The sequence below is a fragment of the Pseudomonas sp. SJZ079 genome (genome assembly GCF_007993865.1).
Taxonomy (GTDB): domain Bacteria; phylum Pseudomonadota; class Gammaproteobacteria; order Pseudomonadales; family Pseudomonadaceae; genus Aquipseudomonas.
On the sequence record NZ_VIUH01000017.1, the window covers coordinates 55000 to 111131 of the forward strand.

Annotated in this window: 53 protein-coding genes and 1 pseudogene (2 of these 54 only partly in view); 35 read left to right on the plus strand and 19 right to left on the minus strand. The window is 63.7% G+C overall.

The features are described from left to right. Positions 1-119 carry the 3' end of an acetyl-CoA hydrolase/transferase C-terminal domain-containing protein gene (locus tag FBY03_RS15580; protein WP_147173282.1) on the plus strand. The gene continues 2017 nt to the left of window position 1, outside the view, so the window shows 119 of its 2136 coding nt (coding positions 2018-2136); the start codon falls outside the window, past its left edge; its stop codon occupies positions 117-119. Here the strand turns inward: FBY03_RS15580 and FBY03_RS15585 are convergent. After that, positions 103-675, minus strand: coding sequence for a xanthine phosphoribosyltransferase (locus FBY03_RS15585; protein ID WP_147173283.1), 573 nt, complete (start codon positions 673-675; stop codon positions 103-105). The two genes, FBY03_RS15580 and FBY03_RS15585, sit on opposite strands and share 17 nt — an antisense overlap. Positions 676-982: 307 nt before the next feature. Further along, positions 983-2992, minus strand: coding sequence for a DNA helicase Rep (gene rep, locus FBY03_RS15590; RefSeq protein WP_147173284.1), 2010 nt, complete (start codon positions 2990-2992; stop codon positions 983-985). A gap of 176 nt (positions 2993-3168) precedes the next feature. On the opposite strand from rep, the gene FBY03_RS15595 reads away from it, so the two are divergent. Then, entirely contained in the window at positions 3169-4830 is a 1662-nt protein-coding gene (locus tag FBY03_RS15595) for a bifunctional diguanylate cyclase/phosphodiesterase (RefSeq protein ID WP_147173285.1), read from the plus strand. A 293-nt stretch (positions 4831-5123) separates the two neighbouring features. Then, positions 5124-6797, plus strand: coding sequence for a bifunctional diguanylate cyclase/phosphodiesterase (locus tag FBY03_RS15600; RefSeq protein WP_147173286.1), 1674 nt, complete (start codon positions 5124-5126; stop codon positions 6795-6797). 30 nt (positions 6798-6827) lie between these two features. Here FBY03_RS15600 and FBY03_RS15605 read toward each other — a convergent pair whose 3' ends face one another. Beyond that, positions 6828-8207 carry a NorM family multidrug efflux MATE transporter gene (locus FBY03_RS15605; protein WP_147173287.1) on the minus strand — a complete coding sequence of 460 codons (1380 nt, stop codon included), beginning with the start codon at positions 8205-8207 and terminating at the stop codon, positions 6828-6830. A gap of 139 nt (positions 8208-8346) precedes the next feature. Here FBY03_RS15605 and FBY03_RS15610 point away from each other — a divergent pair, with 139 nt between their 5' ends. After that, positions 8347-9267 carry a LysR substrate-binding domain-containing protein gene (locus FBY03_RS15610; RefSeq protein WP_147173288.1) on the plus strand — a complete coding sequence of 307 codons (921 nt, stop codon included), beginning with the start codon at positions 8347-8349 and terminating at the stop codon, positions 9265-9267. Between the two features lie 10 nt (positions 9268-9277). Here FBY03_RS15610 and FBY03_RS15615 read toward each other — a convergent pair whose 3' ends face one another. After that, positions 9278-10774, minus strand: a complete 1497-nt coding sequence (locus FBY03_RS15615) for a YifB family Mg chelatase-like AAA ATPase (protein WP_147173289.1) — start codon at positions 10772-10774, stop codon at positions 9278-9280. A 34-nt stretch (positions 10775-10808) separates the two neighbouring features. Beyond that, complete coding sequence (locus FBY03_RS15620) at positions 10809-11081, minus strand: accessory factor UbiK family protein (protein WP_147173290.1); 273 nt, start codon at positions 11079-11081, stop codon at positions 10809-10811. 411 nt (positions 11082-11492) lie between these two features. Between FBY03_RS15620 and glnK the strand changes: the two genes are divergently transcribed. The 4 genes from glnK (at position 11493) to sutA (ending at position 15080) form a co-directional block, all read left to right on the plus strand. Continuing rightward, positions 11493-11831, plus strand: coding sequence for a P-II family nitrogen regulator (gene glnK / locus FBY03_RS15625; RefSeq protein ID WP_003096476.1), 339 nt, complete (start codon positions 11493-11495; stop codon positions 11829-11831). 35 nt (positions 11832-11866) lie between these two features. Continuing rightward, complete coding sequence (locus FBY03_RS15630) at positions 11867-13180, plus strand: ammonium transporter (protein ID WP_147173291.1); 1314 nt, start codon at positions 11867-11869, stop codon at positions 13178-13180. A gap of 79 nt (positions 13181-13259) precedes the next feature. Beyond that, entirely contained in the window at positions 13260-14510 is a 1251-nt protein-coding gene (locus tag FBY03_RS15635; protein ID WP_147173292.1) for an ammonium transporter, read from the plus strand. 234 nt (positions 14511-14744) lie between these two features. Next, positions 14745-15080, plus strand: coding sequence for a transcriptional regulator SutA (gene sutA / locus FBY03_RS15640; protein ID WP_147173293.1), 336 nt, complete (start codon positions 14745-14747; stop codon positions 15078-15080). A 118-nt stretch (positions 15081-15198) separates the two neighbouring features. On the opposite strand, the gene FBY03_RS15645 is transcribed toward sutA, so the two are convergent. The 6 genes from FBY03_RS15645 to FBY03_RS15670 all read right to left on the minus strand — a co-directional run bounded on the left by FBY03_RS15645 (position 15199) and on the right by FBY03_RS15670 (position 19831). Further along, positions 15199-15894, minus strand: a complete 696-nt coding sequence (locus FBY03_RS15645) for an HAD family hydrolase (RefSeq protein ID WP_147173294.1) — start codon at positions 15892-15894, stop codon at positions 15199-15201. After that, entirely contained in the window at positions 15891-16787 is an 897-nt protein-coding gene (gene xerC / locus FBY03_RS15650; protein ID WP_147173295.1) for a tyrosine recombinase XerC, read from the minus strand. The genes FBY03_RS15645 and xerC overlap by 4 nt, the downstream gene beginning before the upstream one ends. Before the next feature lie 122 nt (positions 16788-16909). Then, positions 16910-17608 carry a DUF484 family protein gene (locus FBY03_RS15655; protein ID WP_147173296.1) on the minus strand — a complete coding sequence of 233 codons (699 nt, stop codon included), beginning with the start codon at positions 17606-17608 and terminating at the stop codon, positions 16910-16912. Next, the gene (dapF, locus tag FBY03_RS15660) at positions 17605-18435 is read right to left on the minus strand and encodes a diaminopimelate epimerase (RefSeq protein ID WP_147173297.1); all 831 of its coding nucleotides are present in this window, start codon (positions 18433-18435) and stop codon (positions 17605-17607) included. Before dapF ends, FBY03_RS15655 begins: the two co-directional genes overlap by 4 nt. Before the next feature lie 10 nt (positions 18436-18445). Beyond that, the gene (gene lysA, locus FBY03_RS15665; RefSeq protein WP_147173298.1) at positions 18446-19699 is read right to left on the minus strand and encodes a diaminopimelate decarboxylase; all 1254 of its coding nucleotides are present in this window, start codon (positions 19697-19699) and stop codon (positions 18446-18448) included. A 9-nt stretch (positions 19700-19708) separates the two neighbouring features. Next, positions 19709-19831 carry a lipoprotein gene (locus FBY03_RS15670; protein ID WP_083491696.1) on the minus strand — a complete coding sequence of 41 codons (123 nt, stop codon included), beginning with the start codon at positions 19829-19831 and terminating at the stop codon, positions 19709-19711. A 337-nt stretch (positions 19832-20168) separates the two neighbouring features. Between FBY03_RS15670 and FBY03_RS15675 the strand changes: the two are divergent. From FBY03_RS15675 to FBY03_RS15695, 5 genes and pseudogenes are all read left to right on the plus strand, one after another. After that, positions 20169-20333, plus strand: a pseudogene (locus tag FBY03_RS15675) (AraC family transcriptional regulator); the annotation flags it as partial. 69 nt (positions 20334-20402) lie between these two features. Further along, the gene (cyaY, locus tag FBY03_RS15680) at positions 20403-20735 is read left to right on the plus strand and encodes an iron donor protein CyaY (RefSeq protein ID WP_147173299.1); all 333 of its coding nucleotides are present in this window, start codon (positions 20403-20405) and stop codon (positions 20733-20735) included. Then, positions 20707-20928, plus strand: coding sequence for a DUF1289 domain-containing protein (locus FBY03_RS15685; RefSeq protein ID WP_371920783.1), 222 nt, complete (start codon positions 20707-20709; stop codon positions 20926-20928). The genes cyaY and FBY03_RS15685 overlap by 29 nt, the downstream gene beginning before the upstream one ends. Before the next feature lie 117 nt (positions 20929-21045). Beyond that, positions 21046-21453, plus strand: coding sequence for a nucleoside diphosphate kinase regulator (gene rnk / locus FBY03_RS15690; RefSeq protein WP_147173300.1), 408 nt, complete (start codon positions 21046-21048; stop codon positions 21451-21453). Between the two features lie 199 nt (positions 21454-21652). Further along, the gene (locus FBY03_RS15695; protein WP_256677946.1) at positions 21653-22324 is read left to right on the plus strand and encodes a lipase family protein; all 672 of its coding nucleotides are present in this window, start codon (positions 21653-21655) and stop codon (positions 22322-22324) included. 110 nt (positions 22325-22434) lie between these two features. On the opposite strand, the gene FBY03_RS15700 is transcribed toward FBY03_RS15695, so the two are convergent. From FBY03_RS15700 to FBY03_RS15710, 3 genes are all read right to left on the minus strand, one after another. Then, on the minus strand, positions 22435-25290 hold the full coding sequence (locus FBY03_RS15700; RefSeq protein WP_147173301.1) for a class I adenylate cyclase: 2856 nt from the start codon (positions 25288-25290) through the stop codon (positions 22435-22437). Positions 25291-25495: 205 nt separating this feature from the next. Then, on the minus strand, positions 25496-25741 hold the full coding sequence (locus FBY03_RS15705; RefSeq protein WP_147173302.1) for a TIGR02647 family protein: 246 nt from the start codon (positions 25739-25741) through the stop codon (positions 25496-25498). A 145-nt stretch (positions 25742-25886) separates the two neighbouring features. Continuing rightward, the gene (locus FBY03_RS15710) at positions 25887-26165 is read right to left on the minus strand and encodes a hypothetical protein (protein WP_147173303.1); all 279 of its coding nucleotides are present in this window, start codon (positions 26163-26165) and stop codon (positions 25887-25889) included. A gap of 144 nt (positions 26166-26309) precedes the next feature. On the opposite strand from FBY03_RS15710, the gene FBY03_RS15715 reads away from it, so the two are divergent. After that, positions 26310-26975 (plus strand): glutathione S-transferase family protein, encoded by a 666-nt coding sequence (locus tag FBY03_RS15715; RefSeq protein ID WP_147173304.1) that lies wholly within the window; start codon positions 26310-26312, stop codon positions 26973-26975. A gap of 16 nt (positions 26976-26991) precedes the next feature. Here FBY03_RS15715 and argH read toward each other — a convergent pair whose 3' ends face one another. Further along, on the minus strand, positions 26992-28386 hold the full coding sequence (gene argH, locus FBY03_RS15720; RefSeq protein ID WP_147173305.1) for an argininosuccinate lyase: 1395 nt from the start codon (positions 28384-28386) through the stop codon (positions 26992-26994). 255 nt (positions 28387-28641) lie between these two features. Between argH and FBY03_RS15725 the strand changes: the two genes are divergently transcribed. The 9 genes from FBY03_RS15725 (at position 28642) to FBY03_RS15765 (ending at position 38087) form a co-directional block, all read left to right on the plus strand. After that, entirely contained in the window at positions 28642-29727 is a 1086-nt protein-coding gene (locus tag FBY03_RS15725) for a sensor histidine kinase (RefSeq protein WP_147173306.1), read from the plus strand. Further along, positions 29724-30470, plus strand: a complete 747-nt coding sequence (locus tag FBY03_RS15730; protein ID WP_147173307.1) for a LytTR family DNA-binding domain-containing protein — start codon at positions 29724-29726, stop codon at positions 30468-30470. The genes FBY03_RS15725 and FBY03_RS15730 overlap by 4 nt, the downstream gene beginning before the upstream one ends. Positions 30471-30637: 167 nt before the next feature. Further along, the gene (gene hemC / locus FBY03_RS15735; RefSeq protein WP_147173308.1) at positions 30638-31576 is read left to right on the plus strand and encodes a hydroxymethylbilane synthase; all 939 of its coding nucleotides are present in this window, start codon (positions 30638-30640) and stop codon (positions 31574-31576) included. Continuing rightward, positions 31573-32346 carry a uroporphyrinogen-III synthase gene (locus FBY03_RS15740; RefSeq protein WP_147173309.1) on the plus strand — a complete coding sequence of 258 codons (774 nt, stop codon included), beginning with the start codon at positions 31573-31575 and terminating at the stop codon, positions 32344-32346. Before hemC ends, FBY03_RS15740 begins: the two co-directional genes overlap by 4 nt. A 16-nt stretch (positions 32347-32362) precedes the next feature. Continuing rightward, a complete protein-coding gene (locus tag FBY03_RS15745; protein ID WP_147173310.1) occupies positions 32363-33508 on the plus strand; it encodes a uroporphyrinogen-III C-methyltransferase in 1146 nt (381 codons plus the stop codon). Beyond that, complete coding sequence (locus FBY03_RS15750; protein ID WP_147173311.1) at positions 33505-34758, plus strand: heme biosynthesis HemY N-terminal domain-containing protein; 1254 nt, start codon at positions 33505-33507, stop codon at positions 34756-34758. Before FBY03_RS15745 ends, FBY03_RS15750 begins: the two co-directional genes overlap by 4 nt. Positions 34759-34933: 175 nt before the next feature. Next, a complete protein-coding gene (locus FBY03_RS15755) occupies positions 34934-35425 on the plus strand; it encodes a disulfide bond formation protein B (RefSeq protein WP_147173312.1) in 492 nt (163 codons plus the stop codon). Between the two features lie 472 nt (positions 35426-35897). Further along, on the plus strand, positions 35898-36371 hold the full coding sequence (rsd, locus tag FBY03_RS15760; RefSeq protein WP_147173313.1) for a sigma D regulator: 474 nt from the start codon (positions 35898-35900) through the stop codon (positions 36369-36371). Positions 36372-37007: 636 nt separating this feature from the next. Beyond that, positions 37008-38087, plus strand: coding sequence for an AlgP family protein (locus FBY03_RS15765; RefSeq protein WP_147173314.1), 1080 nt, complete (start codon positions 37008-37010; stop codon positions 38085-38087). Here the strand turns inward: FBY03_RS15765 and FBY03_RS15770 are convergent. Continuing rightward, a complete protein-coding gene (locus FBY03_RS15770) occupies positions 38084-38548 on the minus strand; it encodes a TIGR02444 family protein (RefSeq protein ID WP_147173315.1) in 465 nt (154 codons plus the stop codon). The two genes, FBY03_RS15765 and FBY03_RS15770, sit on opposite strands and share 4 nt — an antisense overlap. Positions 38549-38598: 50 nt before the next feature. Here FBY03_RS15770 and FBY03_RS15775 point away from each other — a divergent pair, with 50 nt between their 5' ends. The 5 genes from FBY03_RS15775 to FBY03_RS15795 all read left to right on the plus strand — a co-directional run bounded on the left by FBY03_RS15775 (position 38599) and on the right by FBY03_RS15795 (position 44999). After that, entirely contained in the window at positions 38599-40512 is a 1914-nt protein-coding gene (locus tag FBY03_RS15775) for an ATP-binding cassette domain-containing protein (protein ID WP_147173316.1), read from the plus strand. 162 nt (positions 40513-40674) lie between these two features. Beyond that, positions 40675-41433, plus strand: coding sequence for a TerC family protein (locus tag FBY03_RS15780; RefSeq protein WP_147173317.1), 759 nt, complete (start codon positions 40675-40677; stop codon positions 41431-41433). A gap of 148 nt (positions 41434-41581) precedes the next feature. Further along, positions 41582-42214, plus strand: coding sequence for a homoserine/homoserine lactone efflux protein (gene rhtB / locus FBY03_RS15785; protein ID WP_147173318.1), 633 nt, complete (start codon positions 41582-41584; stop codon positions 42212-42214). A 349-nt stretch (positions 42215-42563) separates the two neighbouring features. Beyond that, positions 42564-44465: a cytochrome c/FTR1 family iron permease gene (locus tag FBY03_RS15790; RefSeq protein ID WP_147173319.1), complete on the plus strand. Its 1902-nt coding sequence runs from the start codon at positions 42564-42566 to the stop codon at positions 44463-44465. Between the two features lie 81 nt (positions 44466-44546). After that, the gene (locus FBY03_RS15795; protein ID WP_147173320.1) at positions 44547-44999 is read left to right on the plus strand and encodes a YaiI/YqxD family protein; all 453 of its coding nucleotides are present in this window, start codon (positions 44547-44549) and stop codon (positions 44997-44999) included. On the opposite strand, the gene FBY03_RS15800 is transcribed toward FBY03_RS15795, so the two are convergent. Together FBY03_RS15800 and elbB are read right to left on the minus strand one after the other, a co-directional pair. Continuing rightward, positions 44996-45466: a thioesterase family protein gene (locus tag FBY03_RS15800; RefSeq protein ID WP_147173321.1), complete on the minus strand. Its 471-nt coding sequence runs from the start codon at positions 45464-45466 to the stop codon at positions 44996-44998. The genes FBY03_RS15795 and FBY03_RS15800 overlap by 4 nt on opposite strands. Before the next feature lie 131 nt (positions 45467-45597). Beyond that, entirely contained in the window at positions 45598-46260 is a 663-nt protein-coding gene (gene elbB, locus FBY03_RS15805; protein WP_147173322.1) for an isoprenoid biosynthesis glyoxalase ElbB, read from the minus strand. Between the two features lie 209 nt (positions 46261-46469). Here elbB and FBY03_RS15810 point away from each other — a divergent pair, with 209 nt between their 5' ends. The 3 genes from FBY03_RS15810 to ppk1 all read left to right on the plus strand — a co-directional run bounded on the left by FBY03_RS15810 (position 46470) and on the right by ppk1 (position 50075). Continuing rightward, complete coding sequence (locus FBY03_RS15810) at positions 46470-46649, plus strand: hypothetical protein (protein WP_147173323.1); 180 nt, start codon at positions 46470-46472, stop codon at positions 46647-46649. Positions 46650-46841: 192 nt separating this feature from the next. Beyond that, entirely contained in the window at positions 46842-47855 is a 1014-nt protein-coding gene (hemB, locus tag FBY03_RS15815; protein ID WP_147173324.1) for a porphobilinogen synthase, read from the plus strand. An 18-nt stretch (positions 47856-47873) separates the two neighbouring features. Continuing rightward, positions 47874-50075, plus strand: a complete 2202-nt coding sequence (ppk1, locus tag FBY03_RS15820; RefSeq protein WP_147173325.1) for a polyphosphate kinase 1 — start codon at positions 47874-47876, stop codon at positions 50073-50075. On the opposite strand, the gene ppx is transcribed toward ppk1, so the two are convergent. Further along, positions 50062-51564, minus strand: a complete 1503-nt coding sequence (ppx, locus tag FBY03_RS15825) for an exopolyphosphatase (RefSeq protein ID WP_147173326.1) — start codon at positions 51562-51564, stop codon at positions 50062-50064. The two genes, ppk1 and ppx, sit on opposite strands and share 14 nt — an antisense overlap. A 369-nt stretch (positions 51565-51933) precedes the next feature. Here ppx and trxA point away from each other — a divergent pair, with 369 nt between their 5' ends. The 4 genes from trxA to FBY03_RS15845 all read left to right on the plus strand — a co-directional run. Further along, positions 51934-52260, plus strand: coding sequence for a thioredoxin TrxA (trxA, locus tag FBY03_RS15830; RefSeq protein ID WP_147173327.1), 327 nt, complete (start codon positions 51934-51936; stop codon positions 52258-52260). A 244-nt stretch (positions 52261-52504) separates the two neighbouring features. Then, positions 52505-53764, plus strand: coding sequence for a transcription termination factor Rho (rho, locus tag FBY03_RS15835; protein ID WP_147173328.1), 1260 nt, complete (start codon positions 52505-52507; stop codon positions 53762-53764). Positions 53765-54018: 254 nt separating this feature from the next. Next, on the plus strand, positions 54019-55485 hold the full coding sequence (gene ubiD, locus FBY03_RS15840) for a 4-hydroxy-3-polyprenylbenzoate decarboxylase (RefSeq protein ID WP_147173329.1): 1467 nt from the start codon (positions 54019-54021) through the stop codon (positions 55483-55485). Next, positions 55485-56132, plus strand: partial view of a CDP-6-deoxy-delta-3,4-glucoseen reductase gene (locus FBY03_RS15845; protein ID WP_147173330.1) — the 5' portion only. 321 nt of this gene lie beyond the right edge of the window; the window shows 648 of its 969 coding nt (coding positions 1-648); it begins with the start codon at positions 55485-55487; its stop codon lies beyond the right edge, outside the window. The genes ubiD and FBY03_RS15845 overlap by 1 nt, the downstream gene beginning before the upstream one ends.

The window sequence follows — 56132 nt, forward strand, 5'->3', positions numbered from 1 at the left end:
CGGACGACTTCGCCCGGCACCTGGCGCGTATGGGCCTGGCGCAGCCGGACGGTTGGCGCGAAGAGCTGTATCAGCGCCTGCTGCTGGCAGGCCTGCATGCGACTATTCCAGAAAGCTGACCTGGCCACCGGCCAGCGAGCTGATGCGCGCCAGCGACTCGACCCGGTAACCCTGGTCGTCGAGCTGGGCACGGCCGGCCTGGAAGGATTTCTCGATCACCACGCCGATCCCGGCGATGCTCGCGCCGGCCTGCTGAATCAGGTCGATCAGCGCCTTGGCGGCGTGGCCGTTGGCCAGGAAGTCGTCGATCAGCAGCACATGATCGGCGGCGGTCAGGTGCTTGGCGGAGATGGCGATGGTGCTCTCGGTCTGCTTGGTGAAGGAGAACACCTTGGAGATATACAGGTCGTCCTTGAGCGTCAGCGACTGGTACTTGCGGGCGAAGATCACCGGCACCCCCAGTTCCAGCCCGGCCATCACCGCCGGGGCAATGCCCGAGGCCTCGATGGTGACGATCTTGCTGATGCCCTGACCGGCGAAACGCTGGGCGAATTCGTGGCCGATCTGCTGCATCAGCACGGGATCGATCTGGTGGTTGAGGAAGGCGTCGACCTTGAGCACCTGCTCGGAGAGCACGATGCCTTCTTCGCGAATCTTCTGTTTCAGCGCTTCCACACGGTGTCCCTCGTTATGAACGTAGCCCGGATGCAATCCGGTGAAGCCGTCCCGGATTGCATCCGGGCTACGGAGTAAGTTTATTTTATTTTGCCTGCCATCCCTGGCGGCCACCCTGACGGGTCGTCGCTGCGCGACGCTAAAAATAGCTCCAGGCTATTTTTTATGGTCTGCCGCCCCTGGCGACCACCCTTCGGGCCAACGCTGCGCGTTGTTAAAAATGATTCCCAATCATTTTTTATGGCCTGCCATCCCTGGCGGCCACCCTGACGGGCTGTCGCTGCGCGACGTTAAAAATAGCTCCAGGCTATTTTTTCAGCATGGCGCGCATGTTGGCCAGCGCCGAGTTGCCGGTGGCGGCCTTGACCTCGGGGGGCGCGTCGTCCTGGCCTTCCCAGACCAGGTCTTCGGGCGGCAATTCGTCGAGAAATCGGCTCGGCGAGCATTCGATGATTTCGCCGTATTGCTTGCGCTTGGCGGCGAAGGTCATGGTCAGGTTGCGCTTGGCGCGGGTGATGCCGACGTAGGCCAGGCGGCGCTCTTCCTCGACCGTGTCGGCTTCGATGCTGGAGCGGTGCGGGAGGATCTCTTCCTCCACGCCGAGGATGTACACCGAGGGGTATTCCAGGCCCTTGGAGGCGTGCAGGGTCATCATCTGCACGCCTTCGGCGCCGTCTTCTTCCTCCTGTTGGCGTTCCAGCATGTCGCGTAATACCAGCTTGCCGATGGCGTCCTCGATGGTCATGTCGCCGTCTTCGTCGCGCTCCAGGGTGTTCTTCAGCGCCTCGACCAGGAACCAGACGTTGCCCATGCGCGCATCGGCGACCTTGTCGTTGGAGGCGTTCTGTCGCAGCCAGTTCTCGTAATCGATGTCCATCACCATGCTACGAATCGCGGCGATCGGGTCGTTCTGTGCGCACTCCTGACGCACCCGGTCCATCCAGCGGGTAAAGCGCGCCAGGCGTTCGGTGAAGCGACTGTCGAGGTGCTCGCCGAGGCCGATTTCGCCGGCGGCGGCGTACATGCTGATCTTGCGCTCGGTGGCGTAGTTGCCGAGCTTTTCCAGGGTGGTCGAGCCGATCTCGCGGCGCGGCACGTTGATCACCCGCAGGAAGGCGTTGTCGTCGTCCGGATTGACCAGCAGGCGGAAGTAGCTCATCAGATCCTTCACCTCCTGACGGGCGAAGAAGCTGGTGCCGCCGCTCAGGCGATAGGGAATCTGGTGGTGCTGCAGCTTGAGCTCCATCAGCTTGGCCTGGTAGTTGCCGCGATAGAGAATCGCGTAGTCGCTGTAGGGCCGTTCGGTGCGCAGGTGCTCGGTGAGGATCTCCAGGGCCACCCGCTCGCATTCGGCGTCCTCGTTGCGGCAGCGGATCACGCGGATTTCGTCGCCCATGCCCATCTCGCTCCACAGCTGTTTCTCGAAGGCATGCGGGTTGTTGGCGATCAGTACGTTGGCGCACTTGAGGATGCGGCTGGTGGAGCGGTAGTTCTGCTCCAGCATCACCACCTTCAGCGAGGGGTAGTCCTCCTTCAGCAGCATCAGGTTTTCCGGGCGGGCGCCACGCCAGGCGTAGATCGACTGGTCGTCGTCGCCGACCACGGTGAACTGGTTGCGCATGCCCACCAGCAGCTTGACCAGCAGGTACTGGCTGGCGTTGGTGTCCTGGTATTCGTCGACCAGCAGGTAGCGGATGCGGTTCTGCCATTTTTCCAGGATGTCCGGGTGTTCCTGGAACAGCTTCACCGGCATCAGGATCAGGTCGTCGAAATCCACCGCGTTGTAGGCCTTGAGGGTGCGCTGGTAGTGCAGGTAGACGATGGCGGCGGTCTGTTCCTTGGGGTTGCGCGACTCGCTCAGGGCCTGGTCGGGCAGGATCAGCTCGTTCTTCCAGCTGCCGATGTAGTTCTTCACTTCATCGATGCCGTCGTCGCCGGCATATTCCTTCTGCATGATGTCGCTGAGCAGCGCCTTGATATCGCCCTCGTCGAAGATCGAGAAGCCCGGCTTGTAGCCCAGCGCCGCATATTCCTTGCGGATGATGTTCATGCCCAGGTTGTGGAAGGTCGACACCGTCAGGCCGCGCGCCTCGGCGCCCTTGAGCAGGCTGCCGACCCGTTCCTTCATCTCGCGCGCGGCCTTGTTGGTGAAGGTCATGGCGACGATGTGACGGGCCTGGATGCCGCAGTTTTGCACCAGGTGGGCGATCTTGCGCGTGATCACGCTGGTCTTGCCGGAGCCTGCGCCGGCGAGCACCAAAAGAGGGCCGCCGACGTAGTTCACGGCTTCCTGCTGCCGGGGATTGAGTCGGGACATGCTGAAATCAACTGGGGAAAAAGGCCGGAGATTCTATCAGGGTTGCACCCCGGAGCAGGACGAGCCTGCGATGATCGGCAGATAAGCGGCGCTATACAAAAAAATTCTCGTCATGTATTAGATAAGTGCGTCTATAACTTAAAGTAATTTATTAGAAGACGAGCTGTGGAGGTCGTGTGTTCCGCCAAGCCGATGTCTCGCGACTGCTTATTCTGGCAACCGACCCCGACTGGGTGAGGGTGCTGGATAAGCTGTTGGCCGAGCAGCCGGAACCGGTTTGGTTATGTGTCGCCAGCAGCTGGAACGATGCCCCGCGAATGTTTCGCGAGGAGTTGCCCGATCTGCTGTTTGCCACCCCCGAGTGCCTGCCCGCCGCCGGTCAGTGCCCGTTGTCGCCGATCCTGCTGCTCGACACGGCGCCGGCCCGGTTACCGGCCGATATCGACGACTGGCTGGCGCGCGACAGCCTGAACGCCGAGGTGCTGCAGCGTTGCATGCATTACCGGCAGCAACTCTTGGCCCTTCAGTACCTGGCGACCCAGGATTCGCTGACCGGCATCGTCAATCGCCAGGGCTTCCAGGCGCAGTTGCAGCAGCGTCTGCAGGTGAAGCGTGGCCGCGGCCTGCTGCTGGGCTATCTGGACCTGGATAACTTCAAGCATGCCAATGACAGCCTCGGGCATCGGGCCGGCGACGAGCTGATCCAGCAGGTGGTCGAGCGACTGCAACAGGTGCTCGAACCGCAGGATCTGCTGGGCCGCATCGGCAGTGACGAATTCGCCCTGTTGCTGGATGTCAGCGCTGCGCCGACGCGGATCGAGGTCCTGCAACAGGCCCTGCTGGATGCGCTGGCCGAGCCCTACTGGATTCAGGGTGAGAGTCTGTCGCTGGGTTGCAGCCTGGGCCTGGCCTACAGCCGTGCCGGCGAGGACGCCGATGCACTGCTGTGGCACGCCCACGTCGCCATGCAGCAGGCCAAGAGCCGCCAAGGCTGCACCTGTCATCTCTATGATCAGCGCATCTCCAGCGAGGTACGGAGTCTGGTCGACCTGGAAGGCGAGTTGCGCCGCGCCTTGCGCCGTGACGAGCTGGAGCTGCATTACCAGCCGCGTCTGGACTTGGCCAGTGGTGAGGTCGTCGGCCTCGAAGGGCTAGTGCGCTGGCGTCACCCGCACCGGGGCCTGCTCTATCCCCTGGACTTCATCCCCTTGGCCGAGCAGTGCGGGCTGATCGTGCCCCTCGGTTACTGGGTCATCGCCCGAGCCCTGGAGGACGCGCGCTGGCTGAGCGAGCGCGGCCTGACCCTGCATATGGCGATCAACCTGTCCTTCAGCCAGTTTCAGGACAGCCAGTTGCTGCCCACCGTGCAGCGACTGATTGCCGGTTCCGGGGTCGACGCCCGCTGGCTGGAGTTCGAGCTCACCGAAACCGCGGTGATGCAGCGCAGTGAATATGTGCTGGACACCATGCAGGTGCTCGGCGAACTGGGCGTGCGCTTCGCCCTGGATGACTTTGGCACCGGCTTCTCTTCCTTCGTGCATATCGCCAGTCTGCCGATCGCCTTGCTCAAGCTGGACAAGAGCTTCGTTTCCGGCATGCACGTGCGGCCGGATCAAAGTCGACTGGTCAACGCCATGATCAACCTGGCGCGCAACCTGGGCCTGGAAGTGGTGGCCGAGGGCGTGGAGACGCAGGCCGAGCTGGAGATGCTCGAGCGGTTCGGCTGCGACCAGGTGCAGGGTTATTTGATCAGCAAGGCCTTGCCACTGCGCGAGCTGGAGCGTTTTCTAGCCCTGCGGCAGAGCCACCCAGCTGTCCTGGCCACGGCGTTGAATTAGCTCTAAATCGGCACTTACAGGTCGTTTTCGGGTGTTCTGTCGAGGAAATATCCTCCCCCGCATGATGTCGCTCACAGGATGCGCCGAACGCGCTGGTCAGCAGGCTCGGCACTTGCTTAATTGGGCGACGATTTAGGCTCAGCTCGCGATGTTCGGCGAATGACGCTTGCAGTCGTTAGCCAGAGCCCTCGCGCGGAGACGCGCACGCAGACGCAAGAGGTACCCGCGGGTGCTCGCTGCCGTCTCGCGGACAAGGGGCCGGCCTGTATTGACCATGACCACGGGGAGGTCGCTTGTCCGCGCCGCTAAAACCTTTGCGCCTGTTGCTGCTGGCCGACGATCCGGTTTGGCTAAAACTGTTGCAACAGCACCTGGCGAGCCTGGACGGCGGCCTGTCGCTGATCACCGCACCTTCCTGGGCGGTCGCCAGCAGCCTGTTCGATAGCCCGAACAATGCCGTGCTGCTGAGCACCCCGCAGCACCTGCCTGTGCACGGCAGCTGTGCCTTGCCGACGATCCTGCTGCTGGAGCAGGAGCCCGTCGAGCCGCCGCCCGGGGTCAGCGACTGGCTGGTACGCGATCAGCTGTCCGCCGATCTGCTGCGCCGTTGCCTGCGCTATGCACGGGAGCAAGGTCGGCTGAAAGAGACCCTGCAGCGCCTGGCCGAACAGGACGTGCTGACCGGCATCGCCAACCGTCAGGGCTTCCAGACCCTGTTGGCCGCGCGCCTGGCCGAATGCAGTGGGCAGGGACTGACCCTCGGCCATCTCGATCTGGACAACTTTCGCCTGGCCAACGATGCCCTCGGTTACCAGGCCGGCGATCGCTTGATTCTGCAGGTGGTGGCTCGGCTCAAGGGGGTATTGCAAGAGGGCGACCTGCTCGCCCGTCTGGGCAGCGATGAGTTCGCTCTGCTGCTGGACACCCGACACGCGCCACGGCGCGTCGAGCAACTGGCCGAACGCATCGGCGAGGTGCTCAGCGAACCCTATTGGATCGATGGCGAAAGCCTGTTGCTCGGCAGCAGCCTGGGCCTGGCCCAGGCCAGGGAAGATGCGGGGGTCGATCCGCTGATGTGGCACGCGCATATCGCCATGCAGCAAGCCAAGAGCCAGCAGGGCTGCAGCTTCCATGTCTACGACGAGCGACTCAATCGTAGCGAACGCAGCCAAGCCGAGCTGGAGGGCGAGCTACGTCGGGCGCTACGCCGCGACGAGCTGGAATTGCACTATCAACCCAGGCTGTGCCTGCACAGTGGGCGCATCGTTGGGCTGGAGGCGCTGGTGCGCTGGCGCCATGGCGAGCGTGGGCTGCTGGCGCCGAATGCGTTCGTGCCGCTGGCCGAGGAAAGCGGGCTGATCGTGCCGCTCGGCTACTGGGTCATGTCCCGTGCCCTGCGCGACATGCAGTGGTTATCCGGGCGCGGCGTGCCGGCGTTGCACATGGCGATCAACCTGTCGTTTCGCCAGTTTCAGGACAGCCAGCTGGTGCCGACGCTCAGCCGTCTGATCGATGAGCGTGGCGTCGATGCCCGGTGGCTGGAGTTCGAGCTGACCGAAACGGCGGTGATGCGCCGTAGCGATCAGGTACGCCAGACCATGCTGGCGCTCGGTCGCCTCGGTGTGCGCTTCTCCCTGGACGATTTCGGCACCGGTTTCTCCTCCTTCGTGCACCTGAACAACCTGCCAATCAGCCTGCTGAAGATCGACAAGAGCTTCGTCGGCGGCATGGGCGAGCGCCCGGAGGACTGCCAGTTGGTGCGGGCGATGATCAACCTGGCGCACAACCTCGATCTGCATGTGGTCGCAGAGGGCGTGGAAAGCGCCGAGCAGCTGGCCTTGTTGCGCCAGTTCGGCTGCGACCAGGTGCAGGGCTATCTGATCAGCAAGGCGCTGCCGTTGCATGAATTGGCAGGTTTTCTGCTGTCGAGCCTGCGTCAGCCACAGCAGGGCCTGCCCAACCCGTAGGCTGGGGCAGGCGCATACGCTCAGCTCAGCTTAGGTAAGGCAGGCTTGCTGCTGCGGCGGGTGCAGCAGGCGTGCGCTCTTCCATTCGAAGCACAGGGTCAGGCCGATGGCCGCGCAAGCCAGGCCGCCGGCCAGGCCCCACCAGACGCCGATGGCTCCCCAGCCCAGCGGGAAGGCCAGCAGCCAGGCCAGCGGCGCGCCGATCGTCCAGTAGCAGGCGAGGCCGACGTAGAAGGTGGTCTTGGCGTCCTTCAGGCCGCGAATCGCGCCCATGGCGATGGTCTGGATGCCGTCGAACAGCTCGAACCAGGCGGCAATCGCCAGCAGGCTGACGGCCAGGGCGACTATATCGCGATAGGCCGGGTCGAAACGCTCGAGAAACAGTCCGACCACCCACTCCGGCAGCAGCCAGAACAGCGTGGCGAAGCCGAGCATGCAGGCGGCGCCCATGCCGATGCCCAGGCGTCCGGCGCGGCGCGCTTCGAGCAGGCGGCCGGCGCCGTAGTGCTGGCCGATACGGAAGGTCACCGCGTAGGACATGCCTACCGGCACCATAAAGGCCACGTACACCGACTGGATGGCGATCTGGTGCGCGGCCAGTTGGGTGCTGCCGAGCGCGCCCATGCTCAGCGCGGCGAAGGCGAACAGGCCGGCTTCCACTGCATAGGTGCCGCCAATCGGCAGGCCCAGGCGCAGCAACTCCTTCAGCTCGGCCCAGGCCGGGTGCAGCAGGCCGCGCTGCAGCGGGTAGGCGGCGTAACTCGGGTGGCGCATCACATGCCAGGCCAGCAGCAGGGCCATGGCGTTCATCACCAGGGCGGTGACCAGGCCGATGCCGGCCAGGCCTAGCGGCGGCAGGCCGAACCAGCCTTTGATCAGCGCATAGTTGAGAACGAAATTGGCCAGCGCCCCGCCGATGCTGATGGCCATCACCGGGCCGGGCCGGCCGATCGCGCTGGTGAAACCGCGCAGGGCCATGAAGCTCATGTAGCCGGGCAGGGCAAACAGCAGGCTGGAGAGAAACGGCATGGCGCGCTCGACGTTCGCCGGGCTCTGGCCAAGGTGCTTCAATGCCGGCTCCAGATTCCACAGGATCAGGCCGGCGAACAATGCCAGGCCCCAGCCCAGCCATAGGCCGTTCTGGGTCAGGCGGGTAACCCCGGCGCTATCGCTGGCGCCGTGACGAATCGCCACCAGATTGCCGACCGCGGCGATCACTCCGACGCAGAAGATCGACACGAAGGAATAGCTCGCCGCGCCCAAGCCGCCGCCGGCCAGCGCCTCGGGGCCGAGCAGGCCCATCATCACGGTGTCGGTGAAGACCATGAGCACGTGCGCCAGTTGGGCGGCGATCAGCGGGCCGGCCAGGCGCAGGATGGCGTTGAATTCGTCGCGAAGGGTAGAGGTCATGATGAGTCTGACTCAGTTACGCAGCATGCTCGATGTTTTTCAACGAGCGGAAAGTAGCGCTATTCTTGGCGGTTCGTAGCATCCGCACAAAGGGAAAAAAACGATGCCAGACGTGATTAATACTCATGGATAAACCTCAATGAATCGCCAGTTGCCAGCGCTCTATGCCCTGCGCGCCTTCGAAGCCGCGGCCCGGCACTGCTCGTTCACCCGCGCGGCGGACGAGTTGTCGATCACCCAGAGCGCGGTGAGCCGGCATGTGCGCACCCTGGAGGAACATTTCGCCTGCCGCCTGTTCGAGCGGCGCGGGCGTAGCCTGCAGCTGACCGAGTCTGCGCGCATGCTGCTGCCCGGCTTGCGCGATGGCTTCGATGCCTTGGCGCGCGCCTGCGGCAGCTTGCAGGCCGAGGATGCGACGCTGCGGCTGAAGGCGCCTTCGACCCTGACCATGCGTTGGCTATTGGCGCGGCTGTCGCGCTTTCGCCTGCAATACAGCGACATCGAGGTGCAACTGACCAGTGCCTGGATGGACGTGGACAAGGTGGATTTTCTACATGAGCCGTTCGACTGCGCGGTGTTGCTTGGCAGCGGCGATTTTCCCGAGGACTGGGACAGTGCCGAACTGTTCGGCGAATGGCTGATTCCGGTCTGCGCGCCCGAGGCGACCGCCGCAGGGCCTTGGGATTTACTGCGGCTGCAGGGCGCCGAACTGCTGCATCCGACTCCGGATAGGCGTGACTGGCGGCAGTGGCTGCAGGCCATGAACCTGCTTGAGCAGGTGCCGATCAAGGGCGGTCAGGTGTTCGACACCCTGGAGCTGGGCATGATCGCCGCCGCGCGCGGCTACGGCGTGTCGATCGGCGATCTGGTGATGGTCGCCGAGGATGTCGAACAGGGTCGCCTCGGCCTGCCCTGGCCGACTGCCGTGCCCAGCGGCAGCAGCTATTACCTGGTCTGGCCCAAGGCGCGCCGTGGCCAGGAGCGCTTTCAACGGCTGCGCGATTTCCTGCTGGCGGAAGTGGCGGCGATGCGTTTGCCAGCGGTTGCGCGCATCGCTTGAGCGCGGTGGCTCAGCCGTGCGGGCTGCCGCGGTATTGCAGGGCTTCGGCCAGGTGGTGGCGGGCGATCGCCGCGACCTGCTCCAGGTCGGCCAGGGTGCGCGCCACCTTGAGCACCCGGTGCGCCGCGCGCAGGGACAGGCCGAGGCGTTCGCAGGCATTTTCCAGCCAGCTCTGATCGGCGCTGGTCAGGGCGCAATGCTGGCGCAGGCCGGGCAGGTCGAGAAAGGCATTGGCCACGCCCTGGCGCTGCAGTTGCCGCTGCCGGGCGCGGGCGACCAGGGTCGCGCTGGTCGCCGTGTCGCTGCCATGCTCGGGGGGCACATGCAGGGCAGTGGTTTCGCGCGCCACGCTGATGTGCAGGTCGATACGGTCGAGCAGCGGCCCGGAGAGCTTGCCGCGGTAGCGCTGAATCTGCTCGGGGCTGCAGCGGCAGCGGCCGCTGGGGTCGCCGAGAAAACCGCAGGGGCAGGGGTTCATCGCCGCGACCAGCTGGAAGCGGGCGGGAAAGCGCACCTTGTCGCGGGCCCGGGCGATGACGATCTGCCCGCTCTCCAGCGGCTCGCGCAGCACTTCCAGTACCTTACGGTCGAACTCCGGCAGTTCGTCGAGAAATAACACCCCCTGATGGGCCAGGGTGATTTCGCCGGGCTGTGGACGACTGCCGCCACCGACCAGTGCCGGGCCGGAGGCACTGTGATGCGGGTTTCTGAACGGCCGCTGCGGCCAGGCGTCCAGCGGCGTGTGGCTGGCGACCGACTGGATGGCGGCGACTTCCAGGGCCTCCTGTTCGTCCAGCGGCGGCAGCAGGCCAGGCAGGCGACTGGCCAGCAGGGTCTTGCCGGTGCCCGGCGGCCCGGTGAACAGCAGATTGTGCGAGCCCGCCGCCGCGACTAGCAGGGCGCGCTTGGCGGCAGTTTGCCCCTGTACTTCGGCGAGGTCCGGGTAGGGCAGGCTTTGGCGCAGCAGGCCCTGGGCCTGATAGGGCGCGATGGGCGTCTGGCCGGTGAAATGTGCGGCCAACTCCAGCAAATGCTCCACGGCGATCACGCACAGCCCGGAGGCCAGGCTGGCTTCCTCGGCGTTGGCCTTCGGCACCACCAGGCTGCGTCCGGCGGCGCGCGCCGCCAGGGCCGCGGGCAACACACCCTGCACCGGGCGTATGGCGCCGGACAAGGCCAGTTCACCGAGGCACTCGACCTGCTCCAGCGCGGCGGCGGGCAGTTGTCCGCTGGCGGCGAGAATGCCCAGGGCGATGGCCAGGTCGAAGCGCCCACCGTCCTTCGGCAAATCGGCGGGGGCCAGGTTCAGGGTGATGCGTCGCGGGGGAAAGTCGAAGGCGCAATTGAGGATGGCGCTGCGCACCCGGTCCTTGCTTTCCTTGACGGCCGTTTCCGGCAAGCCGACCAGTGCCAGCGACGGCAGGCCGTTGGCCAGATGCGCCTCGACGGTGACCGCCGGCGCTTCGACACCGACTTGGGCGCGACTGTGGACTATGGCCAGGGACATCGATCACTCCTTGATCGTCTGCCGGCCGAGTAGGCTACTCGGTGGGCGGAGATGGCTCGGTTACGACGCGGGCTTCCAGTTCGGCGACCTTGGCTTCCAGTGCCTCCAGGCGCGCACGGGTGCGGGCTAGCACGGTCATCTGGCTGTCGAACTCTTCCCGGCTGACCAGGTCGAGTTTGCTGAAGCCGCTCTGCAACAAGGCTTTGAACTGGGCTTCGAATTCGCTGCGGGGCAACGGCGTACTGCCGTTGAACAGACGGGAGGCGTGGGCGCTGAGGGCATCGAGCAGGGCTTTGGGCGGCAACATGGCAGGGTTCCAGGGACAGACGGGCGGCAGTGTAGCACGCAGCCCAGGCGTGGTTCGGGAGGTCCAGCGCTGCACAGTTATTGCGCACTCATGGTGGGGCACCTGCACTATTGTCGTGCATCGAGCACCGAGCAACCCCAGGTGAAACACGGTGTTTAGCCAGTAACCATCTGAAAAAGAGAGTTTTTTGTGTAACTGGCAAGCTTTCTGCTTATTCGTCCATGCAGCACGCACCGATGCAGTTCCGGTGCATGAGGCGAAGCGCAGATGTGTTTCGCCGGGAACGGTTGGTGGATAAGGGATCGCCCCAGCTCGGGCAGCCGATGCATTACAAAAGCCAGACACTGCGCTTAGACTTGAGCCGGGTTCGTAATTCCTGGGGCAAGTCCACCTTACACGGGAGAAAGTTACATGAAGCTAGTCACTGCCATCATCAAGCCGTTCAAGCTGGACGACGTCCGTGAGTCACTGTCGGAGATCGGCGTGCAGGGCATTACCGTCACCGAGGTCAAAGGCTTCGGTCGGCAAAAGGGCCACACCGAGTTGTACCGCGGTGCCGAATACGTAGTCGATTTCTTGCCGAAGGTGAAGATCGACGTAGCCATCGCCGACGATCAACTGGATCGAGTGATCGAGGCCATCACCAAGGCCGCCAACACCGGCAAGATCGGTGACGGCAAGATCTTCGTAGTCAACCTGGAACAGGCCATCCGTATCCGTACCGGCGAAACCGATACCGACGCGATCTAAGCCTCCGAACGAACCCACGCCCCAGGAGTTAAACCATGACTCTGCGAAAAATCGCAGGGCTAGGCGCCCTATTGTCTCTCGTTCCTGGCCTGGCCATGGCCGACGAGGCGAGCCTGAACGGTGGCGACACAGCCTGGATGCTGGTCGCGACCGTGCTTGTGCTGTTTATGACGATTCCCGGCCTGGCCTTGTTCTACGCCGGTATGGTGCGTTCGAAGAACGTCCTCTCGGTGTTGATGCAGTGTTTTGCCGTGACCGGACTGGTCAGCATTCTCTGGGTGGTTTACGGCTACAGTCTGGCGTTTGACACCACCGGCATGGAGCAGGGGGTGTTCAACTTCAACTCCCTGGTCGGTGGCCTGTCGAAAGCCTTTCTCAGTGGCCTGACCACCGATAGCCTGGTCGCGGCGATTCCGGAAAGTGTGTTCATCACCTTCCAGATGACCTTCGCCATCATCACCCCCGCCCTGATCGTCGGTGCCTTCGCCGAACGCATGAAGTTCTCCGCCATGCTGATCTTCATGGCCGTGTGGTTCACCCTGGTCTATGCGCCTATTGCGCACATGGTCTGGAGCGGCGACGGTGCGCTGCTGTGGGATTGGGGCGTGCTCGACTTCGCCGGTGGCACCGTGGTGCACATCAACGCCGGTATCGCCGGTCTGGTGGCCTGCCTGGTGCTGGGCAAGCGCAAGGGCTTCCCGACTACCGCCATGCCGCCGCACAACCTCGGCTACACCCTGATCGGCGCGAGCATGCTCTGGGTCGGCTGGTTCGGCTTCAACGCCGGCTCCGCCGTGGCCGCTAACGGCACCGCGGGCATGGCCATGCTGGTCACCCAGATCGCCACGGCCACCGCCGCGCTGGGCTGGATGTTCGCCGAGTGGATCACCCACCGTAAACCGAGCGTGCTGGGCATCGCCTCCGGTGCCGTAGCCGGTCTGGTGGCGATCACCCCGGCCTCGGGTACGGCGGGTCCGATGGGCGCCCTGGCGATTGGTCTGGCGGCGGGGGTGATCTGTTTCTTCTGCGCCACCAGCCTGAAACGCAAACTGGGGTATGACGACTCGCTGGACGTGTTCGGTGTGCATGCGGTCGGCGGTATCGTCGGCGCCATTCTTACCGGTGCGTTCGCCGCACCGAGTCTGGGTGGTTTCGGCACCGTCGAGGACATTCCCGCGCAGTTGTGGATACAGATCGAGGGCGTGGCGTTCACCGTGGCTTATACCGCCGTAGTGACCTTTGCGATCCTCAAGGTGATTGACCTGGTAATGGGCCTGCGGGTCAGTGAAGAGGAAGAGACAGTCGGTCTCGACCTCGCTCTACACAACGAGCGTGGCTACAACTTGTAAGCACACGGAGTGCGCCCGGAGCCAACCCGGGCGCCTTAACCGAACAGCGCTATAAAAGCGCGACGGCAAGAGGTGAACCATGGACAACACAGCATTGACTGCATTGCAGTACGGCTTCGATACCTTCTATTTCTTGATTTGCGGCGCCTTGGTGATGTGGATGGCGGCGGGTTTTGCCATGCTCGAAGCGGGCTTGGTACGCTCCAAGAACACCACCGAAATCCTCACCAAGAACATCACCCTGTATGCGGTGGCCAGCATCATGTACCTGGTGATCGGCTACCACATCATGTACTCCAGCCCGGAAGGCGGCATCCTGCCGAGCCTGGGTTTCCTCCTCGGTGACGAGAACAGCGTCGAGTCGGCGCTTGCCGGCGGCGACGACGCGCCGTACTACTCGGTCCGTTCCGACTTCTTCTTCCAGGTGGTGTTCGCCGCGACCTGCATGTCGATCGTTTCCGGCGCGGTGGCCGAGCGCATGAAGCTGTGGGCGTTCCTCGCCTTCGCCGTGGTCATGACCGGTTTCATCTACCCGGTGCAGGGTTTCTGGAAATGGGGTTCGGGCTTCCTCAACGAAGCGGGCTTCCTCGATTTCGCCGGTTCCGGTGTGGTGCACATGGCCGGGGCGACTGCCGCGCTGGCGGGCGTCCTGTTGCTCGGGGCACGTAAGGGCAAGTACGGCGCCAACGGTCAGGTCAATGCCATTCCTGGCGCCAACCTGCCGATGGCAACCCTCGGTGCCTTCATCCTGTGGATGGGCTGGTTCGGCTTCAACGGTGGCTCGCAGCTGAAGATGAGCACCATCGAGGACGCCAACGCCGTCGCCCAGGTGTTCGTCAACACCAACATGGCCGCCGCCGGTGGCCTGGTAGCGGCGTTGATCGTCGCGCGCATCCTGTTCGGCAAAGCCGACTTGACCATGGCGTTGAACGGCGCCCTGGCGGGTCTGGTGGCCATCACCGCCGAGCCGCTGACGCCGGGCGCCCTGCAAGCGACCCTGATCGGTGGTGTCGGTGGCGTACTGGTGGTGTTCTCCATCCTGGCCATGGACAAGCTGAAGATCGACGACCCGGTGGGTGCCATCTCGGTACACGGAGTGGTCGGTATCTGGGGCCTGCTGGCGGTCTGCCTGACCAACAGCGATGCCAGCCTGAGCGCGCAGTTGCTGGGTATCGGCGTGATTTTCGCCTGGGTGTTCGTCGCCAGCTTGATCGTCTGGTCGATCCTCAAGGCGGTGATTGGCTTGCGGGTCACTGAGGAAGAGGAATACGAGGGCGTGGACCTGGTCGAGTGCGGTATGGAAGCCTATCCGGAGTTCACCAAGTCCTGATTGACCGTAGTAATGACGAGGGCGCCTAAGGGCGCCCTTTGTTTTTTCTGGCGGCGCGCTAGAATGCCCGGCGATGGGTATTGTTCGTTCGCCGAAGGGTGCTCGCCAGAGCCTGCGCGCGACGCGGCTGGCGACTTTGCCAGGCAAAGCCATTGAAATTTTTTCCGGTGGGGTGCTAAGCACCGCGCAGCTGGGCTATAACTAACCTGCTTTTCGCAAGTCATGAGGTTGAACATGAGCGACGACGAACTGGAACACGACGAGTTGGAAGGGGCTGACGAGGACGACGGCGAGGAGCTGGCGGCAGCCGATAGCGGTGATGTCGACAGCGACGATGAAGATGATGGCGAGGTCGTTGCTGGCGGCAAGAGCAAAGGCAAAGGCAAAACCAAGGCGGTCACGGTCGAAGAGTTGCCGAGCATCGAAGCCAAACAGAAAGAGCGCGATGCGCTGGCCAGCGCCATGGAAGAGTTTCTCGCGCGCGGCGGCAAGGTGCAGGAGGTCGAGCCCAACGTGGTCTCCGACCCACCGAAGAAGCCGGACAGCAAATACGGCAGCCGTCCCATCTGAGGGGTGCATGGCCACAATCGAGCCCGTCATCGACGGGCTTTTTTGTCGGTGCTGATCACTGCATGCGGTGGCGTCGGGCTGGACCAGGCGCGCTGCGCCGCTTGCTCTCGGCGACGGTTCAGGTCCAGCGCAGCAGCAGTTCTGGCAATTCGGCCAGGTTACCGATCTCGGCGTCCGCCTTGCCTTCACCTTCCCAGGCTTTGCCCAGCGGGTTGAACCAGATCGCTCGCAGGCCGGCGGCCTGGGCGCCGGCGATATCATCGCTGGGGTGGTCGCCGATGTGCACGGCATGCTCGGCCGCGATGCCGGCACGCTTGAGGGCTTCGAGGAAGGGTTTCGGGTCCGGCTTGCCGACCCCCAGCTCCTCCGCGCAGAGGGCGAACTGGAAGTAATCGGCCAGGCCCAGGCGGCGCACGTCGGCGTTGCCGTTGGTGATGACCCCGAGCTGATAGCGGTTGGCCAAGGTCTCCAGGGTCGGGTGTACCTCGGCGAACAGTTCGACCTGATGGCGCGCGGCGAGGAATACCTGGAAGCCGCCCTCGGCCAGGAGGGCGGCCTCATCCTGCGGATAGCCGGCATCGCTCAGGGCATGCAGGAGGATGCGTCGACGCAACTCGCTCAAGCGGTGTTTGAGCATCGGCTCGGCCTGTAACAGGTTGGCGCGAATCGACCATAGATGCTCAACCGGTACGGCGCCCAGGCGTGGGGCGTGCAGGGTCAGCCAATTGCGCAGCGCCGCTTCGGCATCCTGCATGACCGGCGAAACATCCCACAGGGTGTCGTCGAGGTCGAAGGTGATCAACTGAACGCTCATTCTGTACTGCCCTTACGTTTGGCCCGTGGGTGGGCACGGTCATATACCGTGGCCAGGTGCTGGAAATCCAGGTGGGTATATATCTGCGTGGTGGCGATGTCGGCATGCCCAAGCAGCTCTTGCACCGCGCGCAGGTCTTGCGAGGATTCCAGCATATGACTGGCGAAGGAATGCCGCAGCATATGCGGGTGCAGGTGTTGGCCGAGTTCGCGCACGCCGGCCTGACGTACGCGCAATTGCACCGCCCGCGGACCCAGGCGGCGGCCCTGCTGGCTGATAAAGACCGCGCCATCGGCGGGGTTGGCCAGGGCGCGTAGCGGTAACCAGCTTTGCAGTGCCTGGCGGGCCATGCGCCCGACCGGTAGCTCACGACTCTTGTTACCCTTGCCGCGCACCCGCACCAGACCGGCGGGCAGGTCGAGGCCGTCGAGGTTCAGCCCGACCAGCTCGGACAGGCGCAGGCCCGAGGAGTAGAACAGTTCGAGCATGGCCTGGTCGCGGAGGGCGATGAAGTCGTCTTCCACCGCGCCATCGAGCAGCTGGGCGGTGCGGTCGGCATCCAGGGTTTTCGGCAGGCGGCGCTCGCCTTTCGGCGGCGTCAGACCGCTGGCCGGGTCATGCTGGCTATGGCCTTCGCGGATCAGGTAGCGGTACAGGCCGCGTACCGCCGAGAGCAGGCGCGCCAGGCTGCGACTGGACTGGCCCTGCTGGTGCAGCGTGGCCAGCAGGCGGCGCAGCCTGCGGGTGTCCAGATCGACCCAGGCGGACAGCTGTTCGGCCTCGCAGAACGTCAGAACCTTGCCGAGATCGCGGCGGTAACCGTCCAGGGTATGCCGGGAGACCTGGCGCTCGCTGCGCAGATGTTCGAGGTAGGCATCCAATTCGGTTTGCATGAAGTGCCCTCTGTCTCCAGCGAAGGTTGGGTAGAGGCGGTGTTTGCCGAAACCCAGCTGGGTGAGCGTATCGCTGGGTTTCGCTGCGCTCTACCCAGCCTACCGGCTTCTAGTGCGGGTGTTTAACGCACCGAGCGCAATGGCGGGGCGAAGCCCGGCAGCACGCGGGCCAGGACTTCGGCGATGTAGCCGAGGAACAGGGTGCCGAGGGAGCTCTTGTAGTGTTGCGGATCGGCACTGCCAATTGCCAGTACACCGTGCAAGCCCTGGTGCGACAGGGCCACCACGGCCGCCGAGCCGATCTGCTCGGCCGCGCTGTCGCCGAACAGGAACACCAGCTCATGCTTGCGCAGCACTCCGCAGATGGTCTTGCCACCTACCAGCAGGCCGCCGATGGCCTGATGCGCTTCGGCACCGCTGACCGGGCGCCCGACCGGCAGCTGCGCTTCGCTGAACAGAATCAGGCTGACGAAGGGCACCTGGAATTCGCGGCGCAGGCTGTCTTCCACGGCGCTGACCACTTCTTCCAGGCTGGCGGCATCGAGCAGGTCGAGGACTAGGCGGCGGGTCTTGTCGAACAGTCTGTCGTTGTCGCGCGCCACGTCCATCAGTTGCGACAGGCGGTGGCGCATCTCGATGTTGCGCTCGCGCAGCAGCTTCACCTGGCGTTCGACCAGCGACACGGTGTCGCCGCGCTGGTGCGGGATACGCAGCTCGGGGATCAGCTCGTCGTGGTCGATGAAGAACTCCGGGTGCAGGCGCAGGTAAGCGGCAACCGCCTCCGAGTCGAGGGGCTTGGGCGAATCCTGCTGGTCGGTCATAAGCGAACCTGTCCTTCGTATACGCGCATCGCGGGTCCGGTCATCATAACGGGCTGGTCGGGACCTGCCCACTCGATGCTCAGCTTGCCGCCGGGCAGCTCGAGTTGCACCGGCGAATCCATCCAGCCCTGGCGAATCGCCGCCACCGCTGCCGCGCAGGCGCCGGTGCCGCAGGCCTGGGTTTCGCCGGCGCCGCGCTCCCAGACGCGCAACCGGGCGCGCTGGCGGTCGAGCACCTGGAGGAAGCCGACATTGACCCGTTGTGGAAAGCGCGGGTGGTGTTCCAGCTTGGCGCCCAGGCTGTGCACCGGCGCCTCGTCGACGTTGTCGACGCGCAGCACCGCATGCGGATTGCCCATGGACACCGCGGCCAGCTGTACGGGCTGGCCATCGACCTCGACCTCGTAGCTCAGTGCCTCGCGGTCGGCCTGGAAGGGGATCTGTTCCGGCTGCAGCCGCGGCGGGCCCATGTCCACGCTGATCTGGCCGTCGGCGCGCACGTTCAGCTCGATGATGCCGCCTTTGGTTTCGACACGGATCTGCTTCTTCACCGTCAGGCGCTTGTCCAGCACGAAGCGGGCGAAGCAGCGCGCGCCGTTGCCGCATTGCTCCACTTCCGAACCGTCGGCGTTGAAGATGCGGTAGCGGAAGTCGACGTCCGGGTTACTCGGCGGTTCGACCAGCAGCAGTTGGTCGAAGCCGACGCCGGTGTGGCGATCGCCCCACTGCTTGGCATTCTTCGGCTGGATGTGCGCGTGCTGGCTGACCAGGTCGAGGACCATGAAATCATTGCCGAGGCCGTGCATCTTGGTAAAACGCAATAACATCCCGGTGCCCTTATGGTGCTGGCGGAAGGCAGCTTTCGCCCGCGAAGAGTTCGTCGAGGGTTTCGCGGCGGCGGACTTCCAGGGCCTGTTCGCCGTCCACCATCACCTCGGCGGCGCGGCCGCGGGTGTTGTAGTTGGAACTCATGACGAAACCGTAGGCGCCGGCCGAGCACACGGCCAGCAGGTCGCCTTCTTCCAGGGCCAGCTGACGCTCCTTAGCCAGGAAGTCGCCGGTCTCGCAGACCGGCCCGACTATGTCGTACTCGCGGGGGGCGCCCTCGCGTGGGCGCACCGGCACCACGTCCATCCAGGCTTGATACAGCGCCGGGCGGATCAGGTCGTTCATCGCCGCATCGACGATGGCGAAATCCTTGTGTTCGGTGTGCTTGAGGTACTCGACCTGGGTCAGCAGCACGCCGGCGTTGGCGACGATCGAGCGGCCTGGCTCGAACACCAGGGCCAGGTCGCGGCCTTGGAGGCGTTCGCGTACGGCCTTGATGTAGTCGCCGGCCAATGGCGGCTGCTCGTCGCGGTATTGCACGCCGAGGCCGCCACCGAGGTCGATGTGGCGCAGGCGGATGCCGCGGTCGCCGAGGCGGTCGATCAGGGCCAGCAGGCGCTCCAGGGCATCGAGGAAGGGCGGCAGGCTGGTCAGCTGCGAGCCGATATGGCAGTCGACACCGACCACTTCCAGGTTCGGCAGTTGCGCGGCGCGGATGTACACGTCCTCGGCATCGCTGATGGCGATGCCGAACTTGTTTTCCTTCAGGCCGGTGGAGATGTACGGGTGGGTGCCGGCATCGACGTCCGGGTTGACCCGCAGCGAGATCGGCGCGCGCACGCCCAGCTCGGCGGCCACCAGTTGCAGGCGCTCGAGCTCATCGCTGGACTCGACGTTGAAGCAGTGCACGCCGATTTCCAGGGCGCGGCGCATGTCGTCGCGGCTCTTGCCGACGCCGGAGAAGACGATCTTCTCGGGCGCGCCGCCAGCGGCCAGGACGCGCTCCAGTTCACCGCGCGAGACGATGTCGAAGCCGGCGCCGAGGCGCGCCAGAACGTTCAACACGCCCAGGTTGGAGTTGGCTTTGACGGCGAAGCAGACCAGGTGCGGCATGCCCTGCAGGGCGTCGGCGTAGGCGTGGTACTGCGCTTCGATGTGCGCGCGCGAGTAGACATAGGTCGGCGTGCCGAAGCGTTGGGCGATGGCGGACAAGGCCACGCCTTCCGCGAACAGCTCGCCGTCGCGGTAGTTGAAGGCGTTCATAACCCGTCCTTATTCGGTTTGACTGGAAGCGGGCGTCTCGTCCGGCAGGAACAGCGGACCCTTCTGGCCGCAACCGGTGAGCAAGGCGGAGACCGCGACGAGCGCGATAAGGGCAGTGAGCAACCGCTGCATGGCGAAATCCTTGTAATAAAGCATGATTGCGCGGGAGTATACCGGCCCCCCGGCCCCTTGCCTATGCGCCGGGGTTCCCGCCCGGCGGGGCTTTGCCCCTGTCCCCGGGGCGTTACGGATTAAGCGAATGGAACCTGGATGGATCACCCCACGCCGCTCCGCAGCTCGGTTTCGGTCGCCTACCCGCAAGGTTTACTGGATTAGCTCGAACGTCGCGGCGGCTGCCGGTGCTCCACATCTGCGCGCCCAGCGTGACCAGCGTGTAGCCGCCCGCAGCTACCTGGAGTGGCTCGGTCATGCCGCGGACTCGACGGGTGAGAGCAGCTCGGCCTGCCCCTTGCTGCGGCGTTTGCGTGAAGCCGGGTTATCCTTTAGCCAGCTACTGGACGAGACACGCCAACAACTGGTGTTGCATTATCTGCGCGCCCTGGCGCTGGAGCTGGCGGAAATCGCCTTCCGAGCCGGTTCGCCGGCCCGAGCGTTTCGCCGTTGGAGCGGGTAGAGTCCGGGCGAATACCGCCGACAGCTTGCTCTTATCTTGAGATAACCGAATTTTCCGAGGACAGTCGCAATGAGTTTGACCGAAGCCCGCTTTCACGATCTGGTTGATGCCGTACAGCAAGCGGTGGAGGACATCTTCGATGACTGCGACCTGGACCTCGATCTGGAAAACTCCGGTGGCGTGCTGACCGTGCGTTTCGAGAACGGCACCCAGCTGATCTTCAGCCGCCAGGCGCCGATCCGCCAGCTCTGGCTGGCGGCACGCTCTGGCGGCTTCCACTTCGACTACGATCAGGCCAGCGACCGGTGGATCTGCGACAGCAGCGACGAGCAGCTCGGCGAGATGCTCGAGCGCATCACGCTGGAGCAGTCGGGTGAAAACATTGAATTCGACGAGCTTTGAGCCCGGTCCTGGCGCTGCCGACGACACGGTGAATTCGCCGTGCCGACGTCAATGCTGCCTGGACGATCAGGACATCTGCGTGGGCTGTGGCCGCCTGCTGGAGGAGATCCGCGAATGGGGCAAGGCCGACAGCCCGCGCCGTCGCGCCATTTGCGCCAGCGCCCAGGCACGCCTGCAGCAACGGCAGAGCTGACCGGCCGGTCTTGTTTATTTAAACGGCTGTGATACGGTCAGCCTCACCACCGTAAAACCTCGCCTCCGGGCGGGGTTTTGCTTTTTTCGCGCCCAGCAAGGGAGGCTTGCGTTCGCCATGAGCAGTTCACCGACGATCACCATTACCCGTCTCGACTTGCAGCGGTTGGAAAACCTGCTCGATAGGCAGAAAGACTTCGGCCCGGGCGCGATTGCCCTGCAGGCCGAGCTGGATCGCGCCGAAGTCGTTGGCCTGGATGAAGTTCCGGCCGGTTTGGTCACCATGAATTCACGGGTGCATTGCCGTGAAGAGAGCAGCGGCAAGGACTATCACCTGACCCTGGTCTACCCGCAGGACGCTGGCGGTGAAGGCAAGGTGTCGATCCTGGCGCCGGTCGGCAGCGCGCTGCTTGGGCTGACGGTCGGCCAGCATATCGACTGGCCGGCACCCGGCGGCAAGGTGTTGAAACTGACCCTGCTGGCAGTGGAATACCAGCCGGAAGCGGCGGGCGAATACAGCCGCTGAGTCATGGCTGAGCGGCACGGTGGTACGCATGGTTTAGCCTGAGCAACAGACTCGACCGAGCAAGGAGGCGTGAATGTCCAGCCTGCCTCTGTATTTCCCTCAAGGTTTCGCCCTGTCGCAGGCGCGACTGTGCGCCCAGTTGGTCGGCGCGGCCTACGACCAGTTCAGTCAATGACGGCGCCAGCAGCGGCCGCGGCGGATGCAGGATTTCAGCTGGCAGCCGCCAGCGATGGCCGGCTGGCGGTTCTCCGCGCCGATCTGGAGCCACTTAAGCGCATTGCACTTTCTCAATGAGTCGGAGCCTTTCGGCTTTGCCGTGTGTGATCCGCAGGGCGAGGCGTACCTGGTGTTTCGGGGTACCGAAACGGCGCAGGACTGGCTGGACGATCTGAATGCCGAGCAAGGCGCTTACCCTTGGCGGGCTGGGGTAGGGCAGGTGCATGATGGCTTTCTCAAGCTCTACGCCTCGTTGCGCGACCTGGCCCTGCAGGCATTGGATGGCCTGCAGCCGCAGGGCGCGCTGTGGGTGTGCGCGCACAGCCTGGGCTGCAGCTTGTCGAGTCTGGCGGTATTGGATCTGCGCGAGCGCTGGCCGGATCTGCCGTTGCAACATTACAACTTCGCCAGCCCGCGCCTGGCGGCGCCCGATTTCGCCGCCCATTACAACGCCTTGCAGGTACCGACTTTCCGCGTGGTGAATGACAGCGATCTGGTGCCGCAGGTGCCGCCAGGCGTGACCGGTCACTGGTTCTACCAGCATCTCGGTCAGGCGGTGACCTTCTCCGCCAGTTACGCGGGCTTAGCGGCTGATCACAGCTTGGTCGATTGTTACCTGTACGCCTTGCACAATCCCCAGGCGCCGATGCGCTAGTCGCCGCCTCCGCAATCACCACCGTTACTCGCCGCGCCCGAGTCACCGTGGCAGCCACTGCCGGCGCAGCCCGAGCCACATGAGCGTCATGGGCTTAGTCGTCGGTGAGATCAGGCGTGCTGCAGGGCGTTGTTCAGCGCCTCTTCCAGCCTGGCCTTGTAGCGCAGGTAATGGATGGTCTGCGCCTGACCGTCGCCGAGCACGGCCGACAGGTCGAGGTCGGTGATGTAGCAGGGGTAGCGCTCGCCGTCGCGGCGCTGGGCGAGAATATGCTTGGCCACCGCGGCGAACAGGCCGCCGGCGTATTCCAGTTCGGAGAATTCGCGGTGGTTGCAGTACAGCGTCACGTGCACGCGTGTCTTGTCGGCCGGTTCGACGATGGCCTGGACGTCATAGAAGGGGTGGCTGATCGGCGCTTGCGGCGGCGGGCACCGCTCCAGGCGCTGCGCGCGCGAGGGTGCGGCAGGCAGCACTTGGTAATAGAGCAGCTCCAGCGCGGTCTGGGGCTGCGGGCTGTCCAGCGGCAACAGAGCGTTGCGCCGGTACAGCAGCGAGCGCAGGAAACGTTGCAGTGGCGTCAGCAGGCTTTGCTCGTCGCGAAACGGCAGGCGTTGGCGCCACAGTGCATTGTGCTCATCGAGTACGGTCAGCTCGGCCTGACCGCTCGCTTCGTATTGGCGATAGAACACCTGAATGCACGCGGGGCGACTGGCCGGCAGAATCAAGGCCAGGTCGTCGCCTTCCAGGGCGTTGCGGTCGAGGTGCAGGGCGCTGTAGCCCGGCTGCTCCTCGCCGAGGTGTTCGAGCAGCGCGGGCAGACCGTTCAGCGGCGTATGGCTGACCTGGCCGGGGGTCAGTTCGAGCACGTGGTACTGCTGTTTGATTTGTAGCAGGTAGCGGTTGTGGGGCGCGCCGCCGAAGGCACCCAGGGTGCTGCGAAACAGCTCCTCGACCCGCTCGGCGATGGTGGCGGCGCGGTTGCGGCAGAAACAGCGCACGCTCAGGTTGGGCGGCTTGCTGCCTGCGGGCAGGCTGTTGAGGAAATCGCGCAGGCAGTCGAGCAGCGCGTGCGGGCCGTCATAACGGCTGGTCAACAGTTCGTTCCAACTGTTCAGGCTGACCTGGTCGATGGTCAGGACCAGGTTCTCGCGCACCCCGGAAAATCCCAGCGCATCGGTGCGTTCGCTGGTCATGTGGACATTCATCTGGCTGTGCTGCTTGAGCGGGTCGAGACCGACGTTGACCAGCAGCACCACCTGGCTCGGTGCGCTGGCGTGCAACAGCGCGGCTTCGCTGACGGGCGGCAAGGGTAGCGGAATGGCCTGCTGCAGGCTGGTCAGCAGGTTGGACAGCTCGAACTCGCTGAGGTCGCTGTTGCCCGGGTGCAATGACAGGCGCGTGCTGCTGTCGATGACGCCGTTACGGTGGCACCAGGCGAGCAGCTCGATCAGCTCGCGGGCGCGTTTCAGTGGCGCGAAATCCGCCCATTCTTGCGCGCCCAGGCTGCCATTGAACAGGGCCCACTGGCTTTCGTTGGGCGCTTCCGGGCTGGGGCACTGCACCAGGGTCAGGGTGTCTTCGCCCAGGTCCGGGGCGATGCCCGGGTTGATGAACTCGACTTTGCCGGCCTTGCGCTCGAACGCCGCATACAGCCGTCGGCCGAGCACGCTGAGGTCGCGGCTATTGAGTGAGCTGCCGGTTTGTTCGTTACGGGCGAATTGCGAGAGAAAACGGTAGCTGTAGGTCAGCTCGTTGACCAGCATGCGTCGCTCGGCGCTGACCTGGCGCACCTTCCACTGGCTGCGGCTGTCGAGCATCGCCAGTTGTCGAGCGTCCCAGTTCCAGTCGCGGGTCAGGCGCTCGAGCAACAGGCGCTGCCAGCTCTTGCGGTGGTCCCGCGGCGGTCGGCTGAGTTTCTTGTTGACCTTCAGGTACAGGCAGCGGCGAATCAGCTCGAGGCGCTCGGTTTCGCCGCGTGCCGTCAGGTATTCCTCCAGGCGTTGGTAGACCTGGACATAGGGGTCGAGCTCATCGAGGTCGAGGCGATTGGCAAACACCGCCTGCTTGAAGCGCAGCGACAGGCATTCAACCTTGGGCTGCTCGCTGGCGTAGACCTCGGTGAGGAGCAGCTTGAGCACCGACTTGTAGGGGGATTCGATGCCCTTGAACAGCTGCCACATGCCGGCGCCGATGAACTCCTCCGGCGGAATACGCGCCAGGTGACCGAGGTCGAGCACCTCGTCGGGGCGGATAAAGCGCTTGCTCAGCAAGGTGTCGATGTAGTCGAGGTAGCGGTGTTCCTCGTACGCCGGGACCAGCCACCAGAGTGGTGTGCGCCCGGCCAGCCAGATCGCCGTGCGGTAGAACTCGTCGAGCAGCAAATAGTGTTGAGTGGTGCCGCAATCGTCTGAGGTCAGCTTGGCCTCGCGGTCGCCGAGGGTGAAGCGAGCCGGATCGATCAGAAAGAAATGCGTCTCGGCGCCTTGGCTCGCCGCCCAGGTTTCGATCAGCTCGCACTTCTTGCGTAACTCGGCGATGGCCTGGGCGCTGAGGTCCGGTGCGTGGCACAGCCACAGGTCCATGTCGCTTTGCTCGGCCTGCGCCACGGTGCCCAGGCTGCCCATCAGGAACAGCCCATGAAGCGGCAGCGAAGGGCCGCCACGCTGCGCTTTATAGGCAAAGGAGCGCGTCAGGCGCTGCGCCTCGCCGAGTATTTCGGCCGTCGGTTCGAAGCCGGAGAGGCCCGCCGGGGTCAGCCCCGAGACATAGCCGGGGAGCAGCGGGTGATTGACGTGGAACAGCAGGGGCAGCAGTTTCAGTACCAGCTGCTGACGGGTCGGCAGCGCCTGCGTGGCGCGCAGCAAACGGCCCTGATTGACCTTAAGAAAGCGTGCGCGCAGCTGCGCCAAGACCTTGCGGTCGATACCGTCGTCGAGATCCGGGCGGATTTCCTGAGTGCGACTCATGCTGGGGCTCTGCAAAGTAATGCCCCACGGCTGTTAGCCAGGCGTGGGGCATGCAGGAAAAGGTGTTAGCGCCTGCGCCGTCGGCAACCTGAGGGCTGCCAGTGGGCCGCAGGCTTCAAGCTGTGGTTCAGGCGCCTGTTAAACTTGCGCTACTGCGGGGCAGTCGGACTTTTCCGCGCTCCGGACGGTCAACTCCGGCAGGTTCCTAGGCGGTTTCAGCCACATTGAGGATGGTCAGCAAGGCTTGTGCATGCTCGGCAGCATCCAGCCCCAGGCTGGTTAGGTAGCCGCCATCGGGTAGGCTGATCAAGCCTTTGTCGTGCAAGCTTTTGGCCGCGGCAATCGCCTGCGGTGCGGCGCTGTGGTGAACCTTGAGGCCTTCCTGGGTGTTGCCCAGGTTGAACAGCGCAAGAATTTCCAGTTCAGCAACCAGCTCAGGGGTAAAGGACATAGATGCTCCAGGTTCTTGTGGTCATGGGCCGGGCTTCGCAGGTGTCCGGCTGAGTAGGATCCCGCGGGCCAATTGGGCGGAGGGATGTCTGCAGTGTAGCGAGCCGCACGCTCCTGTGCTGGGTTCGGCGACTAGCGTGGCTGTTTTATTGTGTTTCGTCCGGCAATGCCGGCAATGCACGCAGCGCCTGCTCGTACCACGCCTGGTCGAAGGGGCGGTCGTCGCGCAGCATGGCCTGGATTTCATGGGCCAGCACCAGTGCCATCAGTTGCAGGCTCTCATCACGCGGATAACCGACCAGGGTCAGCTTGTTCAGCGTGGCTTGCGCGGCGGGCGGCTCTCCGGCTTCGAGCTGATTCTCGATGGCCTGAATCAGGGCGCCTTCGGTAAAGGTTTCGTCGTCGTGTTCGTCGTGTTCGCTCATGGCTGGCATATCCGGGGCGGGGACATGCAGTGTGCCAGCGAGTGGTTGGCGGCGCCATTCACTGGTTCGATACGGCTGGCTGCAATGGCCGCTCTGCGGCTATAACCCTTGTTGGCTACTTCGCCGGCACTGGAGCTCATCCTCATGTTCAAACTCTACGGATTCGCCGTCAGCAACTATTTCAACATGGTCAAATTGGCCTTGCTGGAAAAGGGCCTGACATTCGAGGTCGTCACCCTCTATGGCAACCAGAGCGAGGAGTTTCTCAGCATCAGCCCGCGCGGCAAGGTGCCGGTGCTGGGCGTCGAGCAGGGCTTCATCAACGAGACCAGCGCAATCCTCGATTATCTCGAGGAGTGCGCTGTCGGCAAGGCCCTGCTGCCGAGCGAGCCGTTCGCTCGAGCCCAGGTGCGCGCGCTGGTCAAGGAAATCGAGCTGTATATCGAACTGCCGGCGCGCATCGGCTACCCGCAAGCCTTCTTTGGCGGAGTCATTGCCGATGCACTGAAGGCCAAGTGCAAGGCCGAACTGTTGGCGGGTGTCGCCACACTCAAGCGCCACGCCAGCTTCGCGCCCTATGTGGCAGGCGACAGTTTCAGCCTGGCCGATATCTACTTCCTCTACAGCATCGACCTGGCCTGCGGGGTGGCGAAGAAGTTGTTCGACCTGGACCTGTTGGCCGATTTCCCCGAGGCCCGCGAGTTGCTCCTGCGGCTCAACCAGAACCCGCACGTCAAGCGCATCGCCGCCGATAAAGAGGCGGCGATGCCGGCGTTCCTGGCCATGGCTCAGGCTAAGGCGAAAGGCTGAGCCAGTAGCGCTAGTCTCAGCGGCTGGCCAGTAATGCCTGGCCGCGTTTGACCGCAGCACGCACCTGATTCGGCGCGGTGCCGCCAATATGGTCGCGGGCGTTGACCGAGCCTTCCAGGGTCAGCACGGCAAATACGTCTTGCTCGATCTGGTCGCTGAACTGGCGCAGTTCATCCAGGCTCATCTCGGCCAGGTCCTTGCCGTGGTCGACGCCGTATTTCACCGCATGGCCGACGATTTCGTGGCAGTCGCGAAACGGTAGGCCCTTGCGCACCAGGTAGTCGGCCAGGTCGGTGGCGGTGGAGAAGCCGCGCAGCGCCGCTTCACGCATGATGGCGTGCTTGGGCTTGATCGCCGGGATCATGTCGGCGAAGGCGCGCAGGCTGTCGCGCAGGGTGTCGGCGGCGTCGAACAGCGGCTCCTTGTCTTCCTGATTGTCCTTGTTGTAGGCCAGCGGCTGACCCTTCATCAGGGTCAGCAGGCCGGTCAGGGCGCCGAACACCCGGCCGGTCTTGCCACGTACCAGTTCCGGCACGTCGGGGTTTTTCTTCTGCGGCATGATCGAGCTGCCGGTGCAGAAACGATCGGGCAAGTCGATGAACTGGAACTGCGCGCTGGTCCACAGCACCAGTTCTTCGGAGAAACGCGACAAGTGCATCATGGCAATCGAGGCGGCGGCGCAGAACTCGATGGCGAAGTCGCGATCCGACACGCCGTCCAGCGAGTTGCCGCCGATGGCGTCGAAGCCCAGCAGCTCACAGGTGATCTGCCGGTCGATCGGGTAGGTGGTGCCGGCCAGCGCAGCCGAGCCCAACGGCATGCGGTTGGTGCGCTTGCGGCAGTCGAGCAGGCGCTCGTAATCGCGACTGAGCATTTCGAACCAGGCCAGCAGGTGATGGCCGAAGGTCACCGGCTGTGCGGTCTGCAGGTGGGTGAAGCCGGGCATGATGGTCTCGGCTTCGCGCTCGGCCTGCTCCAGCAGGCCCTGTTGCAGGCGGCTGATCTCGCCGAGGATCAGGTCGATCTCATCGCGCAGCCACAGGCGGATGTCGGTGGCCACCTGGTCGTTACGCGAGCGCCCGGTGTGCAACTTCTTGCCGGTGACGCCGATACGCGCGGTCAACTGGGCTTCGATGTTCATGTGCACATCTTCCAGGTCGATGCGCCAGTCGAACTGACCGGCTTCGATTTCACCCTGGATATGGCTGAGGCCGTCGATGATGCTGTCACGCTCGACTTCGCTGAGTACGCCAACCTTGGCCAGCATGCTGGCGTGGGCGATGGAACCCATGATGTCGTGGCGGTACAGGCGTTTGTCGAATTCGACGGAGGCGGTGAAGCGGGCGACGAAAGCGTCGACGGGCTCGCTGAAGCGGCCGCCCCAGGATTGGTTGGTCTTTTCAGTGCTCATGGGATTCGCTCGACTGGTGCGCTGATTCGGCCGGGTCGCGGCTAACGACCGGCGTGACGGAAAAAGTCCGTCGATAATAACAGGGTCATGGGTAAGATCGCCGCAGCGGTTTTACTCCTCCACGTCGCCGGTGGCAGGCCGGGCAGTGTTGGCCCGGTCACATTTTGCTGCGTCAGGTGGCATTTCAGCGCTTTATTTTGCCCGATTGCAGCCGGCCAGCTTGCCGCTTGGCCGGGCCACACGGAAACTGCGCCGATGCATATTCAATGGCTTACCCCTAAACACACCTCGACGACCATTGACGACTTTTTCGTCCCGGAGCTCTGTCAGCCGGAAGCGCTGTTGAGCATGGTGCTGCTCGCCGAGTTACTGGTGCTGGTGCTGGTACTGGCAGAGCCGATGCTGCCTGGCTTCGATTGGGTGCGTCTGGCGCTGACGTCGTTATTCGTGCAGTGGAACGTGCTGCTTTCCGCGGCGTTGCTCTGTCGTTTGCGGCCCCTGCTGGCACGCCTGCGCGCGGCGCTGGCTGGCGGCCTGTGCTGCGCGATCGTGGTCGGCTTGACCCTGGCCTGTACCGCGGTGGCCGATTATTACCAACTCGGCGGGCCGCTGCCGCGCAACGGCGAAGTCAATCTGTACCTGCGTCATGCGTTGATCAGCATGATCATGTCGGCGCTGCTGCTACGCTATTTCTATCTGCAGAGCCAATGGCGGCGGCAGGAGCAGGCGGAGTTGCGGGCGCGCATCGAATCCTTGCAGGCGCGGATCAGGCCGCACTTCTTGTTCAATAGCCTGAACAGCATCGCCAGCCTGGTGGCGATCGATCCATACCAGGCCGAGCAGGCGGTGTTGGACCTGTCCGATCTGTTTCGCGCCAGCTTGGCCAAGCCCGGCAGCCTGGTGCCCTGGAACGACGAGCTGGAGCTGGCCAAACGTTATTTGTCGATTGAGCGCTATCGCCTTGGCGAGCGACTACAGTTGCAATGGGAGGTTGCCGATGTGCCGAATGATCTGCCGATACCACAGCTAACTCTGCAACCCTTGCTGGAAAATGCCCTGATTCATGGCATTCAGCCACGCATCGAGGGCGGATTGGTACGTGTCGAGGCGAGTTATACCGATGGGGTGTTTCAGCTATGCGTCAGCAACCCATATGACGAACCCGAAGAGCAGCCGACCTCTGTGCGCGGGACGCGCCTGGCGCTGGGCAATATCGACGCGCGCCTTGCGGCACTTTTCGGGCCTCGGGCCAGTCTCAGCGTGGAGCGCCGTGACGGCCGTCACTACACCTGTCTACGCTATCCTTGTGCGAGACTCACGCAGGAAGCCACAGCGATATGAATGTCCTGATCGTCGATGACGAACCCCTTGCCCGAGAGCGCCTGATCCGCATGGTTGGCGAGCTTGATGGTTATCGTGTGCTGGAGCCTGCTGCCAGTAATGGCGAAGAGGCATTGACCCTGATCGACAGCCTGAAGCCGGATGTGGTGTTGCTGGATATCCGTATGCCGGGTCTGGATGGCTTGCAGGTCGCGGCGCGGCTCTGTGAGCGTGAGGCGCCGCCGGCGGTGATCTTCTGTACCGCGCATGACGAGTTTGCCCTGGAGGCGTTCCAGGTCAGCGCGGTGGGCTACCTGGTCAAACCGGTGCGCCCGGAAAGTTTGAGCGAAGCGCTGAAAAAAGCCGAGCGGCCCAACCGCGTGCAACTGGCCGCGCTGACCCGCCCCGCGGCGGAAACTGGCGGCGGCCCGCGCAGCCACATCAGCGCCCGCACGCGCAAAGGCATCGAGTTGATTCCGTTGGATCAAGTCATCTATTTCATCGCCGACCATAAGTACGTGACGCTGCGGCATGAGGCCGGCGAGGTGCTGCTGGACGAGCCGCTCAAGGCGCTGGAGGACGAGTTCGGCGAACGTTTCGTGCGCATCCACCGTAACGCCCTGGTTGCCCGTGAACGCATCGAACGTCTGCAGCGTACGCCACTCGGGCATTTTCAGCTGTACCTCAAGGGCATGAATGGCGAAGCGCTGATTGTCAGTCGCCGGCATGTGGCCGGAGTGCGTAAGTTGATGCACAACCTGTAGCACTGCGCCGCCGCCAGCGTTCTGCTTGAAGCCGCCGCAAGCATGGCGCGCCGTTGACCCAACTAGCCGAGTGAAATGCAGCCTGGAGAGGCTTGGCGGGTTTCCTGCTGCATTGTCGGCTTTTGACCCTGTTATCATTCTTGGCAGTCCGTTTTATGGAATTGCCCATGCCCCGTGAAATCCGCATTGCCACCCGTAAGAGTGCCCTGGCCCTGTGGCAGGCCGAACACGTCAAAGCGCGCTTGCAGCAGGCGCATCCAGGCCTGAAGGTCAGCCTGGTGCCCATGGTCAGCCGGGGCGACAAGCTGCTCGATGCGCCGCTGGCGAAAATCGGCGGCAAGGGGCTGTTCGTCAAGGAGCTGGAAAATGCCCTGCTGGACAACCAAGCCGACATCGCCGTGCACTCGATGAAAGACGTGCCGATGGATTTCCCGCAGGGCTTGGGCCTGTACTGCATCTGCGAGCGCGAAGACCCGCGTGACGCCTTCGTTTCCAACGCCTTCGACAGCCTCGAGGCGCTACCCGTCGGCAGCGTGGTCGGCACCTCGAGCCTGCGCCGTCAGACTCAGTTGCTGGCGCGTCGCCCGGACCTGAAAATCCAGTTCCTGCGTGGCAACGTCAATACCCGGCTGGCCAAGCTGGACGCCGGCGAGTACGACGCCATCATCCTCGCTGCGGCAGGGCTGATCCGCCTCGGCTTCGAGAGCCGCATCCGCTCCTCGATCAGCGTCGAGGACAGCTTGCCGGCCGGCGGTCAGGGTGCAGTCGGCATCGAGTGCCGCAGCGCCGATAACGAGATTCACGCGCTGTTGGCGCCGCTGCACCACCATGACACGGCCGTGCGGGTCACCGCCGAGCGGGCGCTGAACAAACGCCTGAACGGTGGCTGCCAGGTGCCGATTGCCTGTTATGCGGTGCTCGAAGGTGAGCAGCTGTGGTTGCGCGGACTGGTCGGCCAGCCTGACGGCAGCCTGCTGCTGCGGGCGGAAAGCCGCGCGCCTGCGCTGGACGCCGAGCAACTGGGTGTGCGAGTCGCCGAAGCCCTGCTGGAGCAAGGCGCGGCGGGCATCCTGCAAGCGGTTTACGGTGAGGCCGACCCCGAGTGAGCACCTGGCGCTTGCTGCTGACGCGCCCGGCCGAGGAGTGCATGGCGCTGGCCGCAAGCCTGGCCGAGCAGGGTATCTACAGCAGCAGTCTGCCGCTATTGGCGATCGAAGCACTGGCGGAAACGCCCGAGCAGCGCGCTACCATCCTCGATTTGGACCGCTACTGTGCGGTGATCGTGGTGAGCAAGCCGGCCGCGCGCCTGGGGCTGGAACTGCTCGACCGTTATTGGCCGCAACCGCTGGCCGCGCAACCCTGGTTCAGTGTGGGCGCGGCCACCGCCGAGATTCTCGGCGAGCATGGTCTAAACGTGTATTTCCCCGCTCAGGCAGACGACAGCGAAGCCTTGCTGGCGTTGCCGCGCTTGCAGCAGGCGGTGGCCGCCGCGCATGCCCCCAGGGTGCTGATCCTGCGTGGAGAGGGCGGGCGGGAGCTGCTGGCCGATGGCTTGCGCAGCCAGGGCGTGCAGGTCGACTATCTGGCACTCTATCGTCGCCAGTTGCCGGAATACCCAGCGCAGGCCCTGCCCGAACGGGTGCAGGCGGAACGCTTGAATGGCCTGGTGGTCAGCAGTGGGCAAGGGCTGAGCCATTTGCTGCAACTGGCCGGCGGGCACTGGCCGACGCTGGCTCGGCTACCCTTGTTTGTACCCAGCCCGCGGGTAGCCGAACAGGCGCATGCCGCGGGCGCTGAGATTGTTGTGGACTGTCGCGGTGCGAGTACCGCGGCGTTGCTGGCGGCGTTGCAGGTGCAACTTGCCCCCGACCTCTGATGCAAAGGATGGATACGTGAGCGAAGCAACTACCCCGAAAGAACAAGAACAACCCGTAGTGGATACGCCCACTTCGACAGCGCCAGACACCACGGCCAAACCGGCGCGTGGCAATGGCTTGGCGCTGCTGGCGCTGCTGCTGGGCGCCGCCGGGGTGGCGGTGGGCGGTTGGGGGGTGTGGCAACTGCGCAGCCTGGAGGCACGTGACCAGCTGCAACTGAGCCAGCTGCAAGAGATGCGCAGCCGCACCGAAACCGTGGCGCAGGGCGAGCAACGGCTGAGTGCGCGCCTGCAGCAATTGCCGACCGCCGAGGAGCTGGAGGCTCGCCAGCGCTTGGTCGCCCAGCTGCAAGGTGACCAGCAGCTGCTCAATCAGCGTTTGGAAACCGTACTGGGTGCCAGTCGCCAGGACTGGCGTCTGGCCGAGGCCGAGCACCTGCTGCGTCTGGCCAGCTTGCGCCTGTCGGCGTTGCAGGACATCAACAGCGCCACCGCGCTGGTGCAGGGTGCCGACGAAATCCTTCGCGATCAGGACGACCCTGCCGCTTTCGCGGCCCGTGAACAGCTGGCCAAGAGCCTGGAGGCGTTGCGCACTACGCCCAATCCGGATCGTACCGGGCTATTTCTTCAGCTCGGCGCCTTGCGCGAGCAGTTGGCGCAATTGAATGCCTTGAACCCGGTATTCCAAAGCCAGGGCGGTGTACTCAGCGATCTGGCGGCCGAAGGGGATGGCAGCAGCTGGTGGGCCGACTGGTTGAACACCTTGTCGCAGTACATTCGCCTGGACTTCAGTGCCGATCAGAATATCCGTCCCTTGCTGGCCGGGCAGAGCCTGACGCAAGTGCGCCTGGCCCTCAGTCTGGCGCTGGAGCAGGCGCAGTGGGCGGCGCTGCATGGTCAGACCCAGGTGTACCGGCAGGCGTTGAAGCAAGCGAGTGAGGTACTCGGGGCGCACTTCAATCTGGATAACCCGAACAGTCGCGCCTTGCGTGCGCGCATCGCTGAAATTATCGATCAACCCATCGAGGTGGTGGCGCCAGACTTGAGCCAGTCGTTGAATGCCGTGCAGGCCTATGTGCAGCACAAGCAGTCGGCGCGTGAAGGGCTCGAGAAGAGTGCCCCGACAGAGCCTGCGCCTAGCGCCGAGGAGGCCCGGCCATGAAGCGCGTCTATCTGTTGCTCAGCGTGCTGGTGGTCGCTGCGGGTCTGGCGCTACTCGGCCTGGCGATCGCCGAGCACAAGGGATACGTGCTGTTTGCGTATAAGGGCTTTCGTTACGAATCCAGTCTCTGGGCCTTCCTGGCCTTGGTCGCGGTGGTGTGGTTGACGGTCTACCTGCTGCGTTTACTGCTGCGTCTGTTGGTTGCCTCTGGCGGCCTGGTCAACCCCTGGTCACGCCTGCACCGCAGTCGCCGGGTACGTCTGGCCTCCGAGCAGGGCTTCGTCGATCTGCTCGAGGGTCGCTGGGATCGCGCCTTGCGCCACTTGCGCCGCGCCGCCGCAAGCGAGCCGCAGCCGCTGATGTATTACCTGGGGGCCGCGCGTGCGGCCCACGAACTGGGTCAGCACGAAGACAGCGACGCCTTGCTGGAGCAGGCGCTGGAGCGTCAGCCGCAAGCCGAGCTGGCCGTCGCCCTGACCCATGCCGAGTTGCAATTGGCGCGCGGTCAAGCCGATGCGGCGCTGGAAACCCTGGAAGTCATGCGCGAGCGATACCCGCATCAGCAGCAGGTGTTGCGTCAGTTGCCGGCACTGTACGTGCAGCGGGAGGATTGGTCGGCGTTGCTTGGCCTCTTGCCGGAGCTGCGTAAGGAAAAAACGTTGGGTGATGCCGCGTTGGCTGAACTTGAACAGCAGGCCTGGCGTGGGCGCCTGACGGTGGCCGGGCAGGTCGCTGAGGGTGACGTAGGCGCGGCGTTGACGACCTTGAAACAGGCGTGGCAGCAGCTGTCGTCGGCTCAGCGGCAAGAGCCGCAGTTGCTGGCCGTGTATGCCGAGCAGCTGCGCCGGTTGGGCGCGGATGAGGAGGCCGAGGAGCTGCTGCGCAGTGCCTTGAAGCGTCACTACGACACTCATTTGGTGCGCCTCTACGGCTTGCTCCGTGGAGGTGATCCGGTGCGTCAGTTGCACGCGGCGGAAGGCTGGCTGAAGGAGCATCCGCGGGATGCCGGTTTGCTGCTGACCTTGGGCCGCTTGTGTCTGCTCAATCAGCTGTGGGGCAAAGCCCGAGAGTACTTCGAGAGCAGCTTGACCTTTGAGCGGCACCCGGAAACCTGCACCGAGCTGGCGGGTCTGTTGGCACAGCAGGGCGAGGTCGAACGCAGCAATCACCTGTTTCAGGAGGGGCTGGGGCTACTCGATCGGCGCCTGAGCCGGCTGCCGGCGCCGCTGCCTGACGCCGTCGCCCACTGAGACCGCAATACCGAGCCCAGAAGCAACCGTCTGCTGCCGTCGACTCTGCTCCTGGGGGAGCAGACGCGCGGTGCTTTCTGGCAGATGGCTAGCCGCTCTAACTAGGCCATTTACCTTGAAAGGTCGACGCGCTTTCCACTACCGTAAGCGGCTTCGCCACCCTTTCGGAGCCGCCATGCCTCTGGCCAGCCCTCGTTCGTTATTCTTCCTCGCTTTCGTCGGTTGCCTGGCACTGATGGGTGCAGCGCTCTATCTGGAACATGTGGTCGGGCTGGAGCCCTGCCCGTTGTGCGTGCTGCAGCGGATCTGCGTGATCGCATTCGGTCTGGTCTGCCTGATCGCTGCATTGCATGGGCCAGGACGCACAGGGCGACGGCTGTACGCCGTGCTGGCGCTGTTGTTTGCGGGCGCGGGAGCCGCCACGGCCGGACGGCAAATCTGGCTGCAAGGGGTTCCGGCCGATCAACTACCGGCCTGTCTGCCGAGCCTCGACTACATGATGGAGGCACTGCCGTTCCAGGATATTGTGCGGCTGGTCCTGCACGGCTCGGCCGATTGCGCCGAGGTCAACTGGACGCTGTTCGGTATGAGCATTCCCGAGTGGAGTCTGCTCGGCTTCGTGGCCATGCTGGTGTTCGCCTTGCTGCAGATGCTGCGTCGAGGTTGATCCGCACTCGATGCGCGAGTCTGCCGACGCCTTGCTTACGGGCTTACTGGCGCGCGGAACCTTTATCGCTACACGCGGGCAGCAGCTATCTGATCCAGTTCGATAGCGCTGCACCTGTTTAGCGCGCGGCTGGTGCGCAACCCGCGCAGGCACTGCGCCGTAGACTCTTGGAGCCTGTCGGACTTGACCGTCCGCAGTAGGACGGCGTTACGCCCGACAGGCCCTCAGGGCTTGATCGGGACAGACCACGCAGCTACCACTCAGGTGGTGGTCAGTGCTCGAATAAAACGGCTGTATGAATTTTCTCGCGCAGGCGCCTTGAAGGTGCTGGCTCACGGGCATAATCTGGCTCGCATGCACCGCCAGGAGTTTTTGCTCAGCGGTTGCCTTCCCAAGACCATGTACCGATTGATATATCAACGTCTCGGCGTGGGCGTATAACAGCAATATCCATAAGGGAAGTGAGGCCATCATGCTCGAGAGTTGTCAGAACGCCCAGGAACGTTGGGGTGGTGTTCACCTGCTGATTGACCGCTGGTTGCAGGAGCGCCACGAATTGATCGCAGCCTATGCGGCGGTTGGTGAATCGCCGAAGGCGCCAAGCGCTAATGCGCAAACCTTACAAAAATTCTGTGAGATTTTAGTCGACTACGTGTCCGCCGGACATTTTGAGGTCTACGAGCAGTTGACCAACGAGGCCAAGGCCTTTGGTGATGAGCGAGGTCTGGAACTGGCCAAGCAAATCTACCCACGCATCGAAGCCATTACCGAGGTGGCGCTGTCGTTCAATGATCGCTGCGACAATGGCGATTGCCGCGATAACGTGTCCTTGGGTGAAGAGTTGCAGCATCTGGGGCAGTTGCTCCATGAGCGCTTTGAGCTGGAAGACTGTCTGATTGAGGTGCTCCACAACGCTCATCAACAGCAGCCCGTGGCCGAACTCTAAACGAAAGTTGTCTTTAGTGGTGTCGAACCGCTGCTGTTCGCACACCCAAGGCGCAGAGGCCGGAGTTAAATCGCCAGTGTCTGGCGATGCCATAGGTCTGGGCAGGCAATGCCTCCGCGGCCATTGCGCAAGCCCGATTACCCACTGCAGTCGCAGCCCTTGCGGCGTTTGATATCGCTAGAATGGTTAGCTGCGTCCGGCAGTGACCGCCACACACAGTCCTCTCGACACCTCGCATTAGCTCCTGCGCCACGGCCTGGGTGTATAGCGCATTGCGCTGTCACGCATTTCAAATAGCCGCCGTCTGGCTTGGCTTTCTTACCAGGCTGCCGGGCCAGGCTTGCCGTGGTAACCCTGCTATTCGTTCGGTCTTTTTATCTGGTCTTTTTAGCGGTCTGCTCGCCGCCAACTACTCCTGGGTTATGGCTGAGAGCCAGAGCCAGGAGCCGACCCCGGGGTTGTGCGCATGGCGCCGGTCAGCTCGAAACAAGCACTGGCGCGAGTGGGGGATGTGTCTTTCCCGGTCCAGGATGCTTAGGGCTAGGCCAGGCGTACCTTGGCGGCCAGTGCGAAAACTAGCGACCGGCGAGTCTGGGGGCTAGTATGGCTGCATCTCCAACCGCCAGGAGGCGTGCCATGTCGGCCAAGAAAAACGTGAACAAGAAAGCGGTTAACACGCCGCTGCATCTGCTGCAGCAGCTGTCCCATAGCCTGCTCGAACACCTGCAACAGGCCTGTGATCAGGCGCAGAGCGAGGCCGAAAAACTCCTCGCCACATTAGAGAAGCAGCGCGGCAAAGCCCAGGCGAAATTGCACAAGGCGAGCGTCAAGCTGCAAGACGCAGCCAGTGCCGGAAAGGCCAAGGCGCAGGCCAAAGCCAGGGCAGCAGTGGACGAGTTGGAAGAACTACTCGATACCCTTAAAGCACGGCAAACCGAAACCCGTAGTTACATCGTGCAACTCAAACGCGATGCTCAGGAAAGTCTGAAACTCGCCCAGGGTGTGGGCAAGGTCAAGGAGGCGGCAGTCAAGGCGTTGAGCCGGCGCGATGCTAAGGCGCCAGCGGCGAAACCTGTGGCGAGCAATGTCGCGGCCAAGGCGGCTGCCAAACCTGCTGCCCGCCGGACTACCAGGCCGGCTGCCACAGCTGCAGCCAAGGTTGCCGCCAGCCCGGCAGCGGTCACGGCGGCCAAGGCCGCAACAAAACCGGCTAGCAAGCCCGCAGCGAAAAAACCAGCAGCGGTAGCCGCCAAGCCGGCTAGCAACGCGCCTGCTAAAGTCGCGGCCAAGCCAGTCGCCAAGCCAGCCGCTAAACCTACCGCTAAAACGCCAGCCAAACCCGCGAGCCAGTCAGGGGCCAAACCGACCACCAAGCCCGTGGCCAAGAGGCCGGTAGCCGCCAAGCCCGCTGCAAAACCGGCGACAGGTACCCCACCTGCGACGAAAGCCGCGAGCAGTCCCAAGGCCCAGCCAACGGCTAAGCCAACTGCCAAACCCGTGGCTAAACCCGCTACGAAACAGGCGGTTAAATCAACTGCCAAACCGGCGACTAAAAAGCCAGTGGTCAAGCCTGCGGTGAAAAAACCGGTGGCCGCCAAACCGGCCACCCCTAAGGCTGTCGCCAGTGGCTCGGTGACTCCTGCGGCGGAGTCGGCGGTGAAGGCTCCGAGTGTGGCCCCTGCGGGCAATGGCAGCACGCCGCCAGCCGCGTCCTAAGGCATCAGGGTCGCGGCGCGCAAGTGTTCCAGCGCGCCGCGGTCTTCGCTGGTTTGCGTCGACGTCAGTGCCTCTAACCAGCTCGACTGAGACGGTCCACCCTCGCTCGGCCAGTCGGCGCTGAGTGAGGCCAGGCGCTCCAGTTGCACGCGCTCGGCGTCCAGTTCCAGTCGTTTAACCTGCTCGCGGAGTGTCGCCAAGGCCGGGTCGCTGCGGGCGGGCTCGCGCCAGGCCTGGCGGAGTTGCCTGAGTGCGCCGACCACCTCACGCTGCCAGGGCTGCGCTGCCGCGCTTAGCCGTTCGGCGTGCGATCGGCTATAGGCCACGTTACGTCGGTCGAGCCAGGCCGCGCAGATCAGCAGGCAGACGTCCGCGCCCTGGGCCTGCAGATGCAGGCAGGCGTTTTCGACGCCAGGGCGTTGGTAAAAGTCTTCGGCGAAACGCCACAGGTCAGAGGGCATGGTGCTTTCCAAGTACGCGGCGGGCGACTCTGATAGAATCCGCCGCCATTATGATCCGACTCCAGAACCTCACTTTACAGCGTGGCCCTCAGCGTCTGCTAGAAGACGCCGAGATGACCCTGCATCCCGGCCACAAAGCCGGTCTGATCGGCGCCAATGGCGCCGGCAAATCCAGCCTGTTCGCGTTGCTCCGCGGCGAGTTGAGCGCGGACGCCGGCGACTGCCTGATTCCCGCCGACTGGCGAATTGCCCATATGCGCCAGGAAATCGATGCGGTCGAGCGCCAGGCGGTCGACTATGTGCTCGATGGCGACCTGCACTTGCGCCGCGTACAAGACGAGCTGGCTGCCGCCGAGGCGGCGCACGACGGCGCGGCCATCGCCCGTTTGCATACCGAACTGGACAACCTCGACGGCTACAGCGCCGACGCCCGTGCGCGCAAACTGCTCGCCGGCCTGGGGTTTGCCAGCGCGCAGATGGATCGCCGGGTGGGCGATTTTTCTGGTGGCTGGCGCATGCGCCTGAACCTGGCGCAGGCGTTGATGTGTCCATCCGACCTGCTGCTGCTCGACGAGCCGACCAACCACCTGGATCTGGATGCGATCCTTTGGCTGGAAGGCTGGTTGCAGAGTTATCCCGGCACCTTGCTGCTGATTTCTCACGACCGTGACTTCCTCGATGCGGTGGTCGATCACGTCGCGCACGTCGATCAGCGCAAGTTGACCCTCTATCGCGGTGGCTACTCGGCGTTCGAGCGCACCCGTGCCGAGCGTCTGGCGCAGCAGCAACAGGCCTTCGAGAAGCAACAAGCGCAGCGCGCGCACATGGAAAAATACATCGCTCGCTTCAAGGCTCAGGCGACCAAGGCGCGCCAGGCGCAGAGCCGGATCAAGGCGCTGGAACGCATGGAGGAGCTGTCTGCCGCGCATGTCGATTCGCCGTTCGATTTCAGCTTCCGTGAGGCCAGCAAGATCTCCAGCCCGCTGCTCGATGTCAGCGAAGGCCGTCTCGGCTATGGCGACAAGGTGGTGCTCGAGCAGGTCAAGCTGAGCTTGGCGCCCGGCGCGCGGATCGGCTTGCTCGGGCCCAACGGCGCGGGCAAATCGACCCTGATCAAAACCCTGGCGGGTGAATTGCAGCCCATCGGTGGTCGTGTGCAGCGCGGCGAGAATCTGGTGGTGGGCTATTTCGCCCAGCATCAGCTTGACGCCCTGGACGACAAGGCCAGTCCGCTGTTGCACTTTCAGCGCCTGGCCCCCGGCGAGCGCGAGCAGACACTGCGCGATTTTCTCGGTGGCTTCGATTTTCGAGGCGGGCGTTGCGACGAGCCGGTGCTGAACTTCTCCGGTGGCGAGAAGGCCCGTCTGGCCTTGGCCTTGATCGCCTGGGGCAAGCCCAACCTGCTGTTGCTCGATGAGCCGACCAACCACCTCGACCTGGAGATGCGCCTGGCGCTGACCATGGCGCTGCAGGAATTCAGCGGCGCTGTGGTGGTGGTCTCCCACGATCGTCATCTGCTGAAAAGCACCACCGACGAGTTCTTCCTGGTCTCCGATGGTCGGGTGCAACCGTTCGACGGTGACCTGGAAGACTATGCGCGCTGGCTGGTGGATTACCGGGTGCGCCAGGCTCCGTCGAGCAGCAACGAAAGCACTCTGGATAAAACCGACAAGCGTGGCCAGCGCCAGGCGGCAGCGGCGCTGCGCCAGCAACTGGCGCCGCACAAGCGTGAGGCCGACAAGCTGGAAAAAGAGCTCGGTCAACTGCATGTGCAGCTCGCCGGGGTCGAGGCGCGCCTGGGTGACAGTGCGGTCTATGAGGCGGCGCGCAAAGACCAGTTGCGTGAGTTGCTGGCCGAACAGGCGGCCTTGAAGAGCCGCGAAGCCGACCTGGAAGAGCGCTGGATGACTGCTCTGGAAGCCCTCGAAAGCTTGCAGCAGGCTTTGGAGGCGGCCAGTAGTTGAGCCTTGGCCCCCCTGGCACGGCCTGTGCGGCGGTGCCACGCTAGTCGCCGCTGCCCTGCGCAGATAGGCTTGCGCTCAATCCCCTTGTTGCTAGCATTGCGCCGCGCGCCACTGGCGCAATGACCAGCTCCAACCTTTCGCACTCACGAGATTTAACCCCCTATGGAATGGCTCGCCAACCCGGAAATCTGGGTCGCATTTTTCACCCTGACGGCCCTGGAAATTGTCCTCGGCATCGATAACATCATCTTTATCTCGATTCTGGTCAGCCGCCTGCCCAAGGCGCAGCAGCCGAAGGCACGCTTTTTTGGCCTGGCGCTGGCCATGGGCACGCGGATTCTCCTGCTGCTGTCGATCAGCTGGGTGATGCGCCTGACTGCTGACCTGTTCCAGGTGTTCGAACATGGTGTTTCCGGGCGCGACTTGATCCTGTTCTTCGGCGGCTTGTTTCTGTTGTTCAAGAGCACCATGGAGATTTTTCAAAGCCTGGAAGGGGCCGAGGAGGAGCACGCTGTCGGTAGCAAGAGCTATGGCTTCCTGGGAATCATCGTGCAGATCGCCATCATCGATATTGTGTTTTCCCTGGACTCGGTGATCACCGCCGTCGGCCTGGTCGACAACGTGCCGGTGATGATCGCGGCGATCATCATCTCGGTGATCGTGATGATGCTGTCGGCCGGCACCATCAGTGACTTTATCGACAAGCATCCATCGCTGAAGATGCTCGCGCTGTCGTTCCTGATCATGGTCGGTACCCTGTTGGTGGCCGAATCCTTCGGGGTGCATGTGCCCAAGGGCTACGTCTACTTCGCCATGGCCTTCTCATTGGCGGTGGAGGCGATCAATATTCGCCTGCGCGGCGCCATGGCACGCAAACAAGCGCAGGCTCCGGTGCAGCTGCGAAAAGGCTCACCGGACTGATGGTCGAGCTGGGCGCGTCACGGCGCAAGGGGTAGGCTATTGGCCTGCCCCTTTTTCGTGGGGCTGCTTACCAATGCTGTGCAACTAGCCCACTCTCTGCTGCGGCCTGACGGGCCGTCGTTCATCACCCTGTCTGGAGGTATCTGCCATGGCGTTGGAAACCTGGCTTGCGTTTTTCGTGGCCTGTTGGGTCATCAGCCTGTCGCCGGGTGCCGGGGCGATCGCCTCGATGTCCGCCGGTTTGCAATACGGTTTCTGGCGCGGTTACTGGACCGCGCTGGGCCTGCAAGTGGGCCTGGCCTTGCAGATCGCCATCGTCGCCGCCGGTGTTGGGGCGATTCTCGCGACCTCGGCGCTGGCTTTCAGCCTGATCAAGTGGTTCGGTGTGCTGTACCTGGTCTATCTCGGCTACCGGCAGTGGCGGGCGTTGCCCAGCGACCTCGCCGCAGAATCGTCGGAACGCCCGCTGGGACGTCCCCTGACCCTGGTGCTGCGCGGCTTTCTGGTGAATATCAGCAACCCCAAGGCGATTATCTTCATGCTCGCGGTGTTGCCGCAGTTCGTTAATCCACAGGCGCCGTTGCTGGCGCAGTACTGGATGATGGGCGTGACCATGATCTGCGTCGACCTGATCGTCATGGCCGGCTATACCGGGCTGGCCTCACGGGTCTTGCGCGTGCTGCGCAGCCCCCGTCAGCAGCGGGTGATGAACCGCAGCTTCGCCGTGCTATTCGTCGGTGCGGCGGCGCTCCTGGCCACGGTGCGCCGCGTTCCGGCGTGATCCGCTGAGGGGCTTGGCCCAGTTCTACGCCGCGGCCATGGGCTGCTGCGCGCCAGTCCAGCCCCTGCGGCTGCGGTGTGGATGGCGACCAGGGTGAGTGACTGGACCGACGCGAAGGCGTTGCTCGGGAAGGCCGTCAGCAGGCCATTCGGGTTGCCGGCAACGGCCTCGTTTGCGCTTTACTCGCATCCCGTGCAAGACGTCGGCGATGCACCGCAGCACGTGCAGGCGCGCTGCGTCAGTGAGGGCTTGTGACAATGGGTCGCAGCGGGCGATCGATTGGCGACTTGAGTTGAAGCGCGAGGAGGGCAACAATTAAATCTAAAATATTCTCATTTTGGATTAGCCCATGCTTAGGTGCCCGCGCTGGTTGGCTGTTGTGGTGGTGTCAGCCCTCTCCCTGATTAGCCTCGTGGCCTTCGCCGAAACCGGCGACAGTGCCGCTCGATCCCTGCACTTGCTCGGCTATATCGGCGCCGACTACCCGCTTAGCGTCTCGGCTGGCCGTGTCGTCGACTCGGCTGAGTACCGCCAGCAGTTGGAATTTCTCGCGGTGTTGCAGGGGTTGATCGTTGCCCTGCCGGCCCGCGCCGGGCGGGTTGAACTGGAGCAAGGCGTCGTCAGTCTGCGCGAAGTGGTCAGTCAGCGCCGGGATGGCCCGCAGGTGACCCGCCAGGCCCGCCAGCTGGCGACTCGTCTGGCTGAGGTGTATGGGGTGACGCGGGCCCCGGCCATTACCCCCGATGCGGCCCGCGGCGCCCCGCTGTTCGCCCAGCAGTGTGCGGTCTGCCATGGTGACAGCGGGGCGGGGGATGGACCGGCGGGGATCGGTCTGCTGCCGCCGCCAGCCGACCTGCGCGATAGCGCACGGCTGGATCGCATGAGTCTGTACGACCTGTTCAATACGCTCGGCCTGGGGATCGACGGCACCGACATGCCGGCTTTCGCTGATCAGCTGGACGAACGTCAGCGCTGGGACCTGGCCAGCTACATTGCCTCGTTCACCGCCGATCCGGCGCAGGCCGGCAATTCCCGCTTCAGTCTGGCGGAGCTGGCCGGCTCTACGCCCGAGGAAATCGCCGGACGTCGAGGCGCGCAGGATGCCGCCGCCTTCCGTGCCCAGCGCGCACGACCGCCGCAGGCGCAACGCGGTCCGCAGGAGTTGCTCGAGTTTAGCGCCACCACCCTCGAGCAGAGCTTGCAGGCCTATCGCGACGGCCGCTCCGAGCAGGCCTACGACCTTGCCGTGGCGGCTTACCTGGAAGGTTTCGAGCTGGTCGAGAGTGCCCTGGATAACCTCGACCCGCTGCAGCGCAAGTCCGCAGAACGCGCGTTGATGGCGTATCGGCAGGCGCTGCAGGATGCTGTCAGTCCGGCGCGGGCGGCGCAGGCATTGGCAATGGCCAAGGCGGCGCTGGACGAGTCGGCCAAGCTGCTGGCGGGCGGCCAGATGAATGCGTCGCTGAGCTTTCTTTCCAGCCTGTTGATCCTCCTGCGTGAAGGACTGGAGGCCATCCTGGTGCTGGCGGCGATTCTCGCCTACCTGAACAACACCGGTCAGCAGCAGGCCGCGCGCAGCGTGCACCTGGGCTGGGCGTTGGCGCTGCTGGCTGGGCTCGGCAGCTGGGCCCTGGCGGCGTACGTGATCGACGTCAGTGGCGCGCAACGCGAACTGCTGGAGGGCGTCACCGCATTGTTTGCCAGTGTGGTGTTGCTCTGGGTTGGGGTGTGGATGCACGACCGCAGGCACGCAGCGGCCTGGCAGACCTACATCAACGCCAGCCTGGTGGGCGGCGGCGGACGCTTCGGTTTCGCCGTGCTGGCCTTCTTTTCGGTGTATCGCGAGCTGTTCGAGGTCATCCTGTTCTACGAAACCCTTTGGTTGCAGGCGGGGCCAGCGGGCCACGGCATGGTGCTGGCCGGCGCGGCGACGGCAGTGTTGCTGCTGGTCGGTCTGGCCTGGGTAGTGCTGCGCGGCTCGCGCAAGTTGCCCTTGGCGACCTTCTTCAGTGCCAACGCCATCCTGCTCTGCGTGTTGTCGGTGGTGTTCGCCGGCCACGGTGTGGCGGCGCTACAGGAAGCCGGGGTGCTGGGCACGCGACCCGTGTCGTTCGTCGATTTCGACTGGCTGGGTATCCATGCCGATGCCTATAGCCTCTCGGCGCAGGCCGTGGCGACGTTGGCGGTGATCGCGTTGTATGCTCGCAGCTGGCGTGGTGAGCGGCGCCGCGCCTCAGTAGAGCATGCGTAGGCGGGCGCTGGCGTCGTCGCTGAAAGCCGACATGATGGACGAGTCGCCGGGCGCTGCCTGGCCCATGGAGAGTGGTTATCGATGCGCGTATGGATAGATGCCGACGCCTGCCCTAAAGCCGCGCGGGATCAGTTGGTGAAGTTCGCCCTCAAACGCAGTTTCGAGGTGGTACTGGTGGCCGGTCAGGCGCAGCCCCGGCCAGCCTTCGCCTGCGTGCGCCTGATCGTGGTGCCGAGCGGCCCGGATGCGGCGGACGATTACCTGGTGGAGCACGCGGTGCCTGGTGAGCTGGTGATCTGCAGCGATGTGCCGCTGGCCGACCGGCTGGTGAAGAAAGGCGTGGCGGCCCTGGACCCGCGCGGCAAGGAATTCGATGAACGCAACATGGGCGAGCGTTTGGCGGTGCGCAATCTGTTTACCGACCTGCGTGAGCAGGGCCAGGTCGGAAGTGGTCAGGCACCCTATGGGGACAAGGACCGGCAAGCCTTCGCCAATGCCCTGGATCGTATCCTGACCCGGCTGATGCGCATTTAGCCGCAGAGATAAGTACCGGTGCCCACTGCCACCAGGGTGCCGTCATCGCTGTGCAGCTCGCTGCGTACTACCGCGACCTTGTTGCCTGAACGCAGCAGCACGGCGCTGGCGATGAAGTGCTTGCCGCGCCCGGGGCGCAGGTAGTCGACGCGCAGGTCGATGGTGCCGAGCTTGGACAGTCGCGTAATGCGCTCGGTACCGGACAGGTGCTGGTGACGCTCGAAGGCGCCGATCAGCGCCATGGCACCACCGGCCACATCCAATATCGAGGAAATTACCCCGCCATGCAGGATGCCGTGCATGAAGTTGCCGATCAGTTCATCTTTCATCGGCAGGGACATCAGTACCCGTTCGGGCGACAGCTCGTCGAGCTGGATGCCCAGGAGCTGATTGAACGGGATGCGCTGAAAGAAGCTACTCACCGCCTGTTGCAGCTCGGCGGTGAGTTCAAAGGGTTGCGTGGTCATGGGCGCGAATCTCCGTGGCTATAGCGCCACGCTGCCGCAGTGAGTCAGCCTTGACCAGAGGCGCGGCGGTTGTGCCGCGTGCATTGGCGGGTTCGGCGTAGTCCACTGTGCGGGCCGTGCCGATCAGCCGGTTATTGCGCGTGGGCCAGTTCCAGTACCCGGTCGACCAGCTTGTTGATGCCGGACGCCGCCTCGCTGATCGACTGGGCGAGCATATAGGCCGGGGTGCTGATCAGTTTGTGCGATGCGTCTTCGACGATGTCCTCGACCTCGCACTCGTTGTGCACGGCGCCCATCTGGGTCAATGTCGCGGCCGTCTCATGGTCGTTGCCGATGGTGCAGACCACGCCCTTGCCGAATATCTGCGTCGCCAAGACGGGCGAGATGCACATCAGGCCGACCGGTTTGTTGGCCTTGACGAACGCCTGGGCGGCGCTCAATACGTCGGCTTGCACCGTGCAGTTGGCGCCGCTCAGGGCGAAGTCGGAGAGATTTTTCGCCACGCCGAAACCGCCGGGCATGAGCAGGGCGTCGAAATCGGCAACATGCAGCTCGCGCACGTCCTTGATCTTGCCACGGGCGATGCGCGCCGATTCGACCAGCACATTGCGCGTTTCATCCATCTCGTCGCCACTGTAGTGATCGACCACATGCAACTGGGGCACGTTCGGCGCGAAGCATTGCACCTTGGCGCCACGCTGATCCAGACGCAGCAGGGTAATCACGCTTTCGTGAATTTCCGAGCCGTCGTAAACGCCGCAGCCAGAAAGAATTACTGCCACTTTCTTGTTCATCGAATACTCCTGGTTACAGGGTTGGGCCAAGGTGGGTGCGCAGGCAGTAAGAGAATAGCCTGTTACTGCGCATTCTCATGGAGTTGAGGGGCAGTCGCCAATGTGTGGTCAGGGGCACGCAGATCGGAGGCGTGCCCCTGCTGTCATGCGCACCGGTTTGCGCCTGCCGGTGTTGCTGCTGGGGTGGGCCTGGATGGCCTTTGGCTTGTATGTGCTGGCGTCTGGAACTGCTGCGCCTGCTGCTCACTCTGCCTGCGTTGTGGCGGGCCCAGCGCGCTGACCTGTTACCCGCAGCAGCGCTGGTCTGGGCGCTGCTGTTGGGCTACGGCCTGGCGAACCTGATTGCCGCGTTATGGGCGCGGCGTGACTTGCCGAGCCCGGCGGCATAGCGGCTGCGCGGAGCCTGTCTTGCGCTAGCCGTTTGCCCTGTATCAGGTGAAAATGTCGGCCTGCTTTGTCCGGCGACCCGCCAGGAGGTTGCGGCACGCGGTCGCAGCGTTGTCGTGCGCCGTCATACTTTGGTCATAATGGTCGCTTATAACTGTCACACTGGCCCGTTCGAGCGGGCTCTGGAGTCTGTCGTGAGCATTACCCCCGCCAACCGCCTGTTCCCAGGTACCCGCCTGCGCCGCAACCGCCGTGACGACTTTTCCCGTCGTCTGGTACGCGAGCACCGTTTGAGTGTCGACGACCTGATTCTGCCGGTGTTCGTGCTGGACGGTGACAACCGCCGCGAGGCGATCCCGTCGATGCCGGGCGTCGAGCGCTTGTCCATCGACTTGCTGCTGCAGGAGGCGGAAAAATGGGTGGCCCTGGGGATTCCGGCGCTGGCGCTGTTTCCGGTCACGCCGCTGGAGAACAAGTCGCTGGATGGCAGCGAGGCCTGGAACCCGGAAGGTATCGCCCAGCGTGCGATCCGCGCCCTGCGCGCGCGTTTCCCCGAACTGGGGGTGATCAGCGATGTGGCCCTCGACCCCTTCACCACCCACGGCCAGGACGGCATCCTCGACGAAAACGGCTACGTGCAGAACGACATCACCGTCGACGCCCTGGTCAAACAGGCGCTGTCGCATGCCGCCGCCGGTGCCCAGGTGCTGGCGCCGTCGGACATGATGGATGGTCGCGTGCAGGCGATCCGCGAGGCGCTGGAGCTGGCCGATCACACCAACGTGCGGATCATGGCCTACTCGGCCAAATACGCCAGTGCCTATTACGGGCCGTTCCGCGATGCCGTGGGCTCAGCCGCCAACCTCGGCAAAGGCAGCAAGAATAGCTACCAGATGGACCCGGCCAATGGCGATGAAGCGCTGCATGAAGTGGCGGCGGATTTGTCAGAAGGCGCCGACATGGTCATGGTCAAGCCGGGCATGCCTTATCTGGACATCCTCTGGCGGGTAAAAGCTGAATTTCGCGTGCCGACTTTTGTCTATCAGGTCAGTGGCGAGTACGCCATGCACATGGCCGCGATCCAGAATGGCTGGTTGAGCGAGGCGGTGATTCTCGAATCCCTGACCGCCTTCAAGCGCGCCGGCGCCGATGGCATCCTCACCTATTTCGCCGTTCGCGCGGCAGAACTGTTACAGCAGGGGCACTAGTCCTGCCAGGACGATCTAATGAATACCGAAGGACTCACCGATAGCGAATTGCTCGACCCCCAGCCCGTGGTCGTCGCCGAAACACCGGTGGAAACTCAGCCGCCGGTCGAAGTGCCAACGCCGGCACCGCCGCAGGTCGTGCCGAGCCTGGATGACAGCAGCCTGTATATCCATCGCGAGCTGTCCCAGCTGCAGTTCAACATCCGAGTACTGGAGCAGGCGCTGGATGAGTCCTATCCGTTGCTGGAGCGGCTGAAGTTCCTGCTGATCTTCTCCAGCAACCTCGACGAGTTCTTTGAGATTCGCGTCGCCGGCCTGAAAAAGCAGATCAACTTCGCCCGTGAGCAGGCCGGCGCCGACGGCCTGCAGCCGCACCAAGCCCTGGCGCGGATTTCCGAGCTGACCCACGAACAGGTTTCGCGCCAGTACGCGATTCTCAATGAGACCCTGTTGCCGGCCCTGGAAAAGCACCAGGTACGCTTCATCCGTCGGCGCCACTGGAACGCCAAGCTGAAGAGCTGGGTGCGGCGCTATTTTCGCGACGAGATTGCGCCGATCATCACCCCCATCGGCCTGGATCCGACCCACCCCTTCCCGCTGCTGGTGAACAAGAGCCTGAACTTCATCGTCGAGCTGGAAGGGGTCGATGCCTTCGGTCGCGATTCCGGTCTGGCGATCATCCCGGCGCCGCGCTTGCTGCCGCGGATTATCCGGGTGCCGGAAGAGGTCGGCGGCGCCGGGGATAACTATGTGTTCCTCTCCTCGATGATCCACGCGCATGCCGACGACCTGTTCCAGGGCATGAAGGTCAAGGGTTGCTACCAGTTCCGTTTGACCCGTAACGCCGACCTCTCGGTCGATACCGAGGATGTCGAGGACCTGGCCCGTGCCCTGCGCGGCGAGCTGTTCTCGCGGCGCTACGGCGATGCGGTGCGTCTGGAGGTGGTCGACTCCTGCCCGAAGAATCTGTCGGATTATCTGCTCAAGCAGTTCGGTCTGGCCGAGAGCGAGCTGTATCAGGTCAGCGGCCCGGTCAACCTGACCCGGCTGTTCAGCATCACCGGCCTGGCCAGTCACCCGGAGCTGCAATACCCGCCGTTCACCCCGGTGATCCCCAAACTGCTGCAGAACAGCGAGAACATTTTCAGCGTGATCAGCAAGCAGGACATCCTCCTGTTGCACCCCTTCGAGTCCTTCACCCCGGTGGTCGACCTGCTGCGCCAGGCGGCGAAAGACCCGCACGTGCTGGCGATCAAGCAGACCCTGTACCGCTCCGGGGCCAACTCGGAAATCGTCGACGCCCTGGTGGAAGCCGCGCGTAACGGCAAGGAAGTCACCGCGGTGATCGAGTTGCGCGCGCGCTTCGACGAGGAGTCCAACCTGGCCCTGGCCAGTCGCCTGCAGGCCGCCGGTGCCGTGGTGATCTACGGCGTGGTCGGCTTCAAGACCCACGCCAAGATGATGTTGATCTTGCGTCGTGAGAACGGCGATATCGTCCGCTACGCGCACCTCGGCACCGGCAACTACCACGCCGGCAATGCGCGTTTGTACACCGACTACAGCCTGCTCACCGCCGACGTGGCGCTGGGCGAGGACGTGGCGAAGATGTTCAGTCAGCTGATTGGCATGGGCAAGACCCTGCGCATGAAGAAGCTGCTGCATGCGCCCTTCACCCTGAAGAAGACCCTGCTCGAGCTGATCGCCCGCGAGACCCACCTGGCCAGCGAAGGCAAGCCGGCGCACATCATCGCCAAGTTCAACTCGCTGACCGACCCGAAGATCATTCGCGCCTTGTACAAGGCCAGCCAGACCGGGGTGAAGATCGATCTGGTGGTGCGGGGCATGTGTTGCCTGCGTCCTGGCATCCCCGGCGTGTCGCACAATATCCAGGTGCGCTCGATCATCGGCCGCTTCCTCGAGCACACGCGGGTGTTCTATTTCCTCAGCGAGGGCGAGGAGAAGATCTATATGTCGAGTGCCGACTGGATGGAGCGCAACCTCGACAAGCGGGTCGAGACCGGCTTCCCGGTAGAAGGCAAGAAACTGATTCTACGGGTGAAGAAGGAACTGGAGGCCTACCTGACGGACAACACCCACAGCTGGATCCTGCAGCCCGATGGCCGCTACCTGCGCAGCAGCCCGACCGGCAACCAGCATCCGCGCAGTGCCCAGGCGGGCTTGCTGGATAAGCTGACGGTGCCGTTGGTCAGCGCACGCTGAGCTCGATGCCGACGCGTTTGAGCCATTCCGCTTCCTGAGTGAAGTCCGCCTGGGTCAGCGGGTTGGCTTCCAGCCAGTCTTCCGGGAAACGGATTTCCAGGTGCTGTCCGCTCGCCTGCAGGCGCACCATGGGAGACTCCTGGTTGCCGCGGATGTGATGGAACAGAATGGCGAAGCGCAGCAGCACGCACAGGCGGATCAGCTTGATGCCGTCGTTGCCGAATTCGCCGAGCTTGTCCTTGGGAATGTTGCGCCGATGGCCACGCACCAGCAGCGCCAGCATCTGTTGGTCCTGGCGCGAGAAGCCTGCCAGGTCGGAGTGTTCGATCAGGTAGGCACCGTGCTTGTGGTACTGGTAATGGGCGATGTCCAGACCGATCTCGTGCACCCGCGCCGCCCACACCAACAATTCGCGGTGCCACTCATCGTCCAGTTGCCAGCTGTCTGCAACCTGCTCCAGTGCTTCCAGGGCCTTGCTTTCGACTCGTGCGGCCTGCTCCAGGTCGACGTGGTAGCGCTCCAGCAGCGCGCTCAGCGTCCGCTCGCGCACGTCCTCGTGGTGATGGCGGCCGAGCAGGTCATACAGCACGCCTTCCCGTAGCGCGCCTTCGGAGTGGCTCATGCGCTGGATGTCGCACGCATCGAAGATGGCTTCGAGAATCGCCAGTCCGGCGGGAAAGATCGCCCGGCGATCCGCTTTGATGCCCTCGAGGTCGAGTTTCTCCGTCTCGCCGAGCTTGAAGATCTTGCGTTTCAGCCAGGCCAGCCCCTGCGGCGTCACCTCACCGTTGCCATGGCCGGCTGCCTTGGTGGTCAGGCCGATGGCCTTGATGGTGCCGGAGGCGCCCACCGCCTCCTGCCAGCCAATCCGTCGCAGGGCGTGTTCGATGCCCATCAATTCCAGGCGCGCCGCGGTGTAGGCCTGCGCGTAGCGCGCCGGGGTGATCTTGCCGTCCTTGAAGAAACGCTGGGTGTAGCTCACGCAGCCCATCTGCAGGCTCTCGCGCAGCAGCGGTTCGAAGCGTTGGCCGATGATGAACTCGGTGCTGCCGCCACCGATATCGGCCACCAGGCGCTTGCCCGGGGTGTCGGCGATGCTGTGCGAGACGCCGAGGTAGATCAGCCGTGCTTCTTCGCGACCGGAGATGACCTCCACCTGATGGCCGAGCAGTGCCTCTGCGCGGCGGATAAACTCGCCGCGGTTGCGCGCCTCGCGCAGGGCGTTGGTGCCGACGATGCGTAGCGCGCCCTCCGGCAGGTTGGCGGTCAACTGGGCGAAGCGGCGCAGGCAGTCGAGGCCGCGTTGCATGGCTTCCTCGCTGAGCAGGCGGTCTTCGTCGATACCGGCGGCCAGCTGCACTTTGTCGCCCAGGCGTTCGAGAATGCGAATCTCGCCATGCTCGGCCTTGGCCAGGACCATGTGGAAGCTGTTGGAACCCAGGTCGATGGCGGCAATCAATGGCAATGACTCGGCAGGGGTATGCGTCATGGGGGGCAGCGTCTCGATGTGGAACGCCGCCATCCTGCCATGATAGACCGGGCACGCCAACGCATACTGATCTTGCTGCGCGGTCGGGGCGTTTTGCGATTAGGCTTGGGCACTTGCCATGCGGGCGTCGACTCTGGCGCAGGATGCTCGCGATTTTCCTGCTGCTGCAGGCCATTTAGCACTTTATCCGCTTGGCCACCTTGCGTACTGAGTGGGCATTTGCTCTGCTTTACGGCTGGGCTGCCGGAGAAATTTGCCAAGGCCCATAGACAAGCTCAATAGTGTCTATCAATAGTGCTTACCTTCCTGTGTCGCTAAAGCCGGGCTATCATGGCGGCCACTTTTTGCTTCCGAACACGGAGACTTTCCATGAGCGAACTCATCACCAATGTCAGCGATGCCAGCTTCGACCAAGACGTTATCCAGGCCGAAGGGCCGGTTCTGGTCGACTATTGGGCTGAGTGGTGCGGCCCGTGCAAGATGATCGCGCCGGTTCTCGACGAAATTGCCCAGACTTACCAGGGCAAGCTGAAAGTCTGTAAGTTGAACATCGACGAAAACCAGGACACCCCGCCGAAGTACGGCGTGCGTGGTATCCCGACCCTGATGCTGTTCAAGAACGGCAATGTCGAGGCGACCAAGGTCGGTGCGCTGTCCAAGTCGCAACTGACGGCTTTCCTCGACAGCAATATCTGAATTGCCGTGATCAATTAAGCCCCGCCAGTCGCGGGGTTTTTTCTGTATGAAGGCTAGACGCCTTCGTTAAGCCGGTGTTACATTCGGCCTCGCTGTATTTTCTATGCAGCCCTCTGCAAGCCGTTGTCGCCGCATTCCTACTCGAATACTTCGCTATACCAGCAGGCGATCCAGTCGCCTTGCCAGCGGCGCGGCCTCCCAAGCGAATAGCTTATTCTCCCTCCTTCATGATTACGTCATTCCTATGAATCTGACCGAACTCAAGCAAAAGCCGATTACCGAACTGCTGGAACTCGCCGAACAAATGGGCATCGAGAACATGGCCCGTTCGCGCAAGCAGGACGTGATCTTCTCGCTGCTGAAAAAACACTCGAAAAGCGGCGAGGAGATCTCCGGTGATGGCGTGCTGGAGATTCTCCAGGACGGTTTCGGCTTTCTCCGCTCCGCGGATGCCTCCTACCTGGCCGGCCCCGACGACATCTACGTCTCGCCCAGCCAGATCCGCCGCTTCAACCTGCGCACCGGCGACACCATAGTCGGTAAAATCCGCCCGCCGAAAGAAGGCGAGCGTTACTTCGCGCTGCTCAAGGTCGATACGATCAACTACGATCGTCCAGAGAACGCGAAGAACAAGATTCTGTTCGAAAACCTGACGCCGCTGTTCCCCACCAAGCGCCTGGTCATGGAAGCCGGCAACGGCTCCACCGAAGACATCACCGGCCGGGTCATCGACCTCTGCGCGCCGATCGGCAAGGGCCAGCGTGGCCTGATCGTGGCGCCGCCGAAGGCCGGCAAGACCATCATGTTGCAGAACATCGCGGCCAACATCACCCGCAACAACCCCGAATGCCACCTGATCGTCCTGCTGATCGACGAGCGTCCGGAAGAAGTGACCGAGATGCAGCGCACCGTGCGTGGCGAAGTGGTCGCCTCGACCTTCGACGAGCCGCCGACCCGCCACGTGCAGGTTGCCGAGATGGTCATCGAGAAGGCCAAGCGCCTGGTCGAGCACAAGAAGGATGTGGTCATCCTGCTCGACTCCATCACGCGTCTGGCACGCGCCTACAACACCGTGATCCCGAGTTCCGGCAAGGTCCTCACCGGTGGTGTCGATGCCCACGCCCTGGAGAAGCCGAAGCGCTTCTTCGGCGCCGCGCGCAACATCGAGGAAGGCGGTTCGCTGACCATCATCGCCACTGCGCTGGTGGAAACCGGCTCGAAGATGGATGAGGTGATCTACGAGGAATTCAAAGGCACCGGCAACATGGAGCTGCCGCTGGATCGTCGCATCGCCGAGAAGCGTGTGTTCCCGGCGATCAACATCAACCGTTCCGGCACTCGCCGCGAAGAGTTGCTGACTGCCGAAGACGAGCTGCAGCGCATGTGGATTCTGCGCAAGTTGCTGCATCCGATGGATGAAATCGCCGCCATCGAGTTCCTCACCGACAAGCTGAAGGCAACCAAGACCAACGAAGAGTTCTTCCTGTCGATGCGACGCAAGTAAGGCAGGTCTACTTCACTTCGGTGATGCTGCGTTAAAAGCAGGCTCAGATGCCCATGTACAAAAGTACACTCCGCTTCTTCGCCTGCTTTTGCCTTGCCTGACCTTCGCTCGCTACGCTCTTTGGTTAGTGTTCAGCCACAAAGGCCGGGGAGACCCGGCTTTTGTGTGTCTGTACTTCGCTTGAACCTTCAGCATGACCGGCTTCGGCGCTAAACTTTGCGCCTCGACTGGACTGCCCGACACGAGGCTTCTGCATGCAGTATCGCGATCTGCGCGATTTTATCCGTGGCCTGGAACAGCGCGGCGAGCTCAAACGCATTCAAACAGCGGTTTCCCCGGTGTTGGAAATGACCGAGATCTGCGACCGCACCCTGCGCAAGGGCGGCCCGGCCCTGTTGTTCGAAAACCCCACGGGCTTCAGCATGCCGGTGCTCGGCAACCTGTTCGGCACGCCGCAGCGGGTGGCGCTGGGCATGGGCGCGGAAGCGGTCAGTGAGCTGCGTGAAATCGGCAAGCTGCTGGCCTTCCTCAAGGAGCCTGAGCCGCCGAAAGGCCTGAAAGACGCCTGGTCCAAGCTGCCGATCTTCAAGAAGGTCCTGGCCATGGCGCCCAAGGTGCTGAAGGACGCGCCGTGCCAGGAGGTGATCGAGGAGGGCGACGACGTCGACCTGGGCAAGTTGCCGGTGCAGACCTGCTGGCCCGGCGACGTCGCGCCGTTGATTACCTGGGGCCTGACCGTCACCAAAGGCCCGCACAAGGAACGGCAGAACCTCGGTATCTACCGCCAGCAGGTGATCGGCCGCAACAAGCTGATCATGCGCTGGTTGAGCCACCGCGGCGGCGCCCTGGATTTTCGCGACTGGTGCGAGAAGTTTCCGGATCGCCCCTATCCGGTGGCGGTGGCCCTGGGCGCCGATCCGGCGACCATTCTCGGTGCGGTCACGCCGGTGCCGGACAGCCTGTCCGAATACGCCTTTGCCGGCCTGCTGCGCGGCAACAAGACCGAGCTGGTGAAGTGCCGTGGCAGTGAGCTGCAGGTGCCGGCCAGCGCCGAGATCGTCCTGGAAGGAGTGATCCATCCCGGCGAGATGGCCGATGAGGGGCCCTACGGCGACCACACCGGCTATTACAACGAGGTCGATCGCTTCCCGGTGTTCACCGTCGAGCGCATCACCCGTCGGCAAAAACCGATTTACCACAGCACCTACACCGGCCGCCCACCAGATGAGCCGGCGATCCTCGGGGTGGCGCTGAACGAGGTGTTCGTGCCGATCCTGCAGAAGCAGTTCCCCGAGATCACCGACTTCTACCTGCCGCCGGAAGGCTGCTCGTACCGCATGGCGGTGGTGACCATCAAGAAGCAGTACCCCGGCCATGCCAAGCGGGTGATGCTCGGGGTCTGGTCGTTTCTGCGACAGTTCATGTACACCAAGTTCGTTATCGTCACCGATGACGACGTCAACGCGCGCGACTGGAACGACGTGGTCTGGGCCATCACCACGCGCATGGACCCCAAGCGCGATACGGTGCTGATCGACAATACACCGATCGACTACCTGGATTTCGCCTCACCGGTCTCCGGGCTAGGCTCAAAGATGGGCCTGGATGCCACCCATAAGTGGCCGGGCGAGACCAGCCGGGAATGGGGTCGCGTGATCGTCCAGGACGAAGCGGTCAAGCGCCGTGTCGATGAGCTGTGGCAAGAGTTAGGAATCGATTGATGCAAGTTACCTTACAACCCTCGGGTGCAGTGTTGGCGATGTTGCCCGGCGAGCGCATCCTCGATGCCGCGCGGCGCCAGGGTTTCGACTGCCCGCAGGCCTGTCGCAACGGTAACTGCCATATCTGTGCCGCCTTGCTGCTCGAAGGTCGCGTGCAGCAGAGCGGTGCGACTGTGGCGCATGGTGAACTGTTCACCTGCCTGGCCGAACCGCTGGAAGACTGCGTGCTGCATTGGGACGGGGTGCTGGCGCCCGGTGAGCTGCCGGTACGGGAGCTGGCGTGTCAGTTAGTCGAGTGCCTGGATGTCGGTGGCGATGTCTGGCGTGTGCGCCTGCGCGCCCCAGCCGGCAAGCCGCCACGCTACCACGCCGGCCAGTACTTGTTGTTGCAGCGCGAGGACGGCGAGTATTCGGCGTTTTCCCTGGCCTCGGCACCGCATGCCGGGCGCGAGCTGGAGCTGCATATCCTGGCGCGCGACGCGTCGTCCGTGGCCCTGCTCGACTTCCTTCGTCGCCAGGGCTTCGCGCGCGTGCAACTGCCGTTCGGCGATACGCACCTGGCCGAATTGCCGGAAGGGCCGCTGGTCCTGATCGCCGCCGGTACCGGCATGGCGCAGATGCACAGCCTGATCGAGCATTGCCGGGTT

Bases quoted from the DNA above. Each gene is read 5' to 3' on its own strand.
- rep (WP_147173284.1), bottom strand. From the start codon at position 2,992: ATGTCCCGACTCAATCCCCGGCAGCAGGAAGCCGTGAACTACGTCGGC.
- FBY03_RS15605 (WP_147173287.1), bottom strand. From the start codon at position 8,207: ATGACCTCTACCCTTCGCGACGAATTCAACGCCATCCTGCGCCTGGCC.
- FBY03_RS15610 (WP_147173288.1), top strand. From the start codon at position 8,347: ATGAATCGCCAGTTGCCAGCGCTCTATGCCCTGCGCGCCTTCGAAGCC.
- FBY03_RS15615 (WP_147173289.1), bottom strand. From the start codon at position 10,774: ATGTCCCTGGCCATAGTCCACAGTCGCGCCCAAGTCGGTGTCGAAGCG.
- FBY03_RS15620 (WP_147173290.1), bottom strand. From the start codon at position 11,081: ATGTTGCCGCCCAAAGCCCTGCTCGATGCCCTCAGCGCCCACGCCTCC.
- glnK (WP_003096476.1), top strand. From the start codon at position 11,493: ATGAAGCTAGTCACTGCCATCATCAAGCCGTTCAAGCTGGACGACGTC.
- FBY03_RS15630 (WP_147173291.1), top strand. From the start codon at position 11,867: ATGACTCTGCGAAAAATCGCAGGGCTAGGCGCCCTATTGTCTCTCGTT.
- FBY03_RS15635 (WP_147173292.1), top strand. From the start codon at position 13,260: ATGGACAACACAGCATTGACTGCATTGCAGTACGGCTTCGATACCTTC.
- sutA (WP_147173293.1), top strand. From the start codon at position 14,745: ATGAGCGACGACGAACTGGAACACGACGAGTTGGAAGGGGCTGACGAG.
- FBY03_RS15645 (WP_147173294.1), bottom strand. From the start codon at position 15,894: ATGAGCGTTCAGTTGATCACCTTCGACCTCGACGACACCCTGTGGGAT.
- xerC (WP_147173295.1), bottom strand. From the start codon at position 16,787: ATGCAAACCGAATTGGATGCCTACCTCGAACATCTGCGCAGCGAGCGC.
- FBY03_RS15655 (WP_147173296.1), bottom strand. From the start codon at position 17,608: ATGACCGACCAGCAGGATTCGCCCAAGCCCCTCGACTCGGAGGCGGTT.
- dapF (WP_147173297.1), bottom strand. From the start codon at position 18,435: ATGTTATTGCGTTTTACCAAGATGCACGGCCTCGGCAATGATTTCATG.
- lysA (WP_147173298.1), bottom strand. From the start codon at position 19,699: ATGAACGCCTTCAACTACCGCGACGGCGAGCTGTTCGCGGAAGGCGTG.
- FBY03_RS15670 (WP_083491696.1), bottom strand. From the start codon at position 19,831: ATGCAGCGGTTGCTCACTGCCCTTATCGCGCTCGTCGCGGTCTCCGCC.
- cyaY (WP_147173299.1), top strand. From the start codon at position 20,403: ATGAGTTTGACCGAAGCCCGCTTTCACGATCTGGTTGATGCCGTACAG.
- rnk (WP_147173300.1), top strand. From the start codon at position 21,046: ATGAGCAGTTCACCGACGATCACCATTACCCGTCTCGACTTGCAGCGG.
- FBY03_RS15695 (WP_256677946.1), top strand. From the start codon at position 21,653: ATGCAGGATTTCAGCTGGCAGCCGCCAGCGATGGCCGGCTGGCGGTTC.
- FBY03_RS15700 (WP_147173301.1), bottom strand. From the start codon at position 25,290: ATGAGTCGCACTCAGGAAATCCGCCCGGATCTCGACGACGGTATCGAC.
- FBY03_RS15705 (WP_147173302.1), bottom strand. From the start codon at position 25,741: ATGTCCTTTACCCCTGAGCTGGTTGCTGAACTGGAAATTCTTGCGCTG.
- FBY03_RS15710 (WP_147173303.1), bottom strand. From the start codon at position 26,165: ATGAGCGAACACGACGAACACGACGACGAAACCTTTACCGAAGGCGCC.
- FBY03_RS15715 (WP_147173304.1), top strand. From the start codon at position 26,310: ATGTTCAAACTCTACGGATTCGCCGTCAGCAACTATTTCAACATGGTC.
- argH (WP_147173305.1), bottom strand. From the start codon at position 28,386: ATGAGCACTGAAAAGACCAACCAATCCTGGGGCGGCCGCTTCAGCGAG.
- FBY03_RS15725 (WP_147173306.1), top strand. From the start codon at position 28,642: ATGCATATTCAATGGCTTACCCCTAAACACACCTCGACGACCATTGAC.
- FBY03_RS15730 (WP_147173307.1), top strand. From the start codon at position 29,724: ATGAATGTCCTGATCGTCGATGACGAACCCCTTGCCCGAGAGCGCCTG.
- hemC (WP_147173308.1), top strand. From the start codon at position 30,638: ATGCCCCGTGAAATCCGCATTGCCACCCGTAAGAGTGCCCTGGCCCTG.
- FBY03_RS15750 (WP_147173311.1), top strand. From the start codon at position 33,505: ATGAAGCGCGTCTATCTGTTGCTCAGCGTGCTGGTGGTCGCTGCGGGT.
- FBY03_RS15755 (WP_147173312.1), top strand. From the start codon at position 34,934: ATGCCTCTGGCCAGCCCTCGTTCGTTATTCTTCCTCGCTTTCGTCGGT.
- rsd (WP_147173313.1), top strand. From the start codon at position 35,898: ATGCTCGAGAGTTGTCAGAACGCCCAGGAACGTTGGGGTGGTGTTCAC.
- FBY03_RS15765 (WP_147173314.1), top strand. From the start codon at position 37,008: ATGTCGGCCAAGAAAAACGTGAACAAGAAAGCGGTTAACACGCCGCTG.
- FBY03_RS15770 (WP_147173315.1), bottom strand. From the start codon at position 38,548: ATGCCCTCTGACCTGTGGCGTTTCGCCGAAGACTTTTACCAACGCCCT.
- FBY03_RS15775 (WP_147173316.1), top strand. From the start codon at position 38,599: ATGATCCGACTCCAGAACCTCACTTTACAGCGTGGCCCTCAGCGTCTG.
- FBY03_RS15780 (WP_147173317.1), top strand. From the start codon at position 40,675: ATGGAATGGCTCGCCAACCCGGAAATCTGGGTCGCATTTTTCACCCTG.
- rhtB (WP_147173318.1), top strand. From the start codon at position 41,582: ATGGCGTTGGAAACCTGGCTTGCGTTTTTCGTGGCCTGTTGGGTCATC.
- FBY03_RS15790 (WP_147173319.1), top strand. From the start codon at position 42,564: ATGCTTAGGTGCCCGCGCTGGTTGGCTGTTGTGGTGGTGTCAGCCCTC.
- FBY03_RS15795 (WP_147173320.1), top strand. From the start codon at position 44,547: ATGCGCGTATGGATAGATGCCGACGCCTGCCCTAAAGCCGCGCGGGAT.
- FBY03_RS15800 (WP_147173321.1), bottom strand. From the start codon at position 45,466: ATGACCACGCAACCCTTTGAACTCACCGCCGAGCTGCAACAGGCGGTG.
- elbB (WP_147173322.1), bottom strand. From the start codon at position 46,260: ATGAACAAGAAAGTGGCAGTAATTCTTTCTGGCTGCGGCGTTTACGAC.
- FBY03_RS15810 (WP_147173323.1), top strand. From the start codon at position 46,470: ATGTGCTGGCGTCTGGAACTGCTGCGCCTGCTGCTCACTCTGCCTGCG.
- ppk1 (WP_147173325.1), top strand. From the start codon at position 47,874: ATGAATACCGAAGGACTCACCGATAGCGAATTGCTCGACCCCCAGCCC.
- ppx (WP_147173326.1), bottom strand. From the start codon at position 51,564: ATGACGCATACCCCTGCCGAGTCATTGCCATTGATTGCCGCCATCGAC.
- trxA (WP_147173327.1), top strand. From the start codon at position 51,934: ATGAGCGAACTCATCACCAATGTCAGCGATGCCAGCTTCGACCAAGAC.
- rho (WP_147173328.1), top strand. From the start codon at position 52,505: ATGAATCTGACCGAACTCAAGCAAAAGCCGATTACCGAACTGCTGGAA.
- ubiD (WP_147173329.1), top strand. From the start codon at position 54,019: ATGCAGTATCGCGATCTGCGCGATTTTATCCGTGGCCTGGAACAGCGC.